Below are 57,671 nucleotides of genomic sequence, written 5' to 3' on the forward strand. Positions count from 1 at the left end.
TTTAATAATTCCAGATAGGATTCCACGCTAATTTGTTTTTAGCAAATATCTATATTTTTATTAAATCCTCCCCAAGTTTTGTTCCTGATCCCAAACTTGCCTCTAAGGGGGAAATCTTGAATTGTGATTTCCTCCGAAAAACCTTTAGAGACTAATTCCATTGAATCAAACTCTTTTGGAGGCTTTGATTTTTCTTCGAAATACAAGTGTAGGTTTTCCTCTGAATTTTTAAAAGAGTTCAAATCGAAATGCTCAACTAAAAATTCAGGTAATATGAGTTTTAATAATTCCAGATAGGATTCCACGCTAATTTGTTTTTAGCAAATATCTATATTTTTATTAAATCCTCCCCAAGTTTTGTTCCTGATCCTATTAAGCTCAAATGTAGTCAATTGATTGTTGTAAGGATATTGCATCGCTTACTTCCGTATTATGATTTTATTTTGAAGAGCATAAAATTAGCAGTGTTCAATTTGTTACAAATAAAATAATTGTATTTTTATGCACAATTTAAGTTTAATCGAAACTCAAAATTTTGAAGTATTACATCTTTTTTATCATTATTTTCTTTTTTAATTCTTGTCAATATTTTGACAAGCAATTCCCTTCGGAAAAGGAATTATTGCAAAAAGAGTTGAATACAATCAACTGGAAAGAAGTTGATGAATATCCGTCCTTTGTGGATTGTAACCAAATGGAAGGGAAGGAAGAACGTCAAAAATGTTTCTTCCAGTTTTTGACCGAGTTAATTCAAGAGAAAATCCGAATCGATACCCTTGCCACCTTATATCCAGAACTAGATACAATTGAGGTAAAAGTAACGGTTTATCCTAATTCACGTATTCAGTTCGAACCTTTGTTCCCAAAAGATTCGGTTGCTTATGATAAGGTGAAAATTGACAGTATTCTTAAAAGAAGATTGGTTGGTTTTCCTAAAGTGAATCCTGCTATCAAACGTGGAATTCCCGTAAAAACACAATTTATTTTACCTGTAATTCTTAAAGTAGAGTAATGCCTTTTACATTTTCACATCCTGCTGTAGTTTTGCCTTTTTTAGATAATAAAAAAATTTCTGCATCAGCCTTGATTGTAGGAACAGTTTCACCTGATTTATGGTATTTTTTCACCATGGGTTTAGCAGGAGGAATAAGTCATACTCTTTTAGGTGTTTTTGTTGTTGATTTACCATTAAGTATATTGACTTTATTTCTTTTTCATTTAATTGTCAAAAAGGCCTTGCTTCAAAATTCACCTTTTTTTATACAGTCAAGAACGCAACAATTACAACATTTTGATTGGATAAAGTATTTTAAAATGAATTATGTCACGGTAATTCTATCTATAATTTTTGGAGCTTTGACACATTTAGGTTTGGATTCATTAACGCATTGTGATGGTTATTTTGTAATGAACTTCGAGTTTTATAGTTCAATTTTTTTAGGAATTCCGTTTTTTGTCTATGTCCATCTTATATTTTCTATCATTGGTTTGATTTTGATTTTCAATTATTTTTTTAAACTTCCAGTTTCAAAACAGAAAATATATGAAGTGAAAAAATCGTATTGGATATGGAGTGTAATAGTAGCAACAATAGTTTTTTTTCTGAAACATCCTTTTGAATTACCAACCGATAAGAATGGAATACAAACATTGTTAGTGGTTTTGTTTTCGTCTTTTAATATTGGTCTTATAAGTGTTTCATTAATTTTCAAGAATAAGAGTTCTATTTCGTAAACAATCGATCCTTCCATTCGTATTTTCCAAAGAGACTGTACAAAGCTACAGTAATTGACCAAAAAGGATAGAAAATACTACTCGCTATTAAAAATCGGGTGGGCTGACTTAAAAATCTATTGAATTGTAAAATCAAAATGGCATCAATAATTATTTTGAACAAAAATAAAACAAGAATAGTCAAAGGACTCACGAGGAAAAGTCCCAATATGATTGCCAAATTCCCCATAAAAACGATTATTCCCAATCCTTTTCCAAAATTACTTTGATAAGAAGTCGTTTTGGCTGCCCAACGCACTCTTTGTTGGAATAAAGAATCCCAATCATCCAAAGGTTTTGTGGTCACAATGCTGTTTTTTGATTTTAAATAATGTACTCGTTCAGGAGCATGAGTTATCGCTTTTTGCAATAAAAAGACATCGTCACCACTGGCAATTTTTTCGTTCCCTTCAAAGCCGTTTAAGGTTTTAAATAATGATTTGGTATAAGCCAGATTAGCGCCATTGCACATAAACCCTTTATGTAGTCCAAAACTTCCTATCGTGGCTCCTTGTAAACTAGCCAAGTCTAATTGTTGAAAATGATGTAAAAACGACGTTTGGATTTGGTAACTTACTGCGCCAGCTAGCATTTGGACTTGATTTTCTTGAATGTAATTATCAAAAGTCAATAACCAATTTTCAGGAACAATACAATCTGCATCCGTAGTAATCACCCAATCCGTATTGACTCGTTGCATTGCTGTGGTTATCGCATCTTTTTTTGGCGAATTCGAAATGCGATTGTTTTGGATGATTTGAATCCTGAATCCTAAATCCTGAATCTTGAATTTTTCCGTTGAGTCATCATCAACCAAAATCACTTCAAATAAATCGGTTGGGTAATTTAGTTTCGAAAGACTTTCTAGTAACAGCGGTAAGTTTTCGGCTTCGTTTCGAAACGGAACAATAATGGTAAACGAAGTCTTGGGGTTTAAGGTGATTCGGCTATAGGATTTTATTTGAGTAAAGCCATAACTTAATGCGACAATGGCTAGGGAATAGGTTATAAAAATACCAACCAACAGGATCATGCTTCTGAAGTTAAGGGAATACGATTGTTATTGAAACTTAGCACATAAAAACTTCCAATAAGTACGGGAAGGACCACATTCAAAAACCACATTAAGGTTGAAACGAAAATGATAATCCATTCGTTAACCCCCAAAAAACCAAAGAAAAACAAAGCGACACTCCCTTTGACGGCAAATTCTAAAAACTGAAAGCTAGGCAAGGACGAAGCTAAAAAATAGACACTGGTAACCGCAGCCATTAATGTACAATATGGAAGGTCAACATTAAACGCTAAAAACAAAAAATAGTATTGATGCGAAAAAACCAAATAGCGACACAATCCTAGTAATAGGTTGCGTTGATGAATAGCTTTAGGAATGTCGTTAATTTTTCGAATCATTTTTTCTATTGAATACCCTTTAAAACTTGCTTTTTTAATCGAAAAAAGAAGGGTGAAAACTACCGTGATTATTCCCAATAGCGCCCAAACTTTTTCAGGGGTGATGATGTGAAAATGAGCGTTAAAATACAACAAACCAACGAGTCCAAAAAGTACCGTTAGGACCATCTGGATGCCATTGCAAAGCAGGTTTAGAAAGATGATTTTTTTAGTTTCTTTTTTGTTAAAATACAACGCTTTTCCGGCATATTCGCCTACGCCGTTAGGAGTGAAAACACCTGCTGTCAATGCTGCTAACACTTGTTTGGTCGACTCTGAGGTGGAGATGGGATGTACATAGGAAACCAAATTTTTCCATTTTAAAATTTCAAAATACCGATTCAAAACACTCAATAATAAAATAAAGCTAATGCCTGCAACCGATTGGTTTTTTTGGAAAACCTGAGTGAATTGTATCCAGTCGAGTTGGTTGTTGTTAGCCAATTGATGGTAAACAAAATAAAATGCACTACCTACAATCAAAAGTTTGACTAGAAGTACAAGGAATTGTTTAGCTTTGTGTGAAATCGAAATCATCGGGGGCAAAGTAACAAAAACTTTGAATTAGAACCCTTAACTTGAAATAAAACTTTTGGCTAACGAACGCATTATATTAGGAATAGACCCCGGAACCACTATTATGGGTTTTGGTTTGATACGTGTCATCAATAAGAAAATGGAATTTGTACAACTCAATGAATTGCAGTTGTCAAAATATGACAATCATTATCAAAAGCTAAAAATCATTTTTGAGCGCACCATCGAATTAATCGATACCCATCATCCTGACGAAATTGCCATTGAAGCCCCTTTTTTTGGTAAAAATGTCCAATCGATGTTGAAACTCGGTCGTGCCCAAGGTGTAGCGATGGCAGCGGGTCTATCTAGAGATATCCCGATTACCGAATACGAACCCAAGAAAATAAAAATGGCAATTACCGGAAACGGAAATGCCAGCAAAGAACAAGTCGCCAAAATGCTCCAACAACTTTTAGGATTGAAACAATTGCCTAAAAACCTCGATTCTACTGACGGATTAGCAGCAGCAGTTTGTCATTTTTTTAATTCGGGGAAAACTGTTGTTGGTAAAAGCTACTCTGGTTGGGATGCTTTTGTGAAACAAAATGAAGAACGAGTTAAAAAATAGTGAGCAGTGATTAGTATTTAGTGATCAGTTATGATAGATTGATTAGAAAACTAATCAGTATTCGGAATTATAGTATTCAGTTTTATTTCGAATTAAAAAACTAAATTATGAGATTTCAAGATTTATTGGCATATAAAAAGTCTTTTGCATTAGCGATGAAGATTTTTGAAATAACAAAAACATTTCCAAATGAAGAAACCTATTCTTTGACAGACCAAATTCGTCGCTCTTCACGAAGTGTTCCTGTGACAATTGCAGAGTCCTACCGAAAAAGAATTTATCCAAAACATTTTTACAGCAAATTAACTGATTCGGATGGAGAGAATTCAGAAACACAAGTTTGGTTAGAGTTTGCCTTAGCATGCAACTATATATCTGAGTCACTTTATATAGAACTTACATCTGAAAGTGTAGAAATTGGAAAATTGATAAATTATATGTTGTTAAATCCTGAAAAATTCGGGTCTAAAAAAGAGTAAAAATGTAGTGGTTAGTTATTCTTAATACTAAAAAACTGACCACTCTTTAACTGACCACTGATCACTTAAAAAAACTGACCACTAATTTTATGTCTGGTATCTACATCCACATCCCTTTTTGCAAGCAAGCATGTCATTATTGCGACTTTCATTTTTCGACTTCGATGAAAAAGAAAGACGAAATGGTTTTGGCTTTGGCCAAAGAAATTTGCTTGCGCAAAAAGGAATCGGCAAACGAGAATATTGAAACCATTTATTTTGGTGGTGGAACGCCTTCGGTATTGAGTTCAGATGAAATTAATTTTCTGATTGAAACCGTTTATGAAAATTATACCGTTGTAGCAAATCCTGAAATTACGCTAGAAGCCAATCCAGATGATTTGTCCAGCGAACGAATCATAGCATTTTCAAAAAGTAAAATCAATAGATTGTCAATTGGAATTCAGTCTTTCTTTGAAGCCGATTTGCAAATGATGAATCGCGCCCATAATTCGGCTGAAGCCAAAAGGTGTTTGGAAGAAGCAACCCAATATTTTGATAATATTTCGCTCGATTTGATTTACGGAATTCCAGGCATGAGCAACGAAAAATGGAAACAAAATATCCAAACTGCTTTGTCTTTCGGTATTCCGCATATTTCGAGTTATGCTTTGACTGTGGAACCAAAAACAGCCTTACATAAATTGATTCAAACGGGCAAAATTTCCGAACCTCAAGAGGATGTGGCTTCGGAACATTTTATGATTTTGGTCGAAATGCTTGAAGCCAATGACTTTATTCATTATGAGTTATCCAATTTTGGAAAAGAAAACTATTTTTCCAAAAACAATTCGAGTTATTGGTTGGGTAAAAAGTATATCGGAATCGGTCCATCAGCACATAGTTATGATGGGGTTTCCAGAAGTTGGAATATTGCCAACAACAGTTTGTACATCAACTCCATTCAGAATGACGAATTACCATCCGAAAAAGAAATTTTATCAATAGCTGACCGATACAATGAATATATCATGACAGGTTTACGCACAATTTGGGGCGTTGACTTGAACCGAATTGAAACCGAATTTGGGAAAACCTATTTGGATTATTTGCTTCAACAAGCACAAAAATTCCTCGATGATGATTTGGTTTTCATTCAAAACAACATCCTAAAACCCACCAAAAAAGGAAAGTTTTTGACGGATGGAATAGCAAGTGATTTGTTTTACTTAAATTTGGAATAACAAATTCACCGCTAAGGCACAAGGGCGCAAAGAAATTAGCTCCTTTGCGCCATAGCGGTTAAAAAAATAATACGGTGTTAGCAACAATAAACAACATCCAAGTCGATTTATCAAAACCTATTGATATTTCCATCCCATTGACCAATACGGATGCCAATCCGATTGCGTGGTATTTGGACAAACCTAAAATAGAACCTGTTGTTATTGGGGATTGGGTTGGGAAAGTGTCAGAAGGGAAATCATCGACGAATTTCAACAACATACAATTCAATCCTCACGCTCATGGCACGCATACGGAGTGTTTGGGACATATTACCCGAGATTTTTATAGTGTCAATCAATCGTTGAAAACCTTTTTCTTCTGGGCAGAATTGATTTCTGTAGAACCTGAAAGTCTAGTGGGTGATTTGGTAATTACAAAAAACCAGATTGAAAAAGCCTTGGCTAACAAAACGCCCGAAGCTCTTGTTATCCACACCTTGCCAAATTTGGATTCCAAAAAACATACAAATTATTCACATACCAATCCACCGTACTTGACAGAAGAAGCGGCGGTATTCATTCGCGAAAGCGGTATCAAACATTTGCTGATTGACTTACCCAGTGTGGATAAAGAAAATGACGAAGGGAAATTATTGGCACACAAAGCCTTTTGGAATGTCAAAGACATCCATCATTTGAATGCTGATGCACGTTTGGATTGTACCATTACCGAGATGATTTTTGTACCCAATGAAATTCAGGATGGCAGCTATTTGTTGAATTTACAAATTGCTTCGTTTGAAAATGACGCGAGTCCTAGTAAACCTGTTTTATATGCTCAATTATAGTTTTTTTATTTTCCATCTTTAAGACTAAAAAAATGAATCTAGAAACCTATTACGAATACTGTTTGTCTAAAAAAGGGGTAACCGAACACTTCCCTTTTGATGAAGATACTTTGGTTTTTAAAGTAGGTGAAAAAATGTTTGCTTTGTCTTCGTTGAAACAGTGGGAAATGGGAAATCCTTCTGTGAATTTAAAATGTAATCCCGAGCGAGCTTTGGAGTTGCGAGCAGAATACGATGCGGTGCAACCGGGCTATCACATGAGCAAAATTCATTGGAATACGATTGCTATTAATCAAGATGTGGATGACTCTTTAATCAAAGAACTAATCGATCACTCTTATGATTTGGTTTTTAAAAGTTTAACTAAAAAAAAGCAAATCGAAATCACCGAAATTAAAAATTAGCAATTACATTTGTTTCGAAATATTGAAAGAAAAATTGACATTAAAATAAATCATCATAGCATGAAAGAACAAATAAAAAAGTTTTTGAATGAAGACCAAGATCCTAAGGCGATTGAGAAAATAACCTCAAAATTGCAGGATTTATTAATGAAAAATGAAGAAGTGGGTTACATTGGTGTTCAAAAAAAACCAGCGATAACTGTTTTTCCGGATAGTATTGTATTGACTAACAAACGTATTATTTTGTGCAAACCTAAAAATTTAGGATTGTCGATGGATTTTGTAGATTACGATTGGGAAGATGTGGCAGCAGCTTTTGTAAAAGAAAATTTGTTGGGTTCTGATTTTTCTTTTTCGACCAAAAGTGAACTGACCATTTCTATTGATTATATCCCAAAAACACAGGCTAGAAAATTATATACTTTTGCCAAAGAGCAAATGGATAATTTGAAAAATACTGCCACTGCGCCTGTTGAAGCAGTAGAAGAGATAGCAACTGATGTTGAAGAAGTGGAAACCGAAGAGGTAACTCATTTTGCTGAAATTGTATCAGTGATTCCTCCTGAATTTAATTCGAATGAATTCAATACAACTACCAAAGAAAGACCTTTGAGTGAATTATCACAAGACGAATTATTTGAAAAACTTCAGAATTACAAAAAACTACTCGATAACGGATTGATTCTTCAAGGAGAGTACGATGCGTACAAAAAAGAGATTTTGAGTTATATGTAGGTTGTTTAAAAGTCAAAAAGATAGTGCTTTGAATAAAAAAAGTCTTAAAGTTGAATTTCAATTTTAAGACTTTTTTTGTGACTTACACTTTTGGCGCTCCAGTCAAAATTTCATCATTAGCAAATTCCATAAACTGAGTAAAGTTATTTTGGAATTTTTGCGCCAGTTCAATTGCTTTTAGATCGTATAAATCCTTGTCTTTCCAAGTGGCTCTTGGGTTCAAAATTTCGTTAGGTACATTCGGACACGATTGCGGAATAGCAATACCAAATACTTCATGGTTCACATATTCCACTTCGTTCAATTCGCCATTCAAGGCCGCATCAATCATCGCACGAGTGTATTTTAATTTCATTCGGTTTCCTGTTCCATAAGCACCACCCGTCCAACCTGTATTGATTAACCAAACAGTGGCATCGTCTTCTTTTATTTTTTGACTCAACATTTCGGCATAACGTGTGGGATGTAACGGCATAAAAGGAGCACCAAAACAAGCCGAAAAATTAGGCTGCGGTTCAGTGATTCCTGCTTCGGTACCCGCAATTTTTGCAGTATAGCCTGAAATAAAATGATACGCTGCTTGTCCAGGAGTCAATCGAGCGATAGGAGGAAGAATTCCAAAAGAATCAGCCGTTAAGAAAAATATATTTTTAGGATTTGAGCCAATAGAACCAAGTTGGATGTTGTCAATATGTTCAATAGGATAGCTCACACGGGTATTGGGCGTAATCGAAATATCGCTATAATCCACTTCATTTGTTCCCAATTTAAAAACAACATTTTCTAGTAACGCACCTTTCCGAATAGCTCTGTAAATATCGGGTTCGTTTTCTTCTGATAGGTTGACAACTTTGGCATAACAACCGCCTTCAAAATTAAAAACAGTGTTTTCCTTAGTCCAGCCGTGTTCGTCATCTCCTATTAATTTGCGTTTGGGGTCGGCTGAAAGCGTGGTTTTCCCCGTGCCGGATAATCCAAAAAAGATAGCGGTTTCGCTATTTACTCCCACATTGGCACTACAATGCATCGAAAGAATCTTTTCGTTTACTGGAAGAATAAAATTCAAAGCAGAAAAAACGCCCTTTTTCATTTCTCCTGTATAACCTGTACCACCAATGATAATCATCTTGCGACTGAAATTCAAAATGGAAAAATTCCCTTGACGAGTTTTATCCGTTGCTGGGTTGGCTACAAAACTTGGTGCGCAAATCAACGTCCAATCGCTTTCAAAATGTTCTAATTCTGCTTTGCTTAGTCGCAAAAACATATTGTGACAAAATAGGTTTGCCCAAGGCGTTTCGGTAATAACGCGTACATTCAAACGGTAATGAGGATCAGCACATACATAACCATCCCGAACAAACAATTCTTTATTAGACAGGTAAGCGGTAAGTTTGTCATACAAAGCATCAAAAGCATCCGACTCAAAAGGAATATTGATTTCGCCCCACCACACCTCGTTTTCGGTAATGGCATCTTTGACAATAAAACGGTCTTTAGGGGAACGTCCTGAAAATACTCCAGTGTTAATAACCAAAGCACCTGAAGCGCTTTCCGTTCCTTGATAGTAATCGAGTGTGCGTTGGTGTAATTCGTCAGCGGATAATTGGTAGTGAATTTTGGCGTTTACGATTCCTATCTCGTCAAGATTCGGACGGTATTTGATGGCATTGTTGTTCATAAAGGTTGGCTTTTAAGTATGAGTATTCATAGCTTAAAGATAACCATTTATAAGCAGAAAAGCTTAGGATTTGCCTTTAAAATAATTGAAAAATACCATCGACCAACCTACAATAATCAAGAAACCACCAATAGGAGTTACAAAACCAATTGTTTTAAAATCAAAAGGCGTCAGATAGTTCGTCGCCAATCCATAAATAGAACCTGAAAAGAGCACAACTCCTGAAACGACAAGGTAAAAAACCGTTTTTTTAGTTTTTTCGGTGAGCATTTTAAACGTAGGTAAAAGCAACAAAAAAATGGCTTGGTACATTTGGTAACGCACTCCCGTTTCAAAAGTGGCTAATAGTTCAGGAGTTAATACTTTCTTTAAAGCATGAGCGCCAAAAGCCCCTAAAATTATTGCTACCATTCCCATTAATGCACCTGTCCCTATTATCTTTTTATCCATCATTATATTTTTTTTGAATTACAAAAATATCTTTTTTTTACCGCTAAAACGCTAAGGCACTAAAATAATATATAGCTATTTAAAATCTTAGTGACCTTTGTGTCTTCTTAATGAGCTTTCTTTTTAAACCAAAAATCTTAGTGTCTTTATGGCTAGAAAATTCTGTACCCTTACACCAGTTGACAAAAAACTTTGTGCCCTTTACCCAACCTTTGTGCTCTTTGCGGTCAAACCCCAAAACTTATTTTGTAATTTTGTTTAAAAAGCTAAAATTCCATGAGTACAAGCCAACACAGAACCATTTTAATTATCGGCGCAGGGCGGTCGGCCTCTTCTTTAATTCGGTATTTATTAGAAAAATCCGAAGCCGAAAATTTACGTCTTTTGATAGCAGATATGTCGTTGGAATTGGCTCAAAAAAAGACCTTAAACCACACCAATGCCACAGCAATGGCTCTTAGTATTTTTGACGAAAGTCAGCGTCAAAAAGCCATTCAACAAGCCGCAATTGTCATTTCGATGTTGCCTGCTCATTTGCATATTCAAGTGGCTCGAGATTGTGTGAAGTTCAAAAAACACTTGGTAACGGCCTCTTACATCAGTGATGAAATGCAGGCTTTGGATGCCGATGTCAAAGCGAATAATTTGATTTTCATGAACGAAATTGGGTTGGACCCTGGGATTGATCACATGAGCGCCATGAAGGTGATTGACGAAATACGAGATAAAGGAGGCAAAATGCTACTTTTTGAATCTTTTTGTGGCGGACTTGTCGCTCCTGATTCGGATACTAATTTATGGAATTACAAATTCACTTGGGCACCACGCAATGTGGTTTTGGCAGGACAAGGCGGTTCTGCGAAGTTTCTTCAAGAAGGCACTTATAAATACATTCCGTATTGTAATTTGTTTCGAAGAACAGAATTTTTAGAGGTGGAAGGTTTTGGAAAATTTGAAGCTTATCCCAATCGAGATTCCCTCAAATATCGCTCTGTGTATGGACTCGATGATGCCCTGACGTTGTATAGAGGAACCATCCGTCGGGTGGGTTTTTCCAAGGCTTGGAATATGTTTATCCAACTAGGAATGACCGATGATACCTATGTCATGGAAGGTTCTGAGAACATGAGTTACCGCCAATACGTCAATTCATTTTTGCCTTACCATCCAACGGATTCAGTGGAAATTAAACTCCGACTGCTGCTCAAAATCGACCAAGACGATATCATGTGGGAAAAATTAGAAGAACTCGATTTATTTAATGATAAAAAAATAGTAGGAATCCCAAATGCAACACCCGCACAAATCCTCGAAAAAATATTGACTGACAGTTGGACACTTCAACCTTCGGACAAAGACATGATTGTGATGTATCACAAATTTGGATTTGAACTTGAGGGTCAAAAACAACAAATCGATTCCAAAATGGTTTGCATTGGTGAAGACCAAACCTATACTGCTATGGCAAAAACCGTAGGGTTGCCTGTTGCGATGGTCTGTTTGCTCATATTAAACGGAAAAATCAAAGCATCAGGTGTGCAATTGCCTATTCAAAAAGAAGTGTATCAACCGATTCTCAAAGAGTTAGAACATTACGGCGTTAATTTCAAAGAAGAACTGATGCCTTATTTTGGGTATCAAATTTAGCAGTGGTATTTCAATAGGCTATTAAGAATGGGGTGCAGTTTGAAATTGATTTTCTCAAACGAATTCTAATCGAGATGATGCTTTAAATGCAAATCCTTATGAATCCATAATCAGGGTTCCCCCTACGCACCTAAATAAACATAGAAATTAAATTATATAACCCGTTGGGTGTAATTAGTTTTTGATGATGTTTCTTCGTCAGTTCGAGTAAATTTTCAGAAAATGCGAATAGCTTTTTCTGAAAATTTGTATCGAGAACAAGAAAAACATGATTAAAAACGGTTCTCGATACATTTTTTGTTCCGTTTCTCTCCACAAAAAACACTCGAACTGACGTTTTTAATAATTACACCCAACGCGTTTATATAATACTCTTTTAAAAATAATTAAGAATGGAAACCAAACCCAAAGTGGTTTTTTTAGTAGGTCGAGACAATTGGCAAAATGATGTTGATTTGAATCAAAAACTCTTTGAATATTTAAACCAAACACCTCACGAAATCGTATGGGAAGACGAAATATGGAGGCCCGTACATAGACTGATTTTATTTCAAAACCAACTAAAATGGTTGCCTTCAACGCTGAAAACGCTACACTTGAGACTGTTTCAAATAAGTTATGCTGTTTTTCATTGGGATTATTTAAAATGTTTGTTGCTGTCCAAAGGTGTCTCAGTTCATTTTCGTGCTAATAAGTTAAAAAAAGAGCTGATAAAATTAGGAGAGACAAATGATATTATTGTACTCTCAAGATCAGCTGGAGGGCGATTTGCATCCTTAATTGCTGATGAATTAGTTGCTGTAAAACACATCATCTGTTTAGGGTATCCTTTTCAACATCCTGGAAAAAGCGCAGAACCTGAAAGATACCTGCACCTTAAAAATTTAAAAACGCCTATGTCCATTATTCAAGGAGACAAAGATGAATACGGTGGAATAGAAATTCAAAACCAATATGAATTAAGTCCTGCCATTGATTTGGTTTTTATGGATGCCGACCATGAATTTAATGTCAATGAAGAAATTTGGAAAGATGTAATCCAAAGAATTGACACTGTTTTAAATTGAAAATGAGCAACTAGATAATGATTTTTTTATTTCTAGTGAAAACCGAATGATTTTTTAAAAACTACCGTCTAAGTGAAAGTATTTTGTAAACCAATGATGTTCGTTTAAGTTGAGTTTTCAAAAAAAAAGTAGCAACATTTTTAAATTTTAATTTAATGGTATGGGAGTAATTAAAAAAATCGGATGCTTGTCCTTGTTGTCCATGTCTGTTCTATTGTCTTGCGGCGGGGCCGATGCAACACCAGAAACAACTGGAAAAACAAATCCACCTAATATTGTATTTATCATCGCTGATGATATGGGTTGGGATGTTTTTGGGAAACACATTGGTAGTAGTGAAAACAAAGCAAAAACACCTGTTATTGATTCGTTGGCTACACAAGGGGTTACTTTTACCAATTTTTGGGCAAATCCCGAGTGCTCACCTACTAGAGCGGCTATACTAACAGGGAAATACGGTTTCAGAACGGGTATTGGAGGAGTCGAAGCCCCTCAGGTAGGGTATTTAAAAAGTACCGAAACAGTAATCCATAAATACATTACGGACAAAACAGCTAATGCGTATGCAACCGCGCATATAGGCAAATGGCATGTGAGTTTGAATAGTGATTTGAAGGCTCCTGAAAATTTTGGGATTCAATATTTTTCTGGGTTTTTAAGAGGAGGTGTAACCGATTATTATAATTGGACTCAAGTGAGTAATGGTGTTGAGTCTAATGTTTCGACCTATGCGACCACTCATTTTGTAAATCAATCCGTTGCTTGGATTCAAAAGCAAACCAAGCCTTTCTTTTTATGGTTGGCTTTTAATGCCCCACATTCCCCTTTTCACAGACCGCCTTTGTCGTTAATTTCAGATCAAACTTTAAGCGAGTCGGCTAGTGCTATTAGTGCCAATCCATTTCCGTATTATTTAGCGGCCATCGAAGCGATGGATAAAGAAATTGGGCGCTTGATTCACTCCATGACTACAGCACAAAGAGAAAATACCATTTTTGTTTTTATTGGTGACAATGGTACGCCGCCTCGAGTAGCCAAAACCCCTTATACCTCTTCAAGGGTCAAAAGCACCTTGTATCAGGGTGGGGTCAATACGCCTTTGATTATATGCGGTAAAAATGTAAGTCGCAAAAATCAAATTGAAACAGCTTTGGTACAAGCCCCCGATTTATTTGCTACGTTTGCTGATATGGCTACAACTGGTACAACAGCCTATCAAGACGGAATGAGTATTAAGCCCTTGTTGTCTAGTGGAGCGAGTCCGCAACGAAATTATACCTATAGTGAATTGTTTACTTCTGTAGGATATGCTAATGAAGGTTATACTTTGCGCAATCAGAATTATAAATTAATTCATCTCACTAGTGGTACGGAATATTTTTATAAAATCGATACCGATCCTTTTGAACAAGTGAATTTGCTTTTGCAACCGTTAACTTTGGAGGCGCAACAAAATCTAGATAATTTACGTCAAATAAAAACAAAGTTGTAACACGTTTGAATTTGGGTTTAAAATAAAAAAAGGAATAAAAAAGTCCGTTGTTTTCTGGCAACGGACTTTTTATTTATTGGTGTAACTCAGTAAAATATTTATAAAACAACGGAATCGTTTCAATGCCTTTTAGGTAATTGAAGATTCCAAAATGCTCATTGGGAGAGTGAATGGCATCACTGTCCAGTCCAAATCCCATCAGAATCGTTTTGCTTTTTAATTCTTTTTCAAACAAAGCAACAATAGGAATGCTTCCACCTGAACGCACAGGAATAGCAGGAATGCCAAAGGTTTGGGTATAGGCCTTGTTTGCGGCTTGGTATCCAATGCTGTCAATAGGGGTGACATACCCTTGGCCTCCGTGGTGTGGTTTTACCTTGACAGTTACTCCTGCTGGCGCAATGGAAAGAAAATGTTTGGAAAATAATTCGGTGATTTCCTCCCAATCTTGATTCGGGACTAATCGCATCGAAATTTTAGCAAAAGCTTTACTGGCAATAACGGTTTTAGCACCTTCGCCAGTATAGCCGCCCCAAATTCCGTTAACGTCTAGGGTAGGTCTAATGGAGTTGCGCTCGTTCGTTGTATAACCTTCTTCTCCATAAACGGCGTTAAGGTCAAGCGCTTTTTTATAGGCTTCGATGTCAAAAGGGGCTTTGGCCATTTCGAGTCTTTCTTCATTTGATAATTCTTCAACCTTATCATAGAAACCCGGAATTGTAATGCGATTGTTCTCATCATGAAGCGAGGCAATCATCTTCGCTAAAATAGTGATGGGATTAGCGACTGCGCCACCATACAAACCAGAGTGTAAATCTCTGTTTGGCCCTGTCACTTCCACTTCAACATAACTCAATCCTCGTAATCCCGTAGTGATGGAAGGTTGTTGGTTTGAAATCATTCCTGTATCCGAAATCAAAATGACGTCGTTTTGAAGTTTTTTAGTATTGTTTTCTACAAATTTTTTCAGGTTAACGCTGCCTACTTCTTCTTCGCCTTCAATCATGAATTTGACATTGCAAGGCAAGCAATTGTTTTGCATCATGTATTCAAAAGCTTTGACGTGCATGTACATTTGACCTTTGTCATCACATGCTCCGCGGGCAAAAATGGCGCCTTCTGGATGAATTTCGGTGGTTTTAATTTCGGGTTCAAATGGGGGAGAAGTCCATAATTCTAATGGGTCGGCGGGTTGTACGTCGTAATGACCGTAAACTAAAACGGTGGGTAGGGCGGGGTTTATTATTTTTTCGCCGTACACGATGGGGTAACCATCAGTTTCACATATTTCAACAAAATCGCAACCTGCCTTTTCGAGACTTTTTTTAACGGCTTCAGAGGTGTCAATCACATCTTGCGAAAAAGCGGGGTCAGCACTTACGGAAGGAATTTTTAATAATTCTATGAGTTCTTTGATAAAACGTTCCTTATTTTCTTGAATGTACTGTTTTATATTGTCCATTGGTTTGTAAACTTTTAGGTACTTTCAAAAATACAAAAAAATGGCAAATATTTTTTTTGAATTATTGCTTTGAATATTGGAACTTATCCTTATATTTGCACCCACAAACGGTGATTCACCGGAAAACCTCTAGAAAAATTAAATTTTACAGAGGCAATTAAGCGGATATGGCGAAATTGGTAGACGTGCCAGACTTAGGATCTGGTGCCGCAAGGCGTGTAGGTTCGAGTCCTATTATCCGCACTAAAAACCCAAAATACTTAGTATTTTGGGTTTTTTGCTTTTATGGCCTATTGGGTTCAACCGAGATTAAGCAGTTGTATTCGTCGGGTGATTAAATTTTTCAATAAATTCAGGCACTCCGAAATTTTTTAAAGAAAGAATAGTAAACTATTTGCTTCACCAGTTCGAGCATAACTCTCGGGTCAATGACTAAAAATGGAGTAAGCGCTTTTATTTCAAAAAATAAAGTTGAGAGAGGTTTCTATTATGGAATTTGGATTTAAGCTAGACATACTCTTTTATAAAGCCTATTCATCATGCAAAGGTTTTTGTGTTCAGAAGAATATGCGCTTCCTGAATTTTTACACCTCCAATTTTAGTATGCTTTTTAAGTTCGAATAGGATTTGACAGATAAGGCATAGTACTTTGTAACTACACGGTAATAGATTTTTTTAAAACGATAAAATAGCAATTTGTAAAAAAATTGGGCTTGAAAAACACGAATCGTTAAAAAACTGAAACTTAAAAATCAAAATCTTAATTATTGAAAAATAAACAGTAAAAACGATTTTTTAAATAATAAAAATAGGTAAATTAGTTTTTTATATATGTATTTTATATTAAAAATCAGTTTTGTTTAAATTTTTAATAATTAGAGGGTATGATAAAATTAACGCCAAATTTAAACCCGAAAGGATGGGATGAGATGTTTTCTAAAGAAGGAGTGAGAGAACCATATCGTCAAGTACTTCAAACATTAGAAAGTTTAAACTTAGAGAAGCTTACGCAAAAACAAAGACAAGCTTCGGAAATTTTCATGAATCAGGGAATCACTTTTACCGTTTATAGTGATAATGAGGAAGGTATCGAAAGAATATTTCCTTTTGATATTATTCCGAGAATTATAACGAAAAGAGATTGGCTTGAAGTTGAATCAGGAATTGCACAGCGCTTAAAGGCACTTAATTTGTTTTTGGAGGACATTTACAACCAGCAATTGATTATCAAGGACGGAATTCTACCCGCTTCTTTGATTGCGTCCTGCCCTCATTACATTCCAGAAGTTCAAGGAATCAAATTGCCTCACGACATTCATGTGCACATTGCAGGAATTGATTTGATTCGAGGTGCCGAAGGTGAATTTTATGTATTGGAAGACAATTTACGTTGTCCAAGTGGCGTAAGTTACATGCTTGAAAATCGCGAAATCACCAAACGTGTTTTTCCAGAAATGTTCAAAAGCAACAATGTGAGTATGGTGGTCAATTACCCGATGATTTTTCACAATATTCTGGTTTCGCTTTCGCCAAGAGCCATTTCCAATCCCAATGTTGTCTTGTTAACCCCCGGAATTTATAATTCGGCATATTATGAGCATACTTTTTTGGCAAGACAAATGGGAATTCCCTTAGTAGAAGGACGTGATTTAGTTGTAAATAATAATAAAGTTTATATGAAAACTACATCAGGTTTGCATCAAGTGGATGTTATTTATAGACGTTTGGATGATGAATATTTAGACCCATTAGTTTTTAAACCCGATAGTACTCTTGGTATCCCAGGGCTTATCAGTGCTTACAAAGCCGGTAATGTTGCTTTGGTTAATGCCGTAGGAAATGGTGTTGCCGATGACAAAGCAGTTTATGCGTATGTTCCTCAAATGATTAAGTATTATTTGAACGAAGAGCCCATTTTGAAAAATGTTCCTACTTATCAAATGGAAAACAAGGAAGAACGCGAACATGTTTTTGCAAATATGGAAAGCATGGTCATTAAAGAGACCAATCAAAGTGGGGGGTACGGAATGATTATGGGTAACAAAGCAACTCAAGAAGAACTAGATAAGGCTAAAGTAGCCATTATTGATAATCCGCGAAATTTTATTGCTCAACCTATTATCCAGCTTAGTACTGTGCCTTGTTTTATTGATGGCGAACTCAAATTGCGCCATGTGGATTTACGACCTTATGCGCTATGTGGTCCTAAAGGAGTCGAAATTGTACCGGGTGGTTTAACACGTGTAGCACTAACTGAAGGCTCTTTGGTGGTGAATTCTTCGCAAGGAGGTGGTAGTAAGGACACTTGGATTATGAAGTAACAATCTGATTTTTTTTCACTTTTAAACGATACTTTTATGGAAGCAAATATGCTCAGCCGAGTGGCCGATGGCATCTATTGGCTTAATAGATACATGGAACGAACAGACGGTATGCTGCTCACCCTCAATACACTTTATATTATGTCATTTGACCAAGAAACAAATGACCATCAAGGCTATAAGCCCATGTTAGAATATTACACTGATTTGTCTGATGAGGAAATCAATCAAGTGCAATACAATACCAATTATGTTTTAAAATACATTATTTGTGATGCTAAAAATATCAATTCGGTAAAAAATCTTATTACAAAAGCGCGTGAAAACGCAAGAGGTTCTCAGGATAAAATTACCAAAGAACTTTGGGAACACATCAACTCAATGTATCATTTTATCAATGCTCCCGAACTCCCGCAACGGTTAGAAACGGCCGAGGCTATTGGGATTTTGTCTAAATTAAATAAGGATTTCTTATTGTATAATGGTATTTTTCATGTAACAATGCCACGCGGATTGGGTTGGTGTTTTTCAAGCATTGGTAAAAATCTAGAACGCTGTTTGCAAACCATTACCTTCACCCAATCGTATTACAAGCCAATTAATTTTAATCTAGAAGGAGAGGAGGATTTACTTTACTGGAGGAAGTTGTTGCTTTCGTTATCGGGATATGAATTGTACATGAAAAGTTATAGTAACATTCCACACAACCGCAAAGTAGTTCAACAAGTTATCTTTAATAAAGATTTTGCTCATTCTGTAATTTACACCTTGGGACTTATTGAAACGAGTATCAATTGTTTGTTTAAAGACAATCATTTAAGCGAAGCACGAACCATGCGCAACCATTTTGGGCGTCTTAAGAGTGCGGTAGAGTTTACAGATTATCATCATCTCACCAATCAACAATTGCAACACATACTCGAAGATACCAAAGCACAATTAAATGCTTTTTCCACAGATTTTTCTAAATTATTCTTTTCATACACCTAACCACAATGGCAGTTTTTAAAATCGTTCACATTACAAAATACCAATACAATTGGCCTATCAAAGAGAGCATAAACGAGATTCGTTTGTTTCCGCATCATTTTGAAAATCAAGACGTATTGCAGTACCAACTTTTGATTACCCAAAACCCTGAAGTCATTTTTTCAGAAGATTATCACGGGAACAGAGTGGGGAATTTTAATATTTTGGAGGCACATACGGAAATGAGTATTGAAAGCCGAATGTTGGTGCGGGTCAATCATTCGCTCAAAATCCCTGAAGTGGATCATGCAACGGTAAGCGATTTAAAAAATGAAAAAGAGAAAAGTATTGCTTTGCTTCGGTTTTCTTATCCCGAAATTATAAGTAAACAAGATGAAATAGACCAAATCTTAGCTGCAATAGGGGGCCAAAATAAAACTATTATTGCATTGGCACAAGCCTGTAGCGAATACATCTATACTCATTTTACTTATACAAAAGGTATTACCACGATTCATACGACACTGGACGAAATTTTAGAAATAAAAAAAGGAGTTTGCCAAGATTTTGCGCATGTCTTACTTCAGTTAATGCGTACGCTAGGAATTCCTGCTCGGTATGTAAGTGGTTATATTTGTCCAAATCAAAGCGGTATGCGAGGTGAAGGTGCCACTCATGCTTGGGTAGAGGTCTATTCCCCCGTACAAGGTTGGCTGGGCATTGACCCAACCAATAATATTTGGACGATGGACAACCATGTCAAACTATCTGTGGGATTAAATTTTTCCGACTGTACTCCTGTAAAAGGAACTTTTAAAGGATTAGCCAAGCAAACATTATCTGTATGTGTTTCAATTGGCTATGAGGATGGTAGCCATTTTGAAGAAATCAATGACGTACAACTGCAAGAGGTTTCAACCGAAGTGCAGGAACAATTAGATTATATTGATAATTTGTACCAACAACAAGTACAACAGCAGCAATAAATTAAAAACCCTTACATTCCGAAACTTCGGAATTGTAAGGGTTGTTATCTTAATACTTAGTACTAAAACCTTAATACTAATATCTGTAATATTCTGGTTTGAATGGACCTTCTACTGGAACACCGATATAAGCTGCTTGGTCTTCGCGTAAGGTTTCCAATTCTACACCTAATTTAGCCAAGTGTAAAGCGGCAACTTTTTCATCAAGGTGTTTTGGTAACATATACACTTCGTTTTTGTAAGCAGCACTGTTTTTCCACAATTCGATTTGTGCCAAAGTTTGGTTAGTGAATGAGTTAGACATTACAAAACTTGGGTGACCTGTAGCACAACCAAGGTTTACCAAACGTCCTTCGGCCAAGATGATGATATCGTTTCCGTTGATGGTATATTTGTCAACCTGAGGTTTGATTTCGATTTTTGAAGCACCGTGGTTTTTGTTTAACCAAGCCATATCGATTTCGTTATCAAAGTGTCCGATGTTACAAACAATCGTTTTGTCTTTCATTTGTTCAAAATGCTCTCCAAGAACGATATCTTTATTTCCTGTAGTTGTAATGATGATGTCCGCATTAGCAATTACAGTGTTTAATCTTTTTACTTCATAACCGTCCATTGCTGCTTGTAAAGCACAAATAGGATCGATTTCAGTTACCGTCACGATAGAACCAGCACCTCTAAAAGAAGCAGCAGTTCCTTTTCCTACGTCACCATATCCACAAACAATCACTCTTTTTCCTGCTAACATGATATCAGTAGCACGACGTACTGCATCCACAGCCGATTCTTTACAGCCGTATTTGTTGTCAAATTTAGATTTAGTTACAGAGTCGTTTACGTTGATTGCAGGCATTGGCAAAGTTCCGTTTTTCATTCTTTCGTATAAACGGTGAACTCCTGTAGTAGTTTCTTCTGATAATCCTTTGATTCCAGGGACTAATTCTGGGTAACGGTCGATAACCATATTAGTCAAATCACCACCATCATCCAAAATCATGTTCAATGGTTTTCTTTCTTCACCAAAGAATAATGTTTGCTCAATACACCAGTCAAATTCCTCTTCGTTCAACCCTTTCCAAGCATACACCTGAATTCCTGCAGCAGCAATGGCAGCAGCAGCTTGATCTTGAGTTGAGAAAATGTTACAAGAGGACCAAGTCACTTCAGCACCAAGAGCAATCAAAGTCTCGATTAAAACTGCTGTTTGGATAGTCATGTGTAAACATCCTGCAATACGAGCTCCTTTAAGCGGTTGTTCGTCTTTGTATTCTGCACGAAGTGCCATTAAACCTGGCATTTCAGCCTCGGCTAATTCAATTTCTTTTCTTCCCCAAGCCGCTAGAGAAATGTCTTTTACTTTGAAAGCCACAAAAGGCGTAGTTGTAGTACTCATTTATAGTATATTTGTAATTGTAAAATTTTTTGCAAATTTACGGAATAAGTTATGATTTAAAAAGGATTCACAAATATTTATGAATTGTTGATGAGTCTAAGTTTTTAAAAACCAGTAAAATATAAATTCAGTTTCAAATTAGTAAGGAGTATTTTCTATTTGTTAGGGAATAAATTTCAAGTGTAGGTAAGGACAAATACTAGAAATGAACAGCTAATAAGACTTGAAAACCAGCAATTCTACGATACAATGCCATTATTTAAAAATTATTTTTTTGATTCCAAAACTCAAATTCTCGTATGGAAAATTACCGAAACCTACGACGAACTGTTTAATGGGGTTGTCCTGAATATGAAAAACAGGGAGCGTCTCAACGGAATGAAGTCTGAGTTGCACCAGCGTGGATTTTTGAGCGTGCGTAAACTGTTGCAAGAAGCTGGATACAATGATTTGGAGTTGTATTACGACGAATTTGGGAAACCTAATCTTAAAGATGGAACGTTCATTTCCATCACCCATTCGCATGAGTTTTCAGCAATTATCATTAGTGATAAACCGGTAGGGGTTGATATCGAATTGTATCGTGAAAAAATTATCCGAATTGCGGATAAATTCATTAGTTCCGAAGCACAGTTTTTAACTATTGATGATAAAGAAGCTTATATTAAAAAATTAACTGCGATTTGGGGTGCCAAAGAAGCAATTTTTAAAATCCAAAACGAGAGAGGCATCAGTTTCAAAAAACACATTACAGTACTTCCTTTTGAATTACAGGAAATTAAAACTACTGCAAATCTTACTTTTGGAGCCGTTCAAAAACAGTTTCATGTGTTTTATGAATCGGTAGAAAATTTTGGATTGGTTTATGCTTTTGAAAAAGAGGGTTAGGAGTTAGGTGTTTAGGGTACTTGTTCAATGGGTGCTTCGGTTTTTGAAAAGTTCCAAATAAATAAAAGTTCCCATTTTTCGGGCCCTTCTTTTTAAAATAACCACATTTTCTCCTTCAAACAATTCGTCAAGTGTTTGTGCCCAATGGTTCAGCCAAATGCCAAATTCGTTAGGCCCAATGGTTCCTCCAAAATGGCTGTCCACTTCCACATGAGCTTGTAGCGGATTACCTTTGTACACGCGACTCCCAAAAAGATTGTTTTCCCAAAAATCAGTCAATTTTTCCAGATGTTCCTCCCAATCTTGAATCGTTTCGTTAAAATAAAAACCTATTTCTTTGTCGGCTCTAATTTTGTCATAAAAAGTATGAATCAAGAGTGAGAGGTCTTTTCTGTTGGTGATATCTGTTAGCATTTACAAGTGGTTTAGTAAAATCAAAATCAAATTTACAATAACACTAGCATTAAGCATATTGAAAACTACTTTATGTTTCATTTGTGCCAAAATAAAAGTGTTGGCAAGCATGCTGATTAATACAATTAGTGTCAATTGGAACATTTGTAATGCTGAGGTTCCGTTAGCAAGTACTGCCATAGCAGCGATTCCGCCCAAACAACTTTGTCCTAATATGCCAATAGTGGCATAACCAAAATAACCGTTGTCAAAAATACCGAATGTTTTGTTGTAAAGTGTCATAATGTTGGTTTTTAATTTGTTATGACAAAGGTAATGTGCTAAAAAAAGCTATTTTATGACTTATATCATGTTCAGAAAAAAATGTTTTGGTTATCATCTAAGGTAGTGTGGATTTCACTTTTGGAAAAAAAACATATACTTTTACAGCCTGATGCACACGAAAACTACTTTATATCAAGAGATTCTCTCTTCTAAGGCTGCTAAAAAAAAGTTATTGGCCATTTTGTTAGACCCTGATAAAATCGTTAGGGGGGGGCTAGAAATCTTGGCTGAAAAAATCAATCAATCACCCGCTACACATCTTTTTGTGGGAGGAAGCACCATGGAATCTGTCCAGATGGATGACCTCATATTGTTTTTACAGGAAAAGATTGATTTGCCTATTCTTTTATTCCCAGGGAATCCTTCACAAATATCGGATAAAGCAGACGGAATTTTATTCTTGTCTTTGCTCTCTGGAAGAAATCCCGATTTTTTGATAGCACACCAAGTAAAGGCAGCTCCCATTTTAAAACAAACCCAACTCGAAATCATTTCAACTGGTTATATTTTAGTCGAAAGTGGTGCTGTTACTGCTGTGGAGAGAGTGAGTCAAACCAAACCTTTGCCTAGAGACCAATTTGAAGAAGTTCTAGCCACGGCGTTAGCAGGTGAAATGCTAGGGAGTAAACTTATTTACTTAGAAGCGGGTAGTGGTGCAAAACAAACAGTTCCTATTGAAATGGTGCGATTGGTGGCGGGGAATATTCAGCTTCCTTTAATTGTGGGTGGTGGTATTGTTTCTTATTCGCAAATCGAGGCAATGTATGCTGCTGGAGCTGATTTGGTTGTCATAGGAACAGCTTTTGAGAATGATATTCATTTTTTTGAAAAAAAATAAATTACACTATGTTAGACTTTTTTTTAAATGCTTATCAACAAACACCTTGGAGGCAAATTGTCTTGGAGTTTATTGCTTTTGTATGTGGGATTTGGAGTGTTGTATTGGCCAAAAAAGAGAATGTTCTTCTTTATCCAATGGGGTTAATTGCGACAGTTATTACAATGTATCTTCTATTTTTGGCAGGCTATTTAGGGGACATGCTCATCAATGCTTATTTTAGTATCATGAGTATTTATGGCTGGTACAAATGGACCGTTAAAGGTGAAAATAACGAATCCTTGTCGATTAGCAGAACCAATTTCAAAGAAAAGCAAATAGGTTTTCTGTTGTTTGTACTGACGGTTTTTTTGGTGTATGGAATTTACCATTTTTTTGGATATACCATTTTATGGGATAATTACGTTGATATTTTTACAGCAGGACTTTTTTTTACAGCGATGTGGTTTATGGCTCATAAAAAAATTGAAAATTGGACATTGTGGGTAGTAGGGGATGCTATAGCGACACCTCTTTATGGATACCGTGGGTTGGGGATGTTGTCCCTGCAGTATTTGATTTTTGCAATTTTAGCCATAAGTGCCTATCGAGAATGGTTTGCAATTTTACAAACTAAAAATAACACAGAAATCGCTTAAGTTTTTTGTTAAAAATGTTAAATTTGGCTCGGCTATAATGATAACTTTGTGGGAGCAATAAGGTTATAAACGATACTAAGATGATAAATACCTTAAAAAATCAAGAGTTGGGAAAAAAGGAAGAAGAAATGGGGTTTTCAATTGTAGATAATGAGCAGATAACAGCTCATGGTATTGCCATTGATAGTATCAAAAAACAATTGTATTTTTTGGAAAATGGAGTGGCCAAAACCCAATTGGTGGCGCCTGCGACTCTTGGTGATGGGATTCTCAACTTGACCGAAAATGATTTTTACAATTGTGCTTTGTATTTTGATGCCAATAAAAGTCCGTTAAAGCTATTGAAGTTTGTTCCTGCTTCAGGAGCCGCTACGAGAATGTTTAAGTTTTTAAATACATTCCTGAAAGAATTTGACATTGAAAAAGATACCATCAATGCGTATATTAACCGAAATAAAGCCAATGATTTAGCGATTTTTATTGTGGGGATGGACAAGTTTCCTTTTTTTGATGAGGTGTATGCCAAATTGAAAGAGGTGTATCCGGATTTTGATTCTTTGACCCGTGATTATAAAAATTATTATTTCATAAAAATGCTCCTTTCACCTGATTATTTTGATTATGCTAATAAACCGAAAGGAATTTTGCCGTTTCATGTTTATTTAAATAATATAGCAACACCTATAGAAGAGCATTTGTATGAATGTGGATATTATTCGAGTGCGAATGGGGTTTCAAACCTACATTTTACAGTATCTGAAGGACATTTAGCTCAATTTGAATCAATAATTGCTAAAGTCAAGCATTTGGTTGAAAAAGAAACCAAAACAGCGGTAACAGTAGGTTATTCGTTTCAGAAGAAAAGTACCGATTCTATTGCATTGGATACAATGGGAAATCCTTATCGAAATCCAGATGGTTCCCTTGTTTTTAGGCCTGGTGGTCACGGTGCTTTGATAGAAAATCTCAATCAATTTGACGCTGATATTATTTTTATTAAAAATATTGACAACGTCATTTTGCACAACAATGAAAACGTAGCCTTGTATAAAAAAGCATTGGCTGGAGTAGTTTTAGAAGTACAACAAAAAGTTTTTGAATATTTAAATCAAATAGAAAACGGCACGCTACTGGAAACTCAAATTTCTGAGGTGGTTCTTTTTGTAAAACAAAAATTGAATAAAAAAATGGAGGAGGAGTTTTCTTCATTTTCAGTAGAAAATAAAATTAAAGCCCTTAAAAAAGTGTTGAATCGCCCCATACGAGTATGCGGAATGGTAAAAAATGAAGGAGAGCCTGGTGGAGGCCCTTTTTGGGTTCAAAACGAAAATAAGGAGGTGTCTTTGCAAATTGTAGAATCCAATCAAGTTGATTTAGACAACCCAGAACAAGCCAAAATTTTAAAAGAATCGACTCATTTTAATCCAGTGGATTTGGTGTGTGGAATTAAAAATTTCAAAGGTGAAAAATTTGATTTGACTCAATATGTGGACCATAATAGCGGTTTTGTTGTCGAAAAAAATATTTCAGGTACCACCATTAAAGCGTACGAACTTCCTGGTTTGTGGAATGGTGCCATGGCTGAATGGCTGACTATTTTTGTACAAGTGCCATTGATTACGTTTAATCCAGTAAAAACGGTTAACGATTTGTTGAAACCAGCGCATCAAAGAGAAAAATAGTGATTGTCTCAAAAATACTTTCGGAGTTAACTTTTAAAGCCGTTAGAAGCAGTGGTGCAGGAGGGCAGAATGTCAATAAAGTGGCATCTAAGGTAGTTTTGTCTTTTGATTTGAATCAATCTGAGGCGCTTTCAACTGAGGAAAAAAGTTTTTTAGAAAGCAAACTTGCTTCAAGATTGACATCTGAAAATATATTGATTCTTCAATGCGACGAAGACCGTTCGCAATTAAAAAACAAACAAATTGTAATCAAACGTTTTTTGCAAATCATCGAACAAGGATTGAAGATTCCAAAGAGTAGAAAACCAACCAAAATTCCAAAATCAGCCATTAAGAAACGGATAAAGGATAAGAAAAACACTTCTGAAATCAAGAAAAACAGAAGAAAGCCTAGTTTTTAGTGAAGTTTTTTATTGAAATTTGATTTTTGCTACTGCGATTGATTTTTGTATTTTTTAACACTACCTTTGCGCTGTCTCAAAGGGGTGCTTAAATCTGAATGGATTTCAATTGCTGAAACACGTTCAAAATAAAGCTGAGATTATACCCAACGAACCTGGACAAGTAATGTTGTCAAGGGAAAACGATACTAAAAAACATTTAGTATTTTAATCAATTTTCAATAACAAAAGAATAATTCCCCCTTTTATTCGTATTATTTATTTACGGATGAACACTATTTTTGTTTCAAAATCGCAATCCCAAAATGTTGGGTTCAAAGCAACAAGGTCCTTTAGGATAACTGCTATTTTAGCTATTCCTTTTTCATTATTTTCTTTTCATGCTTTGGCACAAGTAAAAGATACTACCAAAGTCAATCAACTGGATGAAGTATTGATAGCGGCCGTTCGGGCTACTTCAAAAACGCCGGTAAGTTTTAGTAATTTGGATAAAAAAGACATTGCTCCACGTAATTTAGGGCAAGATATCCCAGCTTTGATGAATTTTATGCCTTCAGTAGTGTCCACTTCTTATGCCGGAAATGGTATAGGTTATTCTGGAATCAGAGTGCGTGGTAGCGATGCCACCCGTGTCAATGTGACTATAAATGGTATTTCTTATAACGATTCCGAGAGTCAAGGTACTTTTTGGGTGAACTTACCTGATTTTGCTTCCTCCGTACAAAGTTTGCAATTACAACGTGGCGTAGGGACTTCGACTAACGGAGCAGGAGCTTTTGGAGCCAGTTTGAATTTGTTAACAGATAATTATGCGAATCAAAGCAATGGTGAAATTTCCAATTCATACGGAAGTTTTAACACACATAAACATACTGTAAAATTCAGCACTGGTTTAATGAATGACCATTTTGAATTAGCAGGACGTTTATCAACGTTAAAATCGGATGGCTATGTGGATAGAGCTTCTTCTGACTTGAAATCGTATTTTTTACAAGGAACTTATATGGGCGGCACAACCTTAATCAAAGCCTTAGTGTTTGGCGGATTCGAACGTACTTATCAGTCATGGAATGGAGTTGATGCAACCACATTAGCTTCCCAAAGAACCTATAACTCTGTTGGGGAAAAATACAGTGACTCAGGAGATTTTGAAGGCTTTTACGAAAACCAAGTGGACAATTACAATCAAGACCATGCCCAATTGCACTGGAACGAAAAAATCTCAGCACATTGGAGCACTAATTTAGCTTTTCATTATACAAAAGGGAAAGGATATTATGAAGAATTTGTAGATGATTGGCTTTTTACTAATTTGTTTGGAAGTGATGAGTCACAATATAGTTTTTTAGGATTAAATCCTATCACAGTTGATGGGAACACCATTACATCAACAGACTATACAAGAAGAAAATGGTTGAGTAATGATTTTTACGGAACAACTTTTTCTGCCAATTATAAAAAAGACAAATTGGATTTGGTATTAGGTGGCGGTTATAATAAATACGATGGGAAACATTTTGACCAAATTCTTTGGGCGCAATATCCATCCAACAGCCAGTCGGGTGATATCTATGATTCCAGCGATGCGGTGAAAAAAGACGGAAATATTTTTGCAAAAGCAAATTACCAACTAACAACGCAATTGAGTTTGTTTGGGGATTTGCAATTGAGAAAGGTACATTATACAACCAATAGTGTGGAAACAGGAAATGTCAATGACAGTTTTAATTTCTTTAATCCAAAAGCTGGTTTGACGTATGCGATTAATCCGCAAAATAACTTGTATTTTTCGTATGCTAGAGCCAATCGCGAACCTAACCGAAGCGATTACAAAAATGGAAGTCCAAGACCTGAAAAATTAAATGATTTTGAATTGGGCTGGAGATTAGCCAACAAACAACTCAAGTTAAATGCAAATGTTTATTATATGGCTTATAAAGACCAGTTGATTCTAACAGGTGAATTAGACAACGTAGGCGATCCTATCCGGAAAAACAGTGGGGATAGTTACCGTTTAGGATTGGAATTAGATGCAACAATCGCGGTGATGGACAATTTATTTATTAGCCCAAATGTTACTTTGAGTACCAATAAAAACAAAAATTATATTGAGGACAACGGAACAGAATTGGTCAACTTAGGAGATACCAATATTGCCTATTCACCAAATTTGATATTTGGAAATAACATTACTTTTTTGCCTGTGAAAAAAATGCAGGTGGCGTTGCTTTCAAAAGGCGTGGGGGAACAAAATTTGTCTAACAACGATACCTCCAAACTAAAATCCTATTTTGTAAACGATTTGAATCTTTCTTATGAATTAACTCCCAAGTCGGTTTTCAAATCTATTGTTATCTCAGGATTGGTTAACAATTTATTCGATGTAGATTACATCTCTGATGGAGCAGATTATGGAGGAGGTTATGTGGTTTATTTTCCACAAGCAGGAATTAATTTTTTAGCAGGTGTTACCTTGAAGTTTTAAGAAGAACAAGCCTATTGTCAAAAAGCCTGAATGAATTTCAAATTCGTTCAGGCTTTTTATTTTTAATTATACACTCTTATAATGCTACCATTTACTTCAACGCGGTATTGTTTCAAAGGGTATTTTAAAGTACTCAGTCCTGTGAATAAGCTGTATTCTTCTTTGTCGCACGGGCATACGGCATTGATGCCATTAAGAGTCATTGTAGCGCATGCACTTATGGGTTGGTTAGGGCATGCAGCATCAAACGCATTATAGCCACTCCCGGTGTTAAAAACAAAAATTCCTTTGGCACCCACACCAGAATAATAGATGGCATTGCTCGCAAATTTCAAGTTGTTGTAAGCGGCTAAATCGGTATTGATGGATACCGTAAACGAATAATTAGGAATGTACGGATTGTTATTGTTAATGTCGTTTGAGCTACAACACGTTAGCATGAAAACTAAAAGGACAAGACTTAGGGTTTTTTTCATTTTTTAAATAAATAGAAACTATTAGGGTAACAAATTTAATTTATTTAACTTTGAATCTTCTAGGATTAACATATAATTTTAGACTAAGAAAAATAATAGTATCTTTGTGGAAAGAAATCCCGTCCTGATGGGATTTTTTCTATTTATATAAACGACATAATTTATGAGTGCAATATCTTATTATACAGCAGAAGGATTAAAAAAATTAAAAGAAGAGTTAGATTATTTAAAGGCTGTAATGCGTCCAAAAGCGTCACAGGACATTGCTGATGCCCGTGATAAAGGAGATTTATCTGAAAACGCAGAATACGATGCCGCCAAAGAAGCACAAGGGATGTTAGAAATGCGTATTGCAAAGCTAGAGGAAACGTATGCGAATGCTAGATTGATAGACGAATCTAACTTAGACCTTTCTAAAGTGTTGGTTTTATCTAAAGTGAAAATTAAAAATCAAGCCAACGGCATGGAAATGAACTATACACTAGTGGCTGAAAGTGAAGCTGATTTGAAATCAGGGAAAATATCAGTAACCTCTCCTATTGGGAAAGGGTTACTAGGAAAATCTGTAGGCGAAATTGCCGAAATTACAGTGCCTAACGGAACCTTAAAATTTGAAATTTTAGAAATTTCCAGAGCCTAAAAAGATTAATCTGTTAGCTGTTTGACCAATTAACCAATTAAATAATATTGTGATGTCGAGTATTTTTTCAAAAATTATAAAAGGGGAAATTCCCTGTTATAAGATAGCAGAGGAAGAAAACTATTTGGCTTTTTTGGACGTAAACCCCAATACCAAAGGACATACACTTTGCATTCCAAAACAAGAAGTAGATAAACTTTTTGATTTAGACGAAGAGCAGTACATGGGTTTGATGCGTTTTGCTCGAAAAGTAGCTTTGGCAATAGAAAAAACAGTTCCGTGCAACCGCGTAGGAGTTTCGGTAATTGGTCTCGAAGTGCCGCATGCACACGTACACCTTATCCCTATTCATAGTATGGAGGATATGCAATTCCTTTCCAAAACACCCATGACAAAAGAAGATTTTGAATCTTTGGCCCAAGCCATTCAAGAAAATTTTTAATTTTTTAAAAGTGAAGCACTTATTTGGGTTACTGCTTTTTGTAGCATGGGGATGTTTGGGACAAACTATTCCACAACAGGAATGGGTTGACAAAAGAATGGCAACCATTCCAGCTGATTTTACTACGACGACGGCTTATATCGCTAATTACATACAAGCAAATTTTAAAACGGACGAGGATAAACTTCGGGCCGTTTTTTATTGGACAACAACGAATATCCACTACGATGTCAAAAACATGATGGCACCCAATACAGTTGCTACAAGTCAAGAGCGAATTAACAAAACCTTAAAGTCTCATAAAGGGGTGTGTATTGATTATGCCGAGGTCTTTCATGCTATTGCTACTGATTTGGGCTTAAAGAACTACATCATTGAAGGTTTTACCAAGCAAGGAGGTAAGGTGAGTGCTATTGCGCATGCGTGGTGTGCCGTTCAGCTAAATGGGAAATGGTATTTGGTAGATCCTACTTGGGGAGCTGGTGGGGTACAAAACGGCATTTTTGTCAAAAAACTTAACAATCAATTTTATAAAGTTGCACCTGAAAAAATGGTTGCTTCTCATCTACCTTTTGATTATCTATGGCAATTTTTACAAAATCCGATTACGTTTGAAACTTTTGTATCGGGCAAAATCCAGCAACCGCCTTTGAAACGAGATTTTGATTTTAATAAAGAAATCCTTCGCTACAATACGTTGTCGGAAACAGACAAATCCATCGAAACGATTGCCAGAATTGAAGAAAATAAATTCAGCAGTTCGCCTGTTATTGCATCCTATTTGTCTGTTCTCAAAAAAAATGCTGCTTTGCAGAGGCAAAATACCGCTGTAGAAAAAATGAATGCAGTGGTAGCCAACTATAATCAAGCCATTGTTTTTTTGAATGATTTTATTTTTTACCGCAATAAAAAATTTAAACCCGCTGTACCAGATGAACAATTAGAGCGCATGGTGAAAGAAGCTAATGAAAGATTGGTACAATGCCAAAATGAGGTTTATACAGTAGGTGCTGTAGGACCAGAAAACAGCGCAAATTTGTCAAATTTAAAATCACAAATTAATCTGGCGTTGAAAAACAGTGAAGAGCAACTTCAATTTGTGCAAGAGTATTTAAAGAAATCCAAATTAGGTCGGAAGATGATGTTTTCTCAGCTCACGTTGATGGGAGTTCCTTTGCGTTAGGCTTTTAACTCAAAGCTGATTTGGATAGTCGTTCCCATACCAATTTCTGACTTTAAAACTTTTATTTTTCCTTTGTGGTATTCTTCCACAATTCTTTTGGTGAGTGATAAGCCGAGTCCCCATCCTCTTTTTTTGGTAGTAAAACCAGGTTCAAAAATGGTTTTGAATTGTTTTTTAGGAATTCCACTTCCCATATCGGATACGTTTATTTTTACGAAACCTTTGTCTTCTTCGATGCTTAGAATTAATTTCCCTTTGCCTTTCATGGCATCAATGGCATTTTTAACTAAATTTTCAATAGACCACCCATGCAAAGTAGGGTTGATGGGAATGAAAATTTCTTTATCAGGAGCTTCAAAACGAAATTCGATTTGTTTGGAAAAACGCGATTGCAAATACGTATAGGCCTGAAAAGTTTCGTCAATAATGTTTTTATTTTCTAACGTGGGTACAGAACCAATTTTTGAAAAACGCTCGGTAATGGTTTGAAGTCGATGAATGTCTTTTTCGATTTCAGAGGTAATGCTTTCGTCCACTTCATCTGCTTTGAGAATTTCCACCCAACCTATTAGAGAAGATAATGGTGTCCCTATTTGGTGTGCGGTTTCTTTAGCCATACCTGCCCATAGTTTATTTTGGGTAGCGACTTTAGTGCTTTTGTAAAAATTATAGACCAATAAGCCAAATAAAAAGATGATAAGCAATAGAGCGATAGGATAGTACTTTAATTTCTTTAACAAAGCAGAATCGCCATAATATAATTTTTGAAATTGTCCTGGTACGTATTCGATGACGATAGGTTCGTTCTGGCTTTTAAGTTGTTTTAGGATATTAAGAGTTGCGGGACTGTTTAAACCTAAATCTTCATCGATATTGACCGTATTAATGATTTTGTTGTCTTCAGTTAAAATAATGGGGATGGAGGAATTGTTACTCAAAATTTCGAGTGGTAAATTGACATCTGTATTTTCGTCAGCGTTGATTAATGTTTTTTGAGCATTCGCCCAAAGGTTCATTTTGAGTCGCTCCTCATTTTTAAAAATTTGAAAAAAAGTATAGGTGTTCCAAAGAATTAGAGAGACAATCAAAAAAGAGACAAATAAGATAATCCACCGAATGGTATTTCTTCTTTCAGAAAACTGCATACTTGAAATTTAAAACGATAAATATAGTAAAAATAACCCGTGGCGACTAGGAGTTAAATAATCTATTTTGTATCATTGATGTTAAACCTTTTAGGCATTCGTTTGTCCTAAGACCTGCTAGATGTTATTTTTACATTATTTCTTTACTAAGATTACGTTACAAAAAAAGTTGCATTTAACATTCTAGCCTATCTCAAAAAAAAGGAATGAAAAAATCAATCGCTGTATATACTAAAATTCCCAACGTAACCGACATCAAAATTGAACCGTTTGATGTCAATAAAAGATATACTAAGCCACACCGCCATGATAAATACATTGAATTAGTTTATTTCAAAGCCGGTTCTGGCTGTCATTATATGGATACTACGGCTTACGAAATTCAACCGCCTATTGTATTTGTAATCAATAAAAATGAGGTGCATCACTGGGAAATTACCACAGTGCCGGAAGGATTTGTTATCATTGTGAAAGAAGCTTTTTTAGAAAAAACGATTGACAAACACATCAATCAACAGTTGTATCGATTGAGTAAAGAACCCGTAATCCCCATTCAGTCGGATGAGAGTATCGATAAGTTATTTGAAGTGTTGTGTGTAGAAATGAAACAGGCTTCGGTACAAAAAGAAGTCATCGAAGGCAGTCTGAAAGCGTTGTTTGCTAAAATAATAGGCTATTCTAATCGGGCAGAACGTCCTGTCTCTAATGATAAATCAATTCATTTCGAAACCTTGTTAAAACAAGAACTTCGAAACGAAGTCGCCTTTTACGCTGATTTGCTTCATCTTACCACGCAACAGTTAAATACACTTTGCAAAAAGAATTTTTCCAAAACAGCTTCACAAGTAATCGCTAATTATATTATTCAAGAAGCCAAAAGACAATTGCTATACACAGATAGAACCATCTCAGAAATCGCGTATAGTCTTGATTTTAAAGATGTTTCTCATTTTGTAAAATATTTTAAACGGCACACAGGAAGTACACCATTAAATTTCAAGCAAATGGAGTTGAACCTAAGCGACAAAATGTTTTAACAAATCATTTTTTTTATTTGGGCAGCTATTCCGCCCTCCGTTCCCGCTTTTATTGTTTCGCTCTGCTACACAACAAAGAGCTCCACTCAGGTCGGGCTGCGACAAAAGGCATGAAAATGATTTAGGATTTAGATCCACCAACGCAAATTTTAAAACAACAGCATATATACCTTGATTTTTTTAAAATGTACCATATAGGAAGTTTTTATAAATGTATTTTTGCTTTTCAAAAAAAAAATAAAAAAATGAAATTAAATCAATGGGTATTAATGGTTGCTTTCTTAGTAACCGGAACAGTATTCGGTCAGGTGACTGGAAAAGTAGTTGATGGTGATTTTCCATTAGAATATGCAACAGCAACTTTATTTTCAACCAATAACAATGCATTAATTGCTGGAGTGGTAACGGATGCCACAGGAACTTTCAAAATTGGCAATGTTAAAAACGGAAATTACTATTTAGAAGTTTCCTTTATTGGATTCGAAAAAAAGACTATTAAAGGAATTTTTGTAAAAAACAGAAACACCCCAATAAATCTTGGAACAATTGCGTTGGTTTCAGGAGAAAATCAGTTGGATAACGTAGTCGTTAAATCTGAAAAAAGTACCGTTGTTACTAAAATTGACAGACAAGTATATGATGCCAAGTCTTTTCAAAATAGTAAAGGAGGAACTGCTACTGATGTGTTGAAAAATTTACCGTCGGTTACCATTGATGGTCAAGGCGAAATCAGTGTAAGGGGGACAACTGGTTTTATGGTTTTATTAAATGGAAAGCCTACACAAGGAAGTATTTCAACCATTTTGGGGCAATTGCCAGCTAATGCTGTGGAACGTGTGGAAGTTGTTACTGCACCATCGGCTAAATACGATCCAGACGGAAAAGCAGGAATCTTGAATATTATTACCAAAAAAGGAGCGACTAACGGTGCCTACGCACAACTGAATATCAAAGCTGGTGCGCCTTCAATCGAGGATTACGATAATGCGGAAGCCGTGCACCGTTACGGTATTGACGGTACGTATAATGTCAAAAAAGATAAATGGGACATTTCACTTGGAGGTAGTTATGCCCGTAATGACATTACGGGTCGTAGAGAAGGTGATGTTTTTACAAACAATCTAACGGAGAATTATAAGACTCAATTCCCATCAGACGGAGAACGTAGTACGGATGAATTGAATTATAGTGGTCGTTTTACAGTGGATTATACGCCTGATTCCGCTAATAATTTTTCGGTAGGTTTTTATGCAGGAAAGCGTAAAAATGAAAGAACGGCTGATATTTATTATAACAACAAAAGAACTTCATTAACCGATGGGAGTACGTTAAAAACTTTTGACTATTACAATGAAAACTTAAGAGTCCGTGACGGAGATTTTGCTTTAGGAAGTTTTGATTATGCACATACTTTCAAAAATAAATCAAAATTAACAACTTCTGTGTTGTATGAATACAGTTTGTTAGGAGGGCCTACAACCAATTTGAATTTAGGGTATTCTGACCCCTCTATTGTGTACCAAGATGAATACAATACCAATGATAATCCATTGTACGGAACGAGAGCGCAATTGGATTACGAATTCAAGCCTTTCTCTTTTGGTAAACTAGAAGCAGGTTACCAGTTCAGAAAGTTAAAGCACAACGGAAATTTCATTTATGAAAGACGCAATCTCAATACTGGCAATTTTGAAATTGTACCAGAGTTTACCAGTGTCGTTAATTTAGATCGCTTATTGCATTCAGGATATTTGCAGTTAAATGGAAGCAAACCCAAATGGGAGTATGCTGCAGGTTTGCGTTTAGAGTCTATGAATCGTGATTTTTACTTAAAAGGTTTTGATCAACCTGCTGAGAATTTGGCTTATGATTACGTAAAATTATTCCCGTCAGCTTCGGCACAATATACGATGGACAATAATGTAAAAGTGAAAGCAGGCTATAGCAAAAGAGTAGATAGAGCGCCAACTTATAAAATGAATCCTTTTAAAGAAAGAGAGCATTCTGAAACTTTTGAGCAGGGAGATAAAAATTTACTGCCTGAGTTTACAGATTTAATCGAGTTAGGAATCACCAAGAATTTTAAAAACGGAAATTCCGTTTTTGCAACTGCTTATTACAGAGATACACAAAATTTGATTAACCGCGTTAATACACTTTCTTATACCACAGCTGGAGTATTAAATGATACCATTTTAGATAGAATTTATACAAATGTGGGTCGTGGAAAAGCCTTAGGTTTAGAAGTAGGAACTCAGTTCAAACCTACAGACAAATGGACGAATTTTATCGGGGCTAATGTTTATAATTTTAATATTGATGGTAGCTTTGACGGCAAGCGAATCGATTCTAATGCGTTGCAGTATTCGATAAATGCGAATAGTACGTATACTTTTTCAAACACGGCTTCGTTACAATTTACATTGAATTATTTGTCTGAAAAAATCACGGCACAAGGAGAAGACTCCCGTTTTTATTCGCCAAATCTTACTTTTAGAAAAACCTTCTTAAACAATCAATTAGTGGCAACGCTGCAATGGCAAAATATAGATATGGGATTGTTGCGTACCAATGAACAACGCATTACGACCTATAATCCGGGTGAATTTTATACCACTACAAATTATGTGTACGAGGTGGACATGGTGATACTTAATCTGTCTTATACTTTTACACAATCAAAAAATAAAGCCAAATTCATTGATAGTGAATTCGGGAAAAAAGAATTCTAGAGATAGTTTTTACAATAGGTTGAGCTAAAATAAAACCATTAAGAAGTAGTTAGGTAGTTAAGCCATAGAACTTAATGAAGCTAAATTTCTTAATGGTTTTTTGTTTTCCGTTTTTTCGATTCTTTTGAATTGAGGTTGGTGTAATGTTTTGAAAATGAAACTATTTGTGGAATGTTGATAATTTTTAAAATATCTAGAGAGGGATTTTTGTCTGCAATATAAGAAGTTAGTATATTTGTCAAATAGAAGTTCCCCAAGGGGATTTTTTTGTCTTTAGCATTACTGATATATGCTTTAAACAAATAACTTCTAATCGAACACAAGAACATAAATAACAATTAAAATAACGAAGATGGAAGTTACAGGAAAAGTTAGAGTCATTAATCCAGAGCAACAAGTGAGTGCGTCATTCAAAAAAAGAGAATTAGTTGTAACTACAGAAGAACAATATCCTCAACATATTTTAATTGAATTTACGCAAGATAAATGCGATTTGTTGAATAATTATTCAGTTGGAGAGCCCGTTAAAGTATCTATCAATTTGAGAGGTAGAGAATGGGTAAACCCACAAGGGGAAACACGTTTTTTCAATAGTATCCAAGGGTGGAGAATTGAAAAATTAGTTTCTGAAGCACCAGGTGCTCCTGCTCCTGCTATGCCTGCAGCTCCTGTTTTTCAACCAGCAACAAACTTAAACGAAGAAGAAGCAGACGACTTGCCATTCTAAGAGTAAGAAATATAAATATTTTTAAGAGAGCCTTGATTTTTTCAAGGCTTTTTTTATGATTAAAAACGGGGCTGAATCAACATTCCAAAACCTATTTGATTCCCCAATTGCGGATAAACAAAAGCAGTTCCCTTTTTCTTTTTTCCAAAGTGAAGCTTTTGTAAAGGATTGTAATGGGAAACAAGAATTCCCGAAGCCAAACCTATTCCTGCTCCTGCCAATACATCCGAACTAAAGTGTTTGTTGTTGGCAATACGCAATATTCCGGTTGCTGTAGCAAATACAAAACCGCTACTAGCATACCAAAAATTAGCATCTTTGTATTCTTGGTATAAAAGCGCTGCATTGGTAAAGGCAATCGCCGTATGTCCCGAAGGAAAGCTCAACCGGTCCGACCCATCGGGTCTGGTAGATTTTACACTGTTTTTTAGAATCGTAACCAAAATGTAACTCAAAGTATTGGCTGTTATGACATCAATTGTTCTATGTTTTATGGTATTCTTTGGTGTAAAACCCAAAAGTTCCCCGGCGTAGATTTGTATCAAAGGCACAAATACCGTTACATTATCAACCTGTGTATGAAAATTGGAGCCAAAAAGAGAATTCGATTTCTCTTGATTGTCACGATTGAATTGACTGTTTAATAATAGCGCTCCTGAACCTATCAAAGCGCTAGGCAGGATAAACGATTTGTAGCTAAGTTTTTTGTGATTTGAAATAGAATCCAGTTGCTGCCCGTTAGTATTGGAAATAAAAAAGAAGAGCAGGATAATAGGAAATGTTTTTTTCATTTCAATAAAAATTGGTAGTTCACGAAGGTAACCAAATAAAGTAAATTACTTTTGCCAAAAATAAAGGTATCACGTTTTACTATCATATTATGGTTCATTTGTCTCAAGAATTATTTTTTCCACCCGTTTCTCAGGCTAATTACGACGGAATAGTAGCCATTGGCGGTGATTTATCAGCTGAAAGATTGCAACTCGCCTATAGGAGTGGGATTTTTCCATGGTTTGAGGATGGAGATCCCATCATTTGGTGGTCACCTAATCCTCGAATGGTGCTTTTTCTGGACGAACTTAAAGTAACTAAAAGTATGCGAAACATCCTCAATCGCAATATTTTCAAGGTCACATTCAATCAGGAATTCAGAGCGGTCATTTCCAACTGCCAAAAAGTAAAACGCAGTGGTCAAAATGGTACTTGGATTACAAACGATATGATTGATGCCTACTGTAATTTGCATGAATTAGGGATAGCTAAATCAGTTGAGGTATGGCAAAATGATGAATTAGTAGGTGGTTTGTACGGCGTGGATATGGGGCATATTTTCTGTGGTGAAAGTATGTTTTCCAAAGTATCGAATGCTTCCAAAGTGGCTTTTATAACTCTAGTCGAAAAAATAAGAAATGAAAATTACCAACTTTTAGATTGCCAAGTGTACAACGAACACCTAGAAAGTTTAGGGTGCCGTGAAATTGAGCGTGAAGCGTTTATGGAGATTCTTAAAATTAACTATTAATAATTTAATAGTAAAATAGTCTTATGTTTTGATTTTTTTATTTTAAAATTTATGAAAAATTATGTACCTACTGTAAATATTGATTGGGAATTCGAAAATTATAAATATTCACATAATTTTCTTTTAGATGGTAAAGGGTATATTTCATCTATTACTGAAGAAAACAAGGAATTTATAAAGCCAGAATTTTTATATAAGTTTTATAGTTTAAATGATTATAGTTTGAATTCTTTTTTAGAGGGTTATTTGTATTTTTCTAACCCCAAAAATTTTAATGATCCTTTTGATTGTTTAGTTAATAGGGAAAAATATATAATTAGCAGCGGTTCTGAAAGAATATTAAGACATAGAGAAAACATAGGTGTTTGTTGTTTTACTTTAGAAAATAATAATCCATTAATGTGGGGACATTATGCAAATAGCTATTCAGGATTTTGTTTGAAATTTGAAAATGAGTCGTCGTTATTGCAAAATAAAAACATTGCAATTAAAAGCCATGTAGCATATTTAAAAGATTATAAGCCTGCTAATGAAAATCTTGAAAAAGTAATTAGAGAATTAAATTTGTCATCTTTAGATGAAGAAATGAAAGAGTTGATTCGAAAAGTATTAACAATGGTATTTGAATATTGTTGGAAAATGCATGATTGGAAATATGAGAAGGAATTTAGGGCAATTTCTATAAATTCAAAATCATTTGACAATAAATTGTATTTCGATAAAAATAGAGTTAAAGAAATATATATCGGGCAAAACATGAAAATTAAAAACCCAGATTCATATAAATTTTTGATGCGTATTTTAAAAAATGAATATCCGCATATAAAAATATTTGAAGTGAAACCTCATCCGCTTTATGTTAAATTAGAATTTAATGAAATGGTTTAGAGTAAAAAAATTAAACGATAGTTAGATTTTGTTTTTAACAGTATGAGCACCAATCGAATCCGTGATAATCAGTTTTTTTACCACAAAGAGCGTATTTTATATCCGTGTCATCCGTGTCCCATTCATCGTAGCACCAATCAAATCCGTGATAATCACTTTTTTTACTGCAAAGAGCGTATTTTATATCCGTGTCATCAGCGTCCCTAAAAATTCAACTTAGTAAAACTCCAATTCAACGTACTATACAAAATCAATTCATTCTTCAAACTCGGAAGTCCTATAATTAATTTCAACGTTTCATGTGCCATCATCGTGCCAATCATTCCTGGTAATGTACCCAGGACACCATTAAAACTACAATTAGGAACATCTTTAGGGTTGGGTGGTTCTGGGAATAAATCACGCAAGTTTTTACTGCCCTGATGATTGAAGACCGCTAGTTGTCCTTCAAAACCTAAGATGCTACCATATACCAAAGTTTTTCCTAACGCCACACAGGTATCATTGACCAAATAGCGCGTACTGAAATTATCCGAACCATCCACGACCAAATCAAAGTCGGCAATAATTCTACTGGCATTGTCAGCCGTGAGTTTTTCTTCAAAAGCCTGAACCTGAATTAACGGATTGAGTTTTTCAACCGTGCTTTTAGCTGTTGTAGCTTTTGGTAATCCTATTTGGTCTTCTGTATATAAAATTTGTCGGTGTAGATTGTGAATTTCGATTTTGTCAAAATCAACAATGCCTATTGTTCCCACGCCTGCGGTTGCTATGTACTGCAAAATTGGACAGCCCAAGCCTCCAGCACCAATTACTAATACTTTGGCTTTTTTTAATTTTTCTTGACCCTCATCACCTATTTCAGGTAAAATGACTTGTCGGTTGTATCGTAAAAAATCTTGAATTACACTCATTTTTTAAGTTTCTAAGGTTGAGGTTCTGAGTTTGTCTTAGTCTCTTAGAATCTAAGAGCCTTAGCCCCTCTAAAAATAACTTCTTTCCCAATCTTTCCAAACGGGTTCGTATCCTTTTTCAGTAATGATTTTGGCGATTTCAGCCACTGAACGTTCATCACTTATTTCGAATTGTTCCAATGATTGCGGGTCAACCACATAACCACCAGGATTGGTTTTGGAACCAGCACTCATACTTGTTGTTCCAATAGGGATAATATTGTTTCGGAATTTTTCATTCTCACGAGTCGAAATCGAAATTTCCAAATCCTCATTCCACAAACGGTACGCACAAATCAGTTGAGTCAAATCCTTATCGTCCATAATGAAATTGGGTTCGATAATACCTTCGGCTGGACGTAATCTAGGAAACGAAACCGAATACTTGGTTCTCCAATAATTTTTTTGCAAATAATCCAAATGCAAGGCGTTGAAAAAACTATCGGTACGCCAATCTTCCAATCCTAATAATACGCCTAAACCAATCTTATGAATCCCTGCTTTTCCAATGCGGTCTGGGGTGTCAAGTCTAAAGTCAAAATTGGACTTCTTTCCCTTGGTATGGTATTTTTTATACACTTCCTGATGGTAGGTTTCTTGATACACCAAAACCGAATAGACTCCCGCCTCATGCAAACGCTCGTATTCTTCTTGCGATAGCGGTTGCACTTCGACTGAAATAATCGAAAAATCATTTTTTATCAGTTCGATAGCATTCAAGAAATAATTGATATTTACCGTATAATTCGCTTCGCCAGTAACTAATAAAACATGGTCAAACCCCAATATTTTTAAGGCTTCAACTTCTTGTTTGATTTCGCTATCCAGTAAGGTTTTGCGTTTGATTTTGTTATCCAAACTAAAACCGCAATAAGTACAGATATTTTGACACTCATTGCTCAAATACAAAGGCGCATACATCTGGATGGTTTTCCCGAAACGTTTCTTGGTCAATTCATGACATTCTTGTGCCATTGGCTCCAAGTATGGTTGCGCCGCTGGGGAAATCAACGCCAAAAAATCATCCAAATTGCGTTTGGTCTTCGTCAAGGCTTGTTCAACTTGTGTAGAAGTAGTTTGGTAGATTCTGGATTGAATTTCGTCCCAATTATATTGTTCAAAAACGGATTTAAATGTTTTCATTTAATTTTGGTTTATTTTAGCCCTGTCAGGGTTCAAAACCCTGACAGGGCTACTATCATTCGTACAAAAATGCCGTCAAAGGACTCGACGCCACGGCTTGTTTGTATTGCTGTCCTAGTTTTGCTTCGTATGCTTTGCGTCCTGCAATGACCGCTTCTTTAAAAGCTTCAGCCATTAATTTAGGATTTCCAGCAACGGCAATGGCTGTGTTTACCAATACTGCATCGGCACCTAATTCCATGGCTTTGGCAGCATCGGAAGGTGCTCCAATTCCCGCATCGATAATCACAGGAACATTCGATTGTTCGATAATAATTTCTAAAAAATCTATTGTTTTTAATCCTTTGTTACTTCCAATAGGCGAACCCAACGGCATTACAGCAGCTGTTCCTACATCTTCTAATCGCTTGCACAAAACAGGGTCGGCATGGATATAAGGCAAAATGATAAAACCTAATTTTGCCAGCTCTTCTGTAGCTTTTAGCGTTTCAATGGGATCAGGAAGCAAATACCTTGGATCAGGATGGATTTCGAGTTTCAGCCAATTGGTTTCCAAAGCTTCTCTTGCCAGTTGTGCTGCAAAAACAGCTTCTTTGGCATTTCGAGCGCCTGAGGTATTGGGTAGTAAATTGATTCTAGGGTGTTTCAAATGCGATAAGATCGCATCGGTGTCAGTCTCTAAATCCACTCGCTTCAAAGCTACTGTTACTAATTCGCTTTCAGAGGCCAGAATAGCTTCTTCCATTTGGATATTCGAACCAAATTTTCCTGTTCCTAAAAACAAGCGAGATTCTAATGTTTTGTCTCCTATTTTAAACGATGACATAGCCATATAATTTTTCGTTAAGTTGTGTGATTAATTTTGTTTTGGAATCGCTGTTGGTCAACAATCCTGAAACGGCAATCCCATGAATTCCTGTTTTGATGATGGATTCGACATCCTCAAGCTGAATGCCGCCAATGGCAAATACAGGTATTTTGATTTGCTCTTGTTGGAGTTGGTCAAGAATTTTTTGATAACCTTCTAAACCTAAAATTGGACTTAGTTTGTCTTTGGTTGTTGTAAAACGAAAAGGCCCTAAACCTACATAATCGCAACCATTAGCCACATGGCTAAGGATGTTTTCGTAGGTGTTTGCGGTGCCTCCAATAATTTTGGCATCGCCCAAAATAGTTCGTGCTTCTGGAATTGCCATATCGGTTAAGCCTAAATGAATTCCGTCAGCATCTATTTCTTTGGCTAGACGCACATTGTCATTGATGATTAAGGTAGCCAGATATTCTTGGCACAGTGTTTTTGTGGCTTCGGCCAAGGTTAAAAGGTCTTTTTCAACCGTGGTTTTGAATCGTATTTGAATCCAGTCACAACCATGGTCTAATGCCTGATGAATGTTGTATAACTGCTCTTCGACAGTGTTTCCTTGCGAGATATATTGTAAACGATTAAGCATGATGGTATCCTAATTGATTTTGAGTTGATACTAAAAAGTTTTCGATGTACTCTTTGCCTTTGATGCAGGCAGAAAGTAAATTTTGTTCCAAGGCGATTTGGGCCGTTATCGCAGCGGATAAGACACAACCCGAACCATGTTTGGGATAGACGCCAGTATTTTTTGGCGAAAGCCTATAAAAACGGTCTTTGATATATAAAAAATCGACTCCAATTTCAGAAGGATTATGACCTCCTTTTAATAAAACCGAACAATGTTTGGAAAGGTATTCGATACTATTCTCAATGTTTTTTTCGGTGGGAACTAATTTTTGAATTTCCTCATAATTGGGCGTTATCAATTCTATTTTGTCTAAAATGGAAGTCAAATCATTTTGGTTTTCAATGGTTAAAAAATGGAATTCGGTGGTGGATTTTAATACCGTGTCCCAAATTATTTTGGTCTTTGGCGAAAGCCTATGGAGAAGCAAAACAATTTTTTTTAAATAGTCCAAGGACGGAACAATGCCAATTTTTACGGCTTGAATGCTATAGCTTTGAAATAAAGTTTCGATAGACTGTAATACTAATTCGATAGCAGTCCACTCAATGGAAACAAAATCCGTTTCGGTTTGAATGGTATTGGCGGTATTTATCGCAAAACCATACACCTGATGTTGTTCAAAAGTTTTAATATCAGCCAGAACGCCCGCGCCTGCTGATGGGTCAAAACCTGCAATGCTTAGTACGAAAGGGCGATTTGTTGACATGATTTGAAATTTTGAATTGGATTTGAACTGAGCCATATTGTCCCTAAAACGGCCACTTCGTCAAAACCTGCTTTTAGTGCCGTGGGCATAGTGGAACGGTCAATACCTCCTAATGCGACTAGTTTTGTATTGAAATTGGTACGTTGAGCTAATGTTTGCAAGTGGTCGGTTTCCGATTGGTAATTCGATTTGGAAATACTTGGAAATACAGGACTTAAAAACGCATATTGATAAAAGATTCTTAACTCATTAAATGCCGCTATCGAATGGACAGAAGCTGATAAATGCACCTTTTTTTCATTGTAATCATACAGCGTTTCAGCAGAAAGAGTTTGTCTCATTTTTTCTGTAAAATGAAGTCGGTTAATCCCTAAATCTTCGGCTAGCTGATGCTGGCTATGCAAAACGAGTTGGTGAGCGTATTCACTTCCAATTGTTTTTACAAATGATTGCATATCCGAAGCTGAAAATTCAGGCTTGCGAATATGTAACAACTCCAGTCCATGTTCAAAAAGCTCATGGATGGTTTTGATTTCATTTGCTACCGCAGTTGGATGGGTGATGACAATCATATTGTAAAGTATTAAGTAGTGAGTATTAAGTATTAAGATTTTTTGGTCTTGATACTTAATACTCTATTCTTAATTCTATGAATAAATTTCTTTTCCTTGTTCGATAAACTCTTCTGATTTCTCTTGCATTCCTTTTTTAGCCTCCTCGACATCGCGAATTTCTTGTGAGATTTTCATAGAGCAGAATTTTGGACCACACATCGAGCAGAAATGCGCTACTTTGGCACCATCAGCAGGCAAGGTTTCATCGTGGAATTCACGTGCCGTGTCTGGGTCTAATGATAAGTTGAATTGGTCTTCCCAGCGGAATTCAAAACGAGCTTTACTCAAGGCATTGTCACGGTATTGTGCTCCCGGATGTCCTTTGGCCAAGTCGGCAGCGTGGGCTGCAATTTTATAGGTGATTACACCGTCTTTTACATCTTTTTTATTTGGTAAACCCAGGTGTTCTTTTGGAGTTACATAACACAACATCGCGCATCCGTACCATCCAATCATTGCAGCACCAATGGCTGAGGTAATATGGTCGTAACCTGGAGCAATATCAGTTGTTAATGGCCCTAAAGTGTAAAATGGGGCTTCAGAACAATGTTCCAATTGCTTGTCCATGTTTTCTTTAATCATGTGCATCGGTACGTGACCAGGTCCTTCGATGAATACTTGCACATCGTGTTTCCAAGCGATTTTAGTCAATTCACCAAGCGTTTCTAATTCGGCAAACTGTGCAGCATCATTGGCATCAGCAATCGAACCTGGACGTAAACCATCTCCAAGAGAGAAAGCCACATCGTATTGTTTCATGATTTCGCAAATTTCCTCAAAATGCGTGTACAAGAAGTTTTCTTTGTGGTGGAACAAACACCATTTAGCCATAATCGACCCTCCACGAGAAACGATTCCCGTAACACGATTAGCAGTTAAATGAATGTATCTCAACAATACTCCAGCGTGAATCGTAAAATAAGAAACTCCTTGTTCCGCTTGTTCAATCAATGTATCGCGGAAAATTTCCCAAGTTAAATCTTCGGCAATACCGTTTACTTTTTCTAAAGCTTGGTAAATTGGCACCGTTCCAATAGGCACTGGTGAATTACGGATGATCCATTCTCTGGTTTCGTGGATGTTTTTACCTGTCGATAAATCCATAATGGTGTCAGCTCCCCAACGGCAAGCCCAAACCGCTTTTTCTACTTCTTCTTCAATAGAAGAGGTTACAGCACTGTTCCCGATATTAGCATTAATTTTTACCAAGAAATTACGACCTACAATCATCGGTTCACTCTCAGGGTGGTTGATGTTGTTTGGGATGATGGCGCGACCTGCTGCAATTTCGCTACGAACAAACTCAGGAGTGATTTTGTTTTTAGGTGTATTGGCGCCAAAACTATGTCCTGCGTGTTGGCATTGCATCGCTTTTTGAGCCGTTTCTAATTGTTCGATGCGTTGGTTTTCACGAATCGCAATGTATTCCATTTCTGGTGTGATGATACCTTGTTTAGCGTAATACAATTGGGTAACATTAGCCCCTTTTTTGGCACGCATCGGTTTGTGTAGGTATTCAAAACGCAAATGATTTAATTTTTCATCATTCAAACGCTCTTTACCATAGTTCGAACTGATTTCTGTAAGTTCTTCCACATCACCACGGTCTAAGATCCATTGCTCACGGATGCGAGGCAATCCTTTGCGCACATCAATTTCGATATTCGGGTCTGTGTAAGGACCAGAAGTATCGTAAACCGTTACGGGTGGGTTTTTCTCTACACCACCTTTAGCAAGTTTAGTGTCAGAAAGGTGAATTTCGCGCATAGCGACTTTTATCGGGTGAATGTCACCATTGATATATACCTTAGTCGAATTCGGGAAGGGCTGTCTTGATATTTTTTCTTCGTTGTTCATTTTTTTTTGAAGTTAGGTGTTGTGGGTTATGTGTTATGCGTTTTTGCATAACGATATTTTTTTATTATAAGATTATATTGTTTGGAGTGACTGATAACTGTAATTTGCAAACTGAATACTATCCCCCCTGCGTAGCCGAAATAATCAAAATATCGTCAGTTTCGGATAGGAGGTGTTGGTTCCAATTGGATTTTGGAATTACGGTTTGGTTCACCGCTACGGCGATACCGTTTTGTTTTTGTGGAATTTCAATATCAAGCAAGGCTTGAATGCTGAGAGCATCTGCTTGAAATTGTTTGGTTTGATTGTTGATTTTTAGTTCCATTCCTTTAATTTTTTTGAATTAAAATTACTTTAGGAATGGCTACAATGGCCCAAAAATGGGCTACGGAAGTCATCTTACTTTTCCCTACGCTAGTATGAACTAGATCAGGTTCAGAGGGTAAAATCTCAGCCTACAATTGTAGACACCCCTAAAGTGAGCGGCAAATGTAGTGAAAAAGTTAGAAATAAGATTTTAGAAACTAGAAGTTTAACAATTTTGTACTGAATACTTCAAAAACTGAACACTGTTTATTAACCTCTTGTCCAGCAATTTTCAACGTGGTCATTTACCATGCCGGTAGCTTGCATGTGTGCATAAACCACAGTAGAGCCTACAAACTTAAAACCTCGCTTTTTTAAATCTTTGCTAATAGCATCCGAAAGTGAGGTAGTGGCAGGCACATCTTTGATAGTTTTGGGTTTATTGTCAATGGGTTTTCCATCGACAAATCCCCAAATGTATTTGGAAAAACTACCAAATTCTTCTTGAATTTTAATGAAATTTTGGGCATTTGTGACAGCCGAATAAACTTTGAGTTTGTTCCGAATGATACCCGAATCTTGTAGTAAGTCTTGGATTTTTTCATCCGAATATTGGGCTATTTTTTTATAATCAAATTGGTCAAAAGCTTGGCGAAAATTTTCTCTTTTGTTCAGAATGGTAATCCAACTCAAACCCGCTTGGAAGGTTTCGAGTAACAAAAATTCAAATAGCGTAGCGTCATCATATACGGGTTTGCCCCATTCAGTGTCGTGGTATTCTCGGTATAAATCACTAGATAAACACCAGCTGCATCTTGGTTTGTCGTTAATGGGATTCATCTTGAGCGATGTATTTTTTGATTAAAAAATGACCTAAGTAAATCATAGGTGTAAGCAGGATAGCGACACACAACTTGAAAGTGTAACCTGTGAGCGCTGAGGAAATAAAGGTATCCAAATTAATTTTTCCAGGTAACCAAAAAGCGATACCTAGTACAATAAAGGAATCGAATAATTGAGAAATGACGGTAGAACCTGTAGTTCGGAGCCATATTTTGCGGTCACCTGTTCTTTTTTTGAAAAACCAAAACATACTCACGTCAATCAATTGTGAGATTAAGAAGGCGGTGATACTTCCTACAATAATCCACATGCTTTGTCCAAAAACGGCTTGGAATTGGTCATCGTTGACTGGTGAAATGCCTTTTGCGGCAGGAATACCAATGGCTAAAAATAAAATAATAAAGGAGTAGGCAATAAGGCAAGCGGTGATTAAGGAGAGTTTTTTAACTCCTTTTTCGCCAAAATATTCGTTGATTAAATCAGTAGTCAGAAAAACTATAGGCCAGGGTAAAATTCCGATACTCATCACAAATGGACCAATCTGGATTAGCTTTCCGCCAATAAGTTCTGCAGTGACTGCATTAGTGATAAAAATTCCGGCCAGTATGATAAAAATGAGTTCTCTTTTGGTTTTGAACATGTTTTGAAATTTGATTCAACCAAATTTAGTTTTTTATTTTTATAAACGAAATTATATGAAGGAATGAGATTGGGTTGAAAAGAAAAAGTCCCATTTTGCTTAAAAAATGAGACTTAATCATCATTAGATTCAGTTTTTAGTTCAGTGTATGCAATTTTTTAAAGATTCTCTAGTTGAATATTGTCAGGCAGCTGACCCAGATGTTGCAGTTTAATACTGGCCAGTTTTTGTGCGATATCGATACATTCGAGAGGCTCTTTTTCTTGGAGTTTACCATATAAAAAACCTGTCCAAAAAGCATCTCCGGCTCCGGTAGTGTCTTTTATGTTTTCCACAAAAGGCGCTTTTTTGTGTGTTGTTCCAATATTCGAATCCCACAAAACGACTCCGTTTTTGCCTTTGGTCAAACAAATCGTTTTAGCACCTAATTGGCTAAAAAAATTAAGGATATAGTCATCGCTTTTGGTTTCGTTAAACAGTCTGAAGCAATCATCATCGCTTAATTTTACTAAAGGTTTTGTGGCCATATATTCTTTGATGGTTTCCATTGCTTCTTTTCGGTCTGGCCAGATTTTGTCGGAATAATTCAGGTCTATACTGGTTTGTAAACCTAATTGGCTGGCTTTTTTAGCTTTTTTCAAAATCGTTTCACGTGCCGGATTTTTGCTTAGAGCAAAACAGGTGGTGTGAAAAATTTTGGCTTCTTCCAAAAGGCTGTCGGGAATTTGCGTTTCTTCAATATGGTAATCGGCCTGTCTGTACGAAATGAATTCGGGTGTTGCACTTGATTTGGAAACAAAAATTATAGAAGAAGGATAGTTGTCAAGTTCTTTTATTTGTGCAGTGTTGACGTTGTTTTCTTTTAGCTTTTCAATCATAAAATGACCTAATCCGTCATTACCGCAACTGGCAACTAAGATAGTTTTTAATCCTAATTTGGCACTATAAATAGCCACATTAGTTGGGGAACCGCCCAGAAAACGATTGTAATTTTCAATCTTGGAAATGGGGGTATTTAGCTCATTTCCAATATAGTCAATGAGTAATTCTCCTGTGCAAATGATGTCAATTGTCTTTTCCATTTTAAATCAATAATTTGAAATTTTTGGTGATTCCCTGATGTAACAAAATTGTTGCTGCCGCACTCCAAGCACAAAAAGGGACTCCGTTTACTGCGGTTGTTTCCGTATTAAAGTTTTCATAGAAACTAAAATCTTCTATTGCATTCGCAAGATTAATAGCGTTTAAAAGTTTTTTAGCTTCTTCATTCTTTTGTTTGGACATCAAAGCCAATCCGTAAAATCCATTCACCATTGGCCAACTTCCACCGTTATGAAATTCGTTCGGGTAATTTCTAAATTCGTATTTGAAATTGTTTTTCAATAAATTCCAGTCGGCATCTGTTTCTTTGATGGGTGGCCAAAATGCAGGTAGTAATGCCAAAGCGGTTTGGGTTCTGGTATTCTCGGCATGTTGAATGATGGTTTCCTGAAAATCATTCGAGCCAATATTTAATAACAATGCCAGAGAATGCGCAAAAGCATCAAATGTTGTTTTGTATCCCGCAGGTGAGAAAGAGCAGGGCATGTAATTTTCAAATTGGAATTCGTCATAAGCTCTTTCATGGTATTTTTCGCCAGTTGATTTGGGCATAAAATTAATTTCAATTTGCTCAGTAATGTTTTGAATTTTAGTCGTAATAGATTCGTCCTTTGCAAAATGATTATAATTTTTTAATGCCCAAACCCTAAGCAGCTGATCGTATAAAACGTATCCATCAGTAATATATTCATCAGCCCAATTTCCTGACAAAGGCACGTACAGGAGACCTTTATTGTTAAATTCCCAAGCTTCTAAAAGTTGTAAAGCTTTTAGGATGTTATTGTTGTATTTTTTTACAAAACCAGTATCATTGGTATAATGAGCATATTGGCATATTCCAATAATGAACCAGGTCACAGCATCCACTCTTCCTGCTAGGCCACCATAACTTACTTCAATGTGATTTTGGTCAGTCATTACATTTGAAGGTATGGTTCCGTTTTGATGTTGATTATTTGCTAAAGTTTCTAATGTTTTTTTGAAAGTGGCAATCAAATGTTCTTCTCCCGAGGCCAAGGCTGCTAATCCACATATTACACCATCTCTGGCCCAAACTCTTTTGTAGTTTGAAATATTTTGTGCGCTTGCCAAAAAACCTTCAGAAGAAGATGCTTCTTCAAGTAATTCGATGGCTTTTATAAAGGTAATATCAGTATTCATACTACAATTTTTTTGTTTTAGTTGTTTGAATTAATAAAGTACTCAATGAACCAAGCAACAGTAGTATTCCTGCAAATGTTATAGCTTGGCGAGGGTCATTATCTAAAAAATTTTTGAGTACAAATCCAAAAGAAATATTTTGAATAATCATTGGGATTACAATCATCATGTTGATGATTCCCATATAAATTCCGTAGCGTTCTTTAGGGATATTTGTAACTACCATCAGATAAGGAATTCCCATCATACTTGCCCAAGCTATTCCATAGCCTATGATAGCTGCAAAAAAGAAGTATTGATTTTGTATTAATGGGAAAAAGATAAATGAAACAGCTCCAAATAAAAGACAAACAAAATGGACCATTTTAGGGCTGTGTTTCTTAGCTAATTTAGCCAGATAAAAAGCGACTGAAAAAGTAACAATAAATCCAAATGCACCAATTAATCCCATCCATTCTACTGCTTTTTCATAGCCTTCTTTGTTCGCAGGGGTGACATTCCAAACAGACAAGGCTATACTCTTGGAGTTGTTTTGCCAAAAACACATTAAGGCATACCATTGGAACATGTAAACTAAAAAGAGTTGCCACATAACTTTAGGCATTTCTAGAACTGCATGATAGATATCGATAAAGGGAGAAAAGAGATTTAATGGTTCTGATTTCATCTTTGCAATTTCTTCCTCGGTAGGTGGAATTTCAGCAGTTTTTTTCATGCTCCACCAAATGGAAGTCACTGAAAGGACTCCTCCTAAAAAGAAAGAGGCGTAAATCCAATTGGGTAATTCCCCTGTATAACCAGCAAAAACAATTGGAAATAAGAATAATGAAATATAAGATAAGAACTGACCGAATCCTGTAAAAAAACTTTGTGCTTGAAATCCAATAGGTTGTTGATCTTCATTAAGAGTGTCGGCAATAAAAGCACGATAAGGTTCCATCGCAGTGTTATTTCCTACATCCAAAATCCAAAGTAAACCTGCTGCCATCCAAAGCGAACTACTAAATGGAAAGAGGAATAAGGCAATGCTACAAATAATTGCGCCTATGAAAAAATAAGGTTTTCTTCGTCCCCATCTAGGATGCCAGGTTTTATCACTCATGGCTCCAATTATGGGCTGAATCAATAATCCTGTTAATGGTCCTGCTAGATTTAATATTGGAATTTGGTCGGGACTGGCATGAAGAAAATCATAAATAGGATTTACAGCACTTTGTTGCAAACCAAAACTATATTGGATGCCAAAAAAGCCGACATTCATGTTGATAATTTGCCAGAAACTAAGTTTAGGTTTGGAAAATGCCATAATTGTGTTTTTAAATTTTTTTAAATAAATTCCTGTACTATAAAAGTACAGGAATTGCTAACCAACTAACATTTATGAAACAATTGTATTAAAATTTATAAGATAAAGCCATAGAAAGTGATCTTCCTGTCATTGATCTGGCTCTAACATAGTTTACAGTATTTTCAGTGATGCTTCCTTCTTCCGCTTCTGTAATTGCAAGTGTATTGAATAGGTTATTTCCTGAGATGTTTAATGATAACCCTTTTGCTATTCCTACTTCAATAAATCCATTTACAATTACAAAACCATTCATAACTAATTGATTTGAGTCTTGAGCAAATGCTTTTGATTGACCTACGAAGCTTAAACCCAATGTGTTTTTATTATCCATAAATTTGTAAGTTGGGAGAAAACTATACATTAATTTTGGTTGTCTTCGCGGTTGGTTTCCATTGTTGTTTCCAGAAGTAATTTCGGCTTTTGTGTAGGTTAATGAACCTCTAAAGTTTAGATTATCCGTTGCATCGTAAGCAGATTCTAATTCTAATCCTAGAGATTTATAGTTGTTTTTGATAATGCTGTTAGACGTTGCTTCAAAACCTCCTTGCTCATTTGTTTTAGAATGGAAAGCCGTTGCGTACAAATATCCATTATTAAATTTATGTTTATATCCAATTTCGGCTTGAGTTAAAAAATCTAAAGCATTTATTTTATTACCATCTAAATAATCTAATCCACTAAATAAAATTCTATCAGCTTTAGCAGAAGCACCTTTACTTATTCTAGCAAATACAGATTGTCTGCTTGCTAAAAGTAAGTTAGCTCCTAAAGTGTAAGAGTAATAATCATAGTCGTAATTTACGGCTGTAGGATTGGCATTATCAATTGCGAATACACTTTGCTCTGGTGCCGAAATTACACCATCATTGTTGATGTCATAAGTTGTTGAAACCCCACCTGCAAATGAACCAGTTACTTTACCTTTGTCATAACGTAAGCCTCCTTCAAGTGATAAGTTTTCAGTTGCATCTACCGAGATGTTAATATAAGGTGCAGAAACATTATATTGTGTATCATAGTTTCTAGCTAAATTTCCCCAAGCTGGTGTTCCGTAAGCATACAATCCGTTTTCTGATAATAAAGAACCACTAGCGTTTTTTACGTCAATTAAACGCGGATTGTTATCGGATACTTCTTGTAAGTATGAATTCCATAACCAAGACATGGATATGTTTTGCATAGATTTAAACAATCCTGCAGTAATTCCTACTTTATCGTATTTTTTGGTCAAACGTAAATCGTTCATAAAATTCCCCATATTATTTAATTGGGTATCAAACATGTGAATTCTTGCTACTAAACCGTTTGGATTATTAAATGCAGCTCCATTATCGGCATAGGTTAACGTAAATCCAGCTCCGAAAGAGTTTGCAATTGCTGATGCCGTTCCTAACTCTGCAGGAAAAGGAGAGATAAATCCACCTGAATTAGATGTGAATCTAATGTTGTCAGTAATTTTCCAGTCGTTTTCTAAATTAAATGATGCGTTGGCGCCAATTGATTTTGAGATAGGATGCATTCCATTTGCTACGGGCTCTCTACGTACATTTCCATCTGGACCAAGTCCAACACTGTGAGTCAAATAAATTGATTGTAAAGCCCCTGTAGTTGCATCATAGCCATCAACACTTTTCCATGTAGGATTTGCATTAGTTCCTGAAACTGCAACAGGCATAGGCATATAAGCAGCGGTTCTGTCGTTTAAGAATTTTGTATATACTGTAATAGAACCATTTTCAAATTCTTTAGTAATATTAAATTTTAATTGTCCTCCATTATTACTATTGAAACCTGTTTTTCGAACTCCTTCACCAGTTCTATAGAAACCACCCACGTGAAAGTATAATCCCTCCCCAATTTTTGACCCATAATCTACATCGGTTCTAAAGTTACCGTAGTCTAAACCGAAGGTTGTACTAATATTTCCGCCTTCAGTTTTTCCGGTTTTACTGATAAAGTTGATAATTCCTCCAGGAGAATTTGAAGATAATGTTGATGCGGAACCTCCACGAATAGCTTCTACTTTAGCAATGTTTCCATCAAAGCGCGTAAAAATATCTGCTGTTGCAAATGCAATATCACCAAATAATAATACTGGTAATCCGTCTTCTTGAAGTTGTAAATATTTAGAACCTCCAGATGAGATAGGTACACCACGTACAGAGATATTTGAGTTCCCTTCACCTCCTGATGATTCTGAACGAATACCTGGAATAGTTCGGAAGATTTCAGCTGTAGATCTTGGTGCTGATTGAGTGATTTGTGTTGTGCCTAAAGAAGTAATAGAAACACTTGATTTTATTTTCGCTTTAGGATTTACAACTCCTGTAATAACAACGTCATCTAAGACATTTGCATCTTCTATTAGGGAAATGTTTTGTATGGTGTTTCCGTTAATAGTAACCTTTAATTCAGTTGTCTTAAAACCTATATAAGAAGCTATAATTTGTATAGTTCCGTTTTTTAAGTTAGAGAAATTATATTTACCTTCAATATCTGTAGCAATTGCTTTATTTGCATTTTTTATTGCGATATTTACGCCTGGAATAGGATTTCCAGTGGCATCAGTAACTGTTCCTGATAAATTGGAATTTTGTGCAAAAGAAATATTAAATAACAGTAACGCTATAAATAGCCCCATTTTTTTTAATAGCAAATTAGTTGTTTTCATGCTGAATAATTGTTTAGTTAATAATTTATTTGGTTATTTTTTGTCAAATGTATATCTAATGAATTAAATTGTAGAATTAAATTTAATCGAAAACGTTTTCGAAAACTCCGAAAACGTTTTCGATTTTGTTGATTTTTTTTACGAAATTTGTTTTTATGAGAGAAGCCACCCTAAAAGAAATAGCTAATACCTTAGGAATATCTATTACAACTGTTTCTAAAGCATTGAAAAATTATCCAGATGTTAGTGCGAAAACTAAGAAAGCGGTTGTAGATTTAGCTGTAAAACTTAATTATACACCCAATAGTTTTGCTGTAAATTTGCGTACTCAGGAATCAAAGACCATAGGTTTGATTATTCCAGAGGTAGTACATCATTTTTTCTCAGGTGTCGTTAATGGAATAATTGATGAGGCTGAAAAAAATGGTTATTTGGTAATTATATTACAGTCTAATGAGTCATTAGAATTAGAGAAGAAACAAGTAGCGCTTCTAATTAATAAAAGAGTAGATGGGATTATAATGTCGCTCTCTAATGAATCAAACAATGATGCTCATATTAAAGAAATCCTTCAGAAAGAAATCCCTTTTGTACAGTTTGACAAAATTTCTAAATTGATTCCTAGTTCAAAGGTTATTATTAATGATCAAAAAGCGGCTATGGATGCGGTGCAGCATTTAATTGATAGGGGGTGTAAAAAAATTGCGCATATACGTGGTCTCGAAAATCCACAAAATTCTATTGATCGATTTCTTGGATATAAAAAAGCTTTGGAAAAAAATGGAATTCCTTTTGATCCTGGGTTAGTTTACGCTTGCAAAAGTATCACTTTTGAGCAAGGAGTGGCGTTTGCTAAACAAATTATTGAGGAAGATAAAGGGATAGATGGGATTTTTGTTATTACCGATTTGGTTGCAGTTGGAGTTTTGGCTTATTTTAATGAAAAAGGTATTCAGGTGCCAAATCAAATTGCTGTGATTGGTTTTAGTAATTGGCTCGTTTCACGGGTTATTACGCCTAAATTAAGTACGGTAGATCAACCTAGTTATGAAATGGGAGTAGAGGCATTTACTGTGTTGCTGGAAGAGATTGTTTGCCGTAAAGAAAACAGAGAATTTAAACCTCGAATCATTGAGTTAGAAACAGGGATAATTGCCCGTGAGTCAACTTAGGAGAAAAATAAAAAAGCGATTTTCAATTTGAAAATCGCTTTTTAGTTGTAAAGTAAACTGTTTAAAATTAACCTAAAGCAGCTCTTCTGAAACCAGTTACAATAAGATCTTTGTCTAAAGATTTAACATAAGCAGCAACGCTTAATTTATTGTCTTTGATGTAATCTTGGTTTACTAATGTATTGTCTTTGAAGAAACGAGCTAATTTACCTTTAGCGATGTTGTCTAACATAGCTTCTGGTTTTCCTTCTTGACGAAGTAAATCTTTAGCGATTTCGATTTCTTTTTCGATTGTAGCAGCATCAACACCAGCCTCATCTAAAGCGATTGGAGACATAGCAGCAGCTTGCATTGCAACGTTTCTAGCTGCTTCTTCAGCACCAGGAACATTTGCAGATAAAGCAACTAATGTAGCGATTTTGTTACCAGCGTGGATGTAAGAACCTACGAATGCACCTTCTAATCTTTCGAAAGCACCGATTTCGATTTTCTCACCAATAACACCAGTTTGTTCAATTAATTTTTCAGCAACAGTAAGTCCGTTAAAATCAGCAGCCAAGAAAGCTTCTTTGTTGTCGAAGTTAAGCGCTAATTGAGCTAAGTCAGTAGCTAACTTTACGAAACCTTCGTTTTTACCTACGAAGTCAGTTTCACAGTTAAGAGAAACGACTACACCAGCAGTTTTAGCATCGTTAACAACAGCGATAACAGCTCCTTCAGTAGATTCTCTGTCTGAACGGTTAGCAGCTACTTTTTGTCCTTTTTTACGTAGGTTTTCAATTGCTAAATCGAAATCTCCGTCTGCTTCAACTAAGGCTTTTTTGCAGTCCATCATACCTGCGCCTGTAGCTGTTCTTAATTTATTTACGTCTGCAGCAGTAATTGTTGCCATTTGTTTTTATATTTTAAGATTATTTTTAATTGTAAAAAAAGAAATTCCAATCCTAAAATCCCAAATTCCAATTTTATTAAATCATCAATTTATAGTTGATTTTGGATGGAACTTGGAATTTTAGTTTTGGAATTTAAAATTTGATTTATTCTTCTGTAGCTGGAGTAGCTTCTGCTTGAGCAGGTGCTTCTTTTTCAGCTGCTTCTACTTCTTTCTCAGAACCTCTTTCAGAAAGTCCTTCGATTACAGCAGTAGTTACTAAAGATAAAATTTTATCGATTGATTTAGAAGCATCATCATTTGCAGGGATTACATAATCAACCTCACGTGGGTCAGAGTTTGTATCCACCATTGCGAAAACTGGAATGTTTAATTTTTGTGCTTCTTTTACTGCGATGTGCTCAGCTTTGATATCTACAACAAATAATGCCGCTGGTAATCTAGACATGTCTGCTATTGAACCTAAGTTTTTCTCTAATTTGGCACGAAGACGATCTACTTGCAAACGCTCTTTTTTAGATAACGTGTTGAAAGTACCATCTTTCTTCATTTTATCGATAGAAGACATTTTTTTAACTGCTTTACGGATAGTAACAAAGTTTGTTAACATTCCACCTGGCCATCTTTCAGTGATGTAAGGCATGTTTGCAGCTGCTGCTTTTTCAGCAACGATGTCTTTAGCTTGTTTTTTGGTAGCTACGAATAATATTTTTCTACCTGATGCAGCGATTTTTTTCAAAGCTTCGTTAGCTTCTTCAATTTTTGCTGCAGTTTTATATAGATTGATAATGTGGATTC

The 57,671-nt window shown here is 35.8% G+C and carries 56 protein-coding genes, 1 tRNA gene and 1 riboswitch (1 of these 58 running past the window's edge); of the genes, 30 read left to right on the forward strand and 27 right to left on the reverse strand.

Features of this window, described 5'->3' with window-relative positions:
- Positions 1-535: 535 nt before the first annotated feature.
- Entirely contained in the window at positions 536-1,012 is a 477-nt protein-coding gene (locus tag K5R64_RS00005) for a hypothetical protein (protein WP_220759550.1), read from the forward strand.
- Positions 1,012-1,734, forward strand: coding sequence for a DUF4184 family protein (locus tag K5R64_RS00010; RefSeq protein WP_220759553.1), 723 nt, complete (start codon positions 1,012-1,014; stop codon positions 1,732-1,734). Before K5R64_RS00005 ends, K5R64_RS00010 begins: the two co-directional genes overlap by 1 nt.
- On the opposite strand, the gene K5R64_RS00015 is transcribed toward K5R64_RS00010, so the two are convergent.
- Positions 1,724-2,806 (reverse strand): glycosyltransferase, encoded by a 1,083-nt coding sequence (locus K5R64_RS00015; RefSeq protein ID WP_220759555.1) that lies wholly within the window; start codon positions 2,804-2,806, stop codon positions 1,724-1,726. The genes K5R64_RS00010 and K5R64_RS00015 overlap by 11 nt on opposite strands.
- A complete protein-coding gene (locus K5R64_RS00020; protein ID WP_220759557.1) occupies positions 2,803-3,762 on the reverse strand; it encodes a hypothetical protein in 960 nt (319 codons plus the stop codon). Before K5R64_RS00020 ends, K5R64_RS00015 begins: the two co-directional genes overlap by 4 nt.
- A 55-nt stretch (positions 3,763-3,817) precedes the next feature.
- On the opposite strand from K5R64_RS00020, the gene ruvC reads away from it, so the two are divergent.
- From ruvC to K5R64_RS00050, 6 genes are all read left to right on the forward strand, one after another.
- Positions 3,818-4,372 (forward strand): crossover junction endodeoxyribonuclease RuvC, encoded by a 555-nt coding sequence (gene ruvC / locus K5R64_RS00025; protein WP_220759559.1) that lies wholly within the window; start codon positions 3,818-3,820, stop codon positions 4,370-4,372.
- Positions 4,373-4,479: 107 nt separating this feature from the next.
- On the forward strand, positions 4,480-4,851 hold the full coding sequence (locus K5R64_RS00030; RefSeq protein ID WP_220759561.1) for a four helix bundle protein: 372 nt from the start codon (positions 4,480-4,482) through the stop codon (positions 4,849-4,851).
- An 89-nt stretch (positions 4,852-4,940) separates the two neighbouring features.
- Positions 4,941-6,074: a radical SAM family heme chaperone HemW gene (gene hemW / locus K5R64_RS00035; protein ID WP_220759563.1), complete on the forward strand. Its 1,134-nt coding sequence runs from the start codon at positions 4,941-4,943 to the stop codon at positions 6,072-6,074.
- A 74-nt stretch (positions 6,075-6,148) separates the two neighbouring features.
- The gene (locus K5R64_RS00040; protein ID WP_220759565.1) at positions 6,149-6,904 is read left to right on the forward strand and encodes a cyclase family protein; all 756 of its coding nucleotides are present in this window, start codon (positions 6,149-6,151) and stop codon (positions 6,902-6,904) included.
- Positions 6,905-6,936: 32 nt separating this feature from the next.
- On the forward strand, positions 6,937-7,308 hold the full coding sequence (locus K5R64_RS00045; RefSeq protein ID WP_220759567.1) for an MmcQ/YjbR family DNA-binding protein: 372 nt from the start codon (positions 6,937-6,939) through the stop codon (positions 7,306-7,308).
- Between the two features lie 60 nt (positions 7,309-7,368).
- On the forward strand, positions 7,369-8,043 hold the full coding sequence (locus K5R64_RS00050; RefSeq protein ID WP_220759569.1) for a PH domain-containing protein: 675 nt from the start codon (positions 7,369-7,371) through the stop codon (positions 8,041-8,043).
- Between the two features lie 82 nt (positions 8,044-8,125).
- On the opposite strand, the gene pckA is transcribed toward K5R64_RS00050, so the two are convergent.
- On the reverse strand, positions 8,126-9,724 hold the full coding sequence (gene pckA / locus K5R64_RS00055) for a phosphoenolpyruvate carboxykinase (ATP) (RefSeq protein WP_220759571.1): 1,599 nt from the start codon (positions 9,722-9,724) through the stop codon (positions 8,126-8,128).
- Between the two features lie 63 nt (positions 9,725-9,787).
- Positions 9,788-10,174 (reverse strand): DUF423 domain-containing protein, encoded by a 387-nt coding sequence (locus K5R64_RS00060; RefSeq protein WP_220759573.1) that lies wholly within the window; start codon positions 10,172-10,174, stop codon positions 9,788-9,790.
- Positions 10,175-10,450: 276 nt separating this feature from the next.
- Between K5R64_RS00060 and K5R64_RS00065 the strand changes: the two genes are divergently transcribed.
- The 3 genes from K5R64_RS00065 to K5R64_RS00075 all read left to right on the forward strand — a co-directional run bounded on the left by K5R64_RS00065 (position 10,451) and on the right by K5R64_RS00075 (position 14,380).
- Positions 10,451-11,821, forward strand: coding sequence for a saccharopine dehydrogenase family protein (locus K5R64_RS00065; RefSeq protein ID WP_220759575.1), 1,371 nt, complete (start codon positions 10,451-10,453; stop codon positions 11,819-11,821).
- A 392-nt stretch (positions 11,822-12,213) separates the two neighbouring features.
- Entirely contained in the window at positions 12,214-12,888 is a 675-nt protein-coding gene (locus tag K5R64_RS00070; RefSeq protein ID WP_220759577.1) for an alpha/beta family hydrolase, read from the forward strand.
- A 160-nt stretch (positions 12,889-13,048) separates the two neighbouring features.
- The gene (locus tag K5R64_RS00075) at positions 13,049-14,380 is read left to right on the forward strand and encodes a sulfatase-like hydrolase/transferase (protein WP_220759578.1); all 1,332 of its coding nucleotides are present in this window, start codon (positions 13,049-13,051) and stop codon (positions 14,378-14,380) included.
- Between the two features lie 73 nt (positions 14,381-14,453).
- On the opposite strand, the gene K5R64_RS00080 is transcribed toward K5R64_RS00075, so the two are convergent.
- The gene (locus tag K5R64_RS00080) at positions 14,454-15,842 is read right to left on the reverse strand and encodes a dipeptidase (RefSeq protein WP_220759580.1); all 1,389 of its coding nucleotides are present in this window, start codon (positions 15,840-15,842) and stop codon (positions 14,454-14,456) included.
- Between the two features lie 161 nt (positions 15,843-16,003).
- On the opposite strand from K5R64_RS00080, the gene K5R64_RS00085 reads away from it, so the two are divergent.
- From K5R64_RS00085 to K5R64_RS00100, 4 genes are all read left to right on the forward strand, one after another.
- A tRNA-Leu gene (locus K5R64_RS00085) sits at positions 16,004-16,085 on the forward strand.
- Between the two features lie 641 nt (positions 16,086-16,726).
- Positions 16,727-18,163: a circularly permuted type 2 ATP-grasp protein gene (locus tag K5R64_RS00090; RefSeq protein WP_220759582.1), complete on the forward strand. Its 1,437-nt coding sequence runs from the start codon at positions 16,727-16,729 to the stop codon at positions 18,161-18,163.
- A gap of 36 nt (positions 18,164-18,199) precedes the next feature.
- Positions 18,200-19,153 carry an alpha-E domain-containing protein gene (locus K5R64_RS00095; RefSeq protein WP_220759584.1) on the forward strand — a complete coding sequence of 318 codons (954 nt, stop codon included), beginning with the start codon at positions 18,200-18,202 and terminating at the stop codon, positions 19,151-19,153.
- A gap of 5 nt (positions 19,154-19,158) precedes the next feature.
- The gene (locus K5R64_RS00100; RefSeq protein WP_220759586.1) at positions 19,159-20,118 is read left to right on the forward strand and encodes a transglutaminase family protein; all 960 of its coding nucleotides are present in this window, start codon (positions 19,159-19,161) and stop codon (positions 20,116-20,118) included.
- A 76-nt stretch (positions 20,119-20,194) separates the two neighbouring features.
- On the opposite strand, the gene ahcY is transcribed toward K5R64_RS00100, so the two are convergent.
- Positions 20,195-21,511, reverse strand: a complete 1,317-nt coding sequence (ahcY, locus tag K5R64_RS00105) for an adenosylhomocysteinase (protein WP_220759589.1) — start codon at positions 21,509-21,511, stop codon at positions 20,195-20,197.
- Between the two features lie 249 nt (positions 21,512-21,760).
- Between ahcY and K5R64_RS00110 the strand changes: the two genes are divergently transcribed.
- A complete protein-coding gene (locus K5R64_RS00110; RefSeq protein ID WP_220759591.1) occupies positions 21,761-22,399 on the forward strand; it encodes a 4'-phosphopantetheinyl transferase superfamily protein in 639 nt (212 codons plus the stop codon).
- Positions 22,400-22,423: 24 nt separating this feature from the next.
- Here K5R64_RS00110 and K5R64_RS00115 read toward each other — a convergent pair whose 3' ends face one another.
- Together K5R64_RS00115 and K5R64_RS00120 are read right to left on the reverse strand one after the other, a co-directional pair.
- The gene (locus K5R64_RS00115; protein WP_220759593.1) at positions 22,424-22,813 is read right to left on the reverse strand and encodes a group III truncated hemoglobin; all 390 of its coding nucleotides are present in this window, start codon (positions 22,811-22,813) and stop codon (positions 22,424-22,426) included.
- Entirely contained in the window at positions 22,814-23,095 is a 282-nt protein-coding gene (locus K5R64_RS00120; RefSeq protein WP_220759595.1) for a hypothetical protein, read from the reverse strand.
- A gap of 151 nt (positions 23,096-23,246) precedes the next feature.
- Between K5R64_RS00120 and K5R64_RS00125 the strand changes: the two genes are divergently transcribed.
- The 5 genes from K5R64_RS00125 to K5R64_RS00145 all read left to right on the forward strand — a co-directional run bounded on the left by K5R64_RS00125 (position 23,247) and on the right by K5R64_RS00145 (position 29,181).
- A complete protein-coding gene (locus K5R64_RS00125) occupies positions 23,247-23,975 on the forward strand; it encodes a geranylgeranylglyceryl/heptaprenylglyceryl phosphate synthase (protein WP_220759597.1) in 729 nt (242 codons plus the stop codon).
- A gap of 8 nt (positions 23,976-23,983) precedes the next feature.
- Entirely contained in the window at positions 23,984-24,613 is a 630-nt protein-coding gene (gene pnuC, locus K5R64_RS00130; RefSeq protein ID WP_220759599.1) for a nicotinamide riboside transporter PnuC, read from the forward strand.
- Positions 24,614-24,693: 80 nt separating this feature from the next.
- The gene (locus tag K5R64_RS00135; RefSeq protein ID WP_220759601.1) at positions 24,694-26,295 is read left to right on the forward strand and encodes a DUF4301 family protein; all 1,602 of its coding nucleotides are present in this window, start codon (positions 24,694-24,696) and stop codon (positions 26,293-26,295) included.
- Complete coding sequence (gene arfB / locus K5R64_RS00140) at positions 26,295-26,696, forward strand: alternative ribosome rescue aminoacyl-tRNA hydrolase ArfB (RefSeq protein WP_220759603.1); 402 nt, start codon at positions 26,295-26,297, stop codon at positions 26,694-26,696. The genes K5R64_RS00135 and arfB overlap by 1 nt, the downstream gene beginning before the upstream one ends.
- A 268-nt stretch (positions 26,697-26,964) precedes the next feature.
- On the forward strand, positions 26,965-29,181 hold the full coding sequence (locus K5R64_RS00145; RefSeq protein WP_220759605.1) for a TonB-dependent receptor: 2,217 nt from the start codon (positions 26,965-26,967) through the stop codon (positions 29,179-29,181).
- Positions 29,182-29,243: 62 nt separating this feature from the next.
- Here the strand turns inward: K5R64_RS00145 and K5R64_RS00150 are convergent, their stop codons facing one another.
- A complete protein-coding gene (locus K5R64_RS00150; protein WP_220759607.1) occupies positions 29,244-29,657 on the reverse strand; it encodes a hypothetical protein in 414 nt (137 codons plus the stop codon).
- Positions 29,658-29,820: 163 nt separating this feature from the next.
- Here K5R64_RS00150 and greA point away from each other — a divergent pair, with 163 nt between their 5' ends.
- The 3 genes from greA to K5R64_RS00165 are packed head-to-tail and all read left to right on the forward strand — an operon-like array spanning position 29,821 to position 31,922.
- Positions 29,821-30,297, forward strand: a complete 477-nt coding sequence (gene greA, locus K5R64_RS00155) for a transcription elongation factor GreA (protein WP_220759609.1) — start codon at positions 29,821-29,823, stop codon at positions 30,295-30,297.
- 52 nt (positions 30,298-30,349) lie between these two features.
- Complete coding sequence (locus K5R64_RS00160; protein WP_220759611.1) at positions 30,350-30,739, forward strand: HIT family protein; 390 nt, start codon at positions 30,350-30,352, stop codon at positions 30,737-30,739.
- A gap of 10 nt (positions 30,740-30,749) precedes the next feature.
- The gene (locus tag K5R64_RS00165) at positions 30,750-31,922 is read left to right on the forward strand and encodes a transglutaminase domain-containing protein (RefSeq protein ID WP_220759613.1); all 1,173 of its coding nucleotides are present in this window, start codon (positions 30,750-30,752) and stop codon (positions 31,920-31,922) included.
- Here K5R64_RS00165 and K5R64_RS00170 read toward each other — a convergent pair.
- On the reverse strand, positions 31,919-33,067 hold the full coding sequence (locus tag K5R64_RS00170; RefSeq protein ID WP_220759615.1) for a PAS domain-containing sensor histidine kinase: 1,149 nt from the start codon (positions 33,065-33,067) through the stop codon (positions 31,919-31,921). The genes K5R64_RS00165 and K5R64_RS00170 overlap by 4 nt on opposite strands.
- Positions 33,068-33,273: 206 nt before the next feature.
- Between K5R64_RS00170 and K5R64_RS00175 the strand changes: the two genes are divergently transcribed.
- The 3 genes from K5R64_RS00175 (at position 33,274) to K5R64_RS00185 (ending at position 37,563) form a co-directional block, all read left to right on the forward strand.
- Positions 33,274-34,104: a helix-turn-helix transcriptional regulator gene (locus K5R64_RS00175; protein ID WP_220759617.1), complete on the forward strand. Its 831-nt coding sequence runs from the start codon at positions 33,274-33,276 to the stop codon at positions 34,102-34,104.
- A gap of 245 nt (positions 34,105-34,349) precedes the next feature.
- Positions 34,350-36,836: an outer membrane beta-barrel protein gene (locus tag K5R64_RS00180; protein ID WP_220759620.1), complete on the forward strand. Its 2,487-nt coding sequence runs from the start codon at positions 34,350-34,352 to the stop codon at positions 36,834-36,836.
- Positions 36,837-37,188: 352 nt separating this feature from the next.
- The gene (locus K5R64_RS00185) at positions 37,189-37,563 is read left to right on the forward strand and encodes a DUF3127 domain-containing protein (protein ID WP_220759622.1); all 375 of its coding nucleotides are present in this window, start codon (positions 37,189-37,191) and stop codon (positions 37,561-37,563) included.
- Between the two features lie 59 nt (positions 37,564-37,622).
- Here the strand turns inward: K5R64_RS00185 and K5R64_RS00190 are convergent, their stop codons facing one another.
- Positions 37,623-38,354: a phosphatase PAP2 family protein gene (locus K5R64_RS00190; RefSeq protein ID WP_220759624.1), complete on the reverse strand. Its 732-nt coding sequence runs from the start codon at positions 38,352-38,354 to the stop codon at positions 37,623-37,625.
- 89 nt (positions 38,355-38,443) lie between these two features.
- Between K5R64_RS00190 and aat the strand changes: the two genes are divergently transcribed.
- Together aat and K5R64_RS00200 are read left to right on the forward strand one after the other, a co-directional pair.
- Positions 38,444-39,085 (forward strand): leucyl/phenylalanyl-tRNA--protein transferase, encoded by a 642-nt coding sequence (gene aat / locus K5R64_RS00195; RefSeq protein WP_220759626.1) that lies wholly within the window; start codon positions 38,444-38,446, stop codon positions 39,083-39,085.
- Positions 39,086-39,136: 51 nt separating this feature from the next.
- On the forward strand, positions 39,137-39,973 hold the full coding sequence (locus K5R64_RS00200; RefSeq protein WP_220759628.1) for a DUF2971 domain-containing protein: 837 nt from the start codon (positions 39,137-39,139) through the stop codon (positions 39,971-39,973).
- A 203-nt stretch (positions 39,974-40,176) separates the two neighbouring features.
- On the opposite strand, the gene K5R64_RS00205 is transcribed toward K5R64_RS00200, so the two are convergent.
- The 14 genes from K5R64_RS00205 to K5R64_RS00270 form a co-directional block, all read right to left on the reverse strand.
- The gene (locus K5R64_RS00205) at positions 40,177-40,887 is read right to left on the reverse strand and encodes a HesA/MoeB/ThiF family protein (RefSeq protein ID WP_220759630.1); all 711 of its coding nucleotides are present in this window, start codon (positions 40,885-40,887) and stop codon (positions 40,177-40,179) included.
- A gap of 69 nt (positions 40,888-40,956) precedes the next feature.
- Positions 40,957-42,069 (reverse strand): 2-iminoacetate synthase ThiH, encoded by a 1,113-nt coding sequence (thiH, locus tag K5R64_RS00210; RefSeq protein ID WP_220759632.1) that lies wholly within the window; start codon positions 42,067-42,069, stop codon positions 40,957-40,959.
- Positions 42,070-42,124: 55 nt separating this feature from the next.
- Positions 42,125-42,901: a thiazole synthase gene (locus K5R64_RS00215; RefSeq protein ID WP_374758124.1), complete on the reverse strand. Its 777-nt coding sequence runs from the start codon at positions 42,899-42,901 to the stop codon at positions 42,125-42,127.
- Positions 42,882-43,520, reverse strand: coding sequence for a thiamine phosphate synthase (locus K5R64_RS00220; RefSeq protein ID WP_220759636.1), 639 nt, complete (start codon positions 43,518-43,520; stop codon positions 42,882-42,884). Before K5R64_RS00220 ends, K5R64_RS00215 begins: the two co-directional genes overlap by 20 nt.
- Entirely contained in the window at positions 43,513-44,268 is a 756-nt protein-coding gene (locus tag K5R64_RS00225; RefSeq protein ID WP_220759638.1) for a hydroxymethylpyrimidine/phosphomethylpyrimidine kinase, read from the reverse strand. The genes K5R64_RS00220 and K5R64_RS00225 overlap by 8 nt, the downstream gene beginning before the upstream one ends.
- Positions 44,241-44,840, reverse strand: coding sequence for a thiamine phosphate synthase (locus K5R64_RS00230; RefSeq protein ID WP_220759640.1), 600 nt, complete (start codon positions 44,838-44,840; stop codon positions 44,241-44,243). Before K5R64_RS00230 ends, K5R64_RS00225 begins: the two co-directional genes overlap by 28 nt.
- A gap of 75 nt (positions 44,841-44,915) precedes the next feature.
- Entirely contained in the window at positions 44,916-46,739 is a 1,824-nt protein-coding gene (gene thiC / locus K5R64_RS00235) for a phosphomethylpyrimidine synthase ThiC (protein WP_220759642.1), read from the reverse strand.
- 118 nt (positions 46,740-46,857) lie between these two features.
- A complete protein-coding gene (thiS, locus tag K5R64_RS00240; protein ID WP_220759644.1) occupies positions 46,858-47,064 on the reverse strand; it encodes a sulfur carrier protein ThiS in 207 nt (68 codons plus the stop codon).
- Positions 47,065-47,128: 64 nt separating this feature from the next.
- A riboswitch (TPP riboswitch) is annotated at positions 47,129-47,224 on the reverse strand.
- Between the two features lie 91 nt (positions 47,225-47,315).
- Positions 47,316-47,885, reverse strand: a complete 570-nt coding sequence (locus K5R64_RS00245) for a DNA-3-methyladenine glycosylase I (RefSeq protein WP_220759646.1) — start codon at positions 47,883-47,885, stop codon at positions 47,316-47,318.
- Positions 47,872-48,528 carry a queuosine precursor transporter gene (locus tag K5R64_RS00250; protein ID WP_220759648.1) on the reverse strand — a complete coding sequence of 219 codons (657 nt, stop codon included), beginning with the start codon at positions 48,526-48,528 and terminating at the stop codon, positions 47,872-47,874. Before K5R64_RS00250 ends, K5R64_RS00245 begins: the two co-directional genes overlap by 14 nt.
- 158 nt (positions 48,529-48,686) lie before the next feature.
- On the reverse strand, positions 48,687-49,610 hold the full coding sequence (locus K5R64_RS00255; RefSeq protein ID WP_220759650.1) for a carbohydrate kinase family protein: 924 nt from the start codon (positions 49,608-49,610) through the stop codon (positions 48,687-48,689).
- A 1-nt stretch (position 49,611) separates the two neighbouring features.
- Positions 49,612-50,790, reverse strand: coding sequence for a glycoside hydrolase 100 family protein (locus K5R64_RS00260; RefSeq protein WP_220759652.1), 1,179 nt, complete (start codon positions 50,788-50,790; stop codon positions 49,612-49,614).
- A gap of 1 nt (position 50,791) precedes the next feature.
- The gene (locus tag K5R64_RS00265; RefSeq protein ID WP_220759654.1) at positions 50,792-52,096 is read right to left on the reverse strand and encodes an MFS transporter; all 1,305 of its coding nucleotides are present in this window, start codon (positions 52,094-52,096) and stop codon (positions 50,792-50,794) included.
- 88 nt (positions 52,097-52,184) lie between these two features.
- Entirely contained in the window at positions 52,185-54,809 is a 2,625-nt protein-coding gene (locus K5R64_RS00270; protein WP_220759657.1) for a TonB-dependent receptor domain-containing protein, read from the reverse strand.
- Between the two features lie 155 nt (positions 54,810-54,964).
- Between K5R64_RS00270 and K5R64_RS00275 the strand changes: the two genes are divergently transcribed.
- A complete protein-coding gene (locus tag K5R64_RS00275) occupies positions 54,965-55,981 on the forward strand; it encodes a LacI family DNA-binding transcriptional regulator (protein WP_220759658.1) in 1,017 nt (338 codons plus the stop codon).
- Between the two features lie 67 nt (positions 55,982-56,048).
- Here K5R64_RS00275 and tsf read toward each other — a convergent pair whose 3' ends face one another.
- Positions 56,049-56,873 carry a translation elongation factor Ts gene (gene tsf, locus K5R64_RS00280; RefSeq protein ID WP_220759660.1) on the reverse strand — a complete coding sequence of 275 codons (825 nt, stop codon included), beginning with the start codon at positions 56,871-56,873 and terminating at the stop codon, positions 56,049-56,051.
- A gap of 145 nt (positions 56,874-57,018) precedes the next feature.
- Positions 57,019-57,671, reverse strand: partial view of a 30S ribosomal protein S2 gene (gene rpsB / locus K5R64_RS00285; protein ID WP_220759661.1) — the 3' portion only. It continues 112 nt past the right edge of the window; 653 of the gene's 765 nt are visible here — the last part of the coding sequence; the start codon falls outside the window, past its right edge; its stop codon occupies positions 57,019-57,021.

The organism is Flavobacterium sp. UMI-01, from assembly GCF_019656315.1.
Taxonomy (GTDB): Bacteria; Bacteroidota; Bacteroidia; order Flavobacteriales; family Flavobacteriaceae; genus Flavobacterium.

What these genes read in the sequence shown, in the direction of transcription:
- K5R64_RS00100 (WP_220759586.1), top strand. Translation starts at nt 19,159, where the DNA reads ATGGCAGTTTTTAAAATCGTTCACATTACAAAATACCAATACAATTGG.
- K5R64_RS00220 (WP_220759636.1), bottom strand. Translation starts at nt 43,520, where the DNA reads ATGCTTAATCGTTTACAATATATCTCGCAAGGAAACACTGTCGAAGAG.
- K5R64_RS00185 (WP_220759622.1), top strand. Translation starts at nt 37,189, where the DNA reads ATGGAAGTTACAGGAAAAGTTAGAGTCATTAATCCAGAGCAACAAGTG.
- K5R64_RS00200 (WP_220759628.1), top strand. Translation starts at nt 39,137, where the DNA reads ATGAAAAATTATGTACCTACTGTAAATATTGATTGGGAATTCGAAAAT.
- K5R64_RS00135 (WP_220759601.1), top strand. Translation starts at nt 24,694, where the DNA reads ATGATAAATACCTTAAAAAATCAAGAGTTGGGAAAAAAGGAAGAAGAA.
- K5R64_RS00030 (WP_220759561.1), top strand. Translation starts at nt 4,480, where the DNA reads ATGAGATTTCAAGATTTATTGGCATATAAAAAGTCTTTTGCATTAGCG.
- K5R64_RS00045 (WP_220759567.1), top strand. Translation starts at nt 6,937, where the DNA reads ATGAATCTAGAAACCTATTACGAATACTGTTTGTCTAAAAAAGGGGTA.
- K5R64_RS00265 (WP_220759654.1), bottom strand. Translation starts at nt 52,096, where the DNA reads ATGGCATTTTCCAAACCTAAACTTAGTTTCTGGCAAATTATCAACATG.
- K5R64_RS00080 (WP_220759580.1), bottom strand. Translation starts at nt 15,842, where the DNA reads ATGGACAATATAAAACAGTACATTCAAGAAAATAAGGAACGTTTTATC.
- K5R64_RS00205 (WP_220759630.1), bottom strand. Translation starts at nt 40,887, where the DNA reads ATGAGTGTAATTCAAGATTTTTTACGATACAACCGACAAGTCATTTTA.
- K5R64_RS00275 (WP_220759658.1), top strand. Translation starts at nt 54,965, where the DNA reads ATGAGAGAAGCCACCCTAAAAGAAATAGCTAATACCTTAGGAATATCT.
- K5R64_RS00230 (WP_220759640.1), bottom strand. Translation starts at nt 44,840, where the DNA reads ATGATTGTCATCACCCATCCAACTGCGGTAGCAAATGAAATCAAAACC.
- aat (WP_220759626.1), top strand. Translation starts at nt 38,444, where the DNA reads ATGGTTCATTTGTCTCAAGAATTATTTTTTCCACCCGTTTCTCAGGCT.
- thiC (WP_220759642.1), bottom strand. Translation starts at nt 46,739, where the DNA reads ATGAACAACGAAGAAAAAATATCAAGACAGCCCTTCCCGAATTCGACT.
- K5R64_RS00260 (WP_220759652.1), bottom strand. Translation starts at nt 50,790, where the DNA reads ATGAATACTGATATTACCTTTATAAAAGCCATCGAATTACTTGAAGAA.
- K5R64_RS00070 (WP_220759577.1), top strand. Translation starts at nt 12,214, where the DNA reads ATGGAAACCAAACCCAAAGTGGTTTTTTTAGTAGGTCGAGACAATTGG.
- tsf (WP_220759660.1), bottom strand. Translation starts at nt 56,873, where the DNA reads ATGGCAACAATTACTGCTGCAGACGTAAATAAATTAAGAACAGCTACA.
- hemW (WP_220759563.1), top strand. Translation starts at nt 4,941, where the DNA reads ATGTCTGGTATCTACATCCACATCCCTTTTTGCAAGCAAGCATGTCAT.
- K5R64_RS00250 (WP_220759648.1), bottom strand. Translation starts at nt 48,528, where the DNA reads ATGTTCAAAACCAAAAGAGAACTCATTTTTATCATACTGGCCGGAATT.
- K5R64_RS00175 (WP_220759617.1), top strand. Translation starts at nt 33,274, where the DNA reads ATGAAAAAATCAATCGCTGTATATACTAAAATTCCCAACGTAACCGAC.
- K5R64_RS00115 (WP_220759593.1), bottom strand. Translation starts at nt 22,813, where the DNA reads ATGCTAACAGATATCACCAACAGAAAAGACCTCTCACTCTTGATTCAT.
- K5R64_RS00110 (WP_220759591.1), top strand. Translation starts at nt 21,761, where the DNA reads ATGCCATTATTTAAAAATTATTTTTTTGATTCCAAAACTCAAATTCTC.
- pckA (WP_220759571.1), bottom strand. Translation starts at nt 9,724, where the DNA reads ATGAACAACAATGCCATCAAATACCGTCCGAATCTTGACGAGATAGGA.
- K5R64_RS00255 (WP_220759650.1), bottom strand. Translation starts at nt 49,610, where the DNA reads ATGGAAAAGACAATTGACATCATTTGCACAGGAGAATTACTCATTGAC.
- K5R64_RS00060 (WP_220759573.1), bottom strand. Translation starts at nt 10,174, where the DNA reads ATGGATAAAAAGATAATAGGGACAGGTGCATTAATGGGAATGGTAGCA.
- K5R64_RS00120 (WP_220759595.1), bottom strand. Translation starts at nt 23,095, where the DNA reads ATGACACTTTACAACAAAACATTCGGTATTTTTGACAACGGTTATTTT.
- K5R64_RS00010 (WP_220759553.1), top strand. Translation starts at nt 1,012, where the DNA reads ATGCCTTTTACATTTTCACATCCTGCTGTAGTTTTGCCTTTTTTAGAT.
- K5R64_RS00075 (WP_220759578.1), top strand. Translation starts at nt 13,049, where the DNA reads ATGGGAGTAATTAAAAAAATCGGATGCTTGTCCTTGTTGTCCATGTCT.
- K5R64_RS00150 (WP_220759607.1), bottom strand. Translation starts at nt 29,657, where the DNA reads ATGAAAAAAACCCTAAGTCTTGTCCTTTTAGTTTTCATGCTAACGTGT.
- ahcY (WP_220759589.1), bottom strand. Translation starts at nt 21,511, where the DNA reads ATGAGTACTACAACTACGCCTTTTGTGGCTTTCAAAGTAAAAGACATT.
- K5R64_RS00160 (WP_220759611.1), top strand. Translation starts at nt 30,350, where the DNA reads ATGTCGAGTATTTTTTCAAAAATTATAAAAGGGGAAATTCCCTGTTAT.
- K5R64_RS00180 (WP_220759620.1), top strand. Translation starts at nt 34,350, where the DNA reads ATGAAATTAAATCAATGGGTATTAATGGTTGCTTTCTTAGTAACCGGA.
- K5R64_RS00050 (WP_220759569.1), top strand. Translation starts at nt 7,369, where the DNA reads ATGAAAGAACAAATAAAAAAGTTTTTGAATGAAGACCAAGATCCTAAG.
- pnuC (WP_220759599.1), top strand. Translation starts at nt 23,984, where the DNA reads ATGTTAGACTTTTTTTTAAATGCTTATCAACAAACACCTTGGAGGCAA.
- K5R64_RS00270 (WP_220759657.1), bottom strand. Translation starts at nt 54,809, where the DNA reads ATGAAAACAACTAATTTGCTATTAAAAAAAATGGGGCTATTTATAGCG.
- K5R64_RS00190 (WP_220759624.1), bottom strand. Translation starts at nt 38,354, where the DNA reads ATGAAAAAAACATTTCCTATTATCCTGCTCTTCTTTTTTATTTCCAAT.
- thiH (WP_220759632.1), bottom strand. Translation starts at nt 42,069, where the DNA reads ATGAAAACATTTAAATCCGTTTTTGAACAATATAATTGGGACGAAATT.
- K5R64_RS00090 (WP_220759582.1), top strand. Translation starts at nt 16,727, where the DNA reads ATGATAAAATTAACGCCAAATTTAAACCCGAAAGGATGGGATGAGATG.
- K5R64_RS00125 (WP_220759597.1), top strand. Translation starts at nt 23,247, where the DNA reads ATGCACACGAAAACTACTTTATATCAAGAGATTCTCTCTTCTAAGGCT.
- K5R64_RS00225 (WP_220759638.1), bottom strand. Translation starts at nt 44,268, where the DNA reads ATGTCAACAAATCGCCCTTTCGTACTAAGCATTGCAGGTTTTGACCCA.
- K5R64_RS00065 (WP_220759575.1), top strand. Translation starts at nt 10,451, where the DNA reads ATGAGTACAAGCCAACACAGAACCATTTTAATTATCGGCGCAGGGCGG.
- K5R64_RS00020 (WP_220759557.1), bottom strand. Translation starts at nt 3,762, where the DNA reads ATGATTTCGATTTCACACAAAGCTAAACAATTCCTTGTACTTCTAGTC.
- thiS (WP_220759644.1), bottom strand. Translation starts at nt 47,064, where the DNA reads ATGGAACTAAAAATCAACAATCAAACCAAACAATTTCAAGCAGATGCT.
- K5R64_RS00245 (WP_220759646.1), bottom strand. Translation starts at nt 47,885, where the DNA reads ATGAATCCCATTAACGACAAACCAAGATGCAGCTGGTGTTTATCTAGT.
- K5R64_RS00095 (WP_220759584.1), top strand. Translation starts at nt 18,200, where the DNA reads ATGGAAGCAAATATGCTCAGCCGAGTGGCCGATGGCATCTATTGGCTT.
- K5R64_RS00145 (WP_220759605.1), top strand. Translation starts at nt 26,965, where the DNA reads ATGAACACTATTTTTGTTTCAAAATCGCAATCCCAAAATGTTGGGTTC.
- greA (WP_220759609.1), top strand. Translation starts at nt 29,821, where the DNA reads ATGAGTGCAATATCTTATTATACAGCAGAAGGATTAAAAAAATTAAAA.
- K5R64_RS00015 (WP_220759555.1), bottom strand. Translation starts at nt 2,806, where the DNA reads ATGATCCTGTTGGTTGGTATTTTTATAACCTATTCCCTAGCCATTGTC.
- K5R64_RS00215 (WP_374758124.1), bottom strand. Translation starts at nt 42,901, where the DNA reads ATGGCTATGTCATCGTTTAAAATAGGAGACAAAACATTAGAATCTCGC.
- K5R64_RS00170 (WP_220759615.1), bottom strand. Translation starts at nt 33,067, where the DNA reads ATGCAGTTTTCTGAAAGAAGAAATACCATTCGGTGGATTATCTTATTT.